Below are 57,671 nucleotides of genomic sequence, written 5' to 3' on the forward strand. Positions count from 1 at the left end.
ATAGCACCCAGCTAGCAAAAAGGGCCGAATTGGGCCTGGTTTACATATTGCATCTTATCTGAAGCCGAGAGAACCGTGGCTATGCGGGAACGGCCGAAGGAGGGCGAGAAGATCAGGCAGCTTATCCTTCCTATGTGCCTGTATGTTCGGCTTGGGATTTTTCTTCTTCTTGACGCTGCAGATTGGTCATTGCCATCTCCAGATACCCGCGCACTGCTCGGGTCTCGCACGCCACTCAACATCGTAAAACGTGCATCGCGAGATCTGGATGGCGGCCCGACCACCCGGTGAAGTCCTGCACCGACCCGTTGCAGATCGGCACACCCATGACGGATTTTAACTCCAAAGCGGCGCGGATGCTCGTGTAATTTCCGAAGGCCGCGTTTTTCAGGAAATCAGAATTGCCAATTCTTCCATGATCACAGAATTTCGATCTTCAGCTTCCGGCGGGCGCGGCGGGATTCCTCCCTTCCAGATAGGATCGGGCTTTTGATGAGACCCTGATTGTCTACGGCCTTTTCCCGGGCGATCTCCCTTCTGTGCTGGATGTTCTTGACACTAGCATCCGGATAGGCTCCTTGAAGGGAGGAAACACCCATGGCCGATTTCTATCAAACGGGTTGCGTGACCACGCTGCACCGGCTGAAGCCCGGAAGCGCCGCAAGGATGGAAGATGAATTGCGGGAAATTGCCAGGCATGTGTCCATTGCGCTTGTTCTGCCCGCGCTCTACTCGGAGTTCGAAAGCCCAGCCATGCGCCGGATCGCCGATGAACTGGCAGATGTTCCCTACCTTCGACATATCGTTGTCGTCCTGGCTCGCGCCGGCATCGATGAATATAGAAAAGTGCAGCAGTTTTTTGCGGATTTTCCTCAGAAGATCACAATTCTGTGGATCGACAGCCCTGAGGTTCAGAATCTCCTGGAGATCCTGCAGGCACGCGGCCTGTCCGCAGGTCCCGATGGCAAAGGCAGATCGTGCTGGCTTGCCTACGGATATCTACTGGCGACGGGCGACTGTGACGTAATCGCCCTGCACGACTGTGACATCGTCAATTACCAGCGGGATCTTCTCAGCCGTCTCGTTTATCCTGTTGCCAATCCTCAACTTGCTTTCGAATTCTGCAAGGGCTACTACGCTCGTGTCACCGATCGGATGCATGGGCGGGCAACGAGGCTTTTTCTGACGCCATTGGTTCGAGCTCTCAAGGACATGGCGCCGGTGGCTCCGTTCCTCCAGTTCCTCGACAGCTTCCGATACGCCTTGGCCGGGGAGTTTTCGATGCAGGCGAATCTTGCGCGGGCTAACCGCATCCCCTCCGACTGGGGATTGGAGGTGGGAGTGCTGGCTGAAGTATTCAGGAATTGCGCCGTGGCTCGCGTATGCCAGGTGGATCTCGCCGAAACCTACGAGCATAAACATCAGGCCATATCAAAAGATGATCCGTCCACGGGACTGAGGCGAATGACATGCGAGGTGGCGAAATCCCTGCTTCGAACACTCGCCGGGGAAGGGCTTGTTTTCACCAAGGATCACTTCAGAAGCCTTCAGGTCCGCTACGTGCGGATGGCCGAAGACACCATTGGCAGGTATTACGCGGACGCCATGTTGAATGGCCTGGAATTCGACCGTAATGAGGAGGAGGCAGCCGTAGCGGCATTTGCCGAGAGCCTGCGCCAGGCCACCCAGGAGTTTGTGGAGTCTCCGCTGGGGAATCAGCAGATTCCCAATTGGAATCGGGTTCTCGCGGCAATCCCCGATATCCTGGGACTCCTGCGTGACAGCGCGGTAGCAGTCATGCCGAAAGTTCAGAGCTATGCCTACCGAAACTAAAGTGCCTGATCCGGACTTTCTTCCTCGGGAAGCATTCGATGCCGTTGAGAAAATCCGGCAGGCCGATGTCGTGGTAGGAATCCCGAGCTATAACAACGCGCAAACCATCGGGCATGTCGTAAGAGCGGCTCAAGCCGGGCTGGAAAAGTACTTTCCGCAGCTCCGGGCCGTTATCATCAACTCCGATGGCGGTTCTTCGGACAGCACGCGCGATGCAGTGCTCGCCAGTCGCATGGATTCCTCACAACTCCTATTCCTGAATACTCCGCTGTTCCCCGTCCATCGGCTCTCTTTTCCATACCATGGAATCCCCGGCAAAGGGAGCGCGTTCCGTCTCATATTTCAGATGGCTGCCATGCTGGGCGCGAGAGGCTGCGTTGTCATCGATTCGGACCTGCGCTCAATCACACCGGAATGGATTGACCTGCTGCTGCGACCGGTGCTGCATGCCGAATTCGATTTTGCGGCTCCCTTCTATCACAGGCACAAATACGATGGAACCATCACAAACAGCATCGTCTATCCATTGACCCGCGCCCTCTATGGATTGCGGGTGCGGCAGCCCATTGGGGGAGACTTTGGACTCTCTTCCCGGATGCTGAAACGATATTTGTCACGGGAGGATTGGCAGGGGGACGCAGCGCGTTATGGCATCGACATCTGGATGACCACAATCGCAATCGCGGAGGGCTTTCGCGTCTGCCAGAGCTTTCTGGGGGCGAAACTGCATGATCCGAAAGATCCCGGCGCGGACCTGAGCGAGATGCTTCACCAGGTTGTAGGAAGTGTTTTTGCCCTCATGCAGGAATACGAATCCGTATGGAGACGAACCAGGTCGAGCAGGGATGTCGATCTCTTTGGATTCCGCTTCGGGGTCGGCCTGGATCCCGTCGAAGTCAATACCGGCAGGATGCTCGGAATGTTTCAGCGGGCCAGCCGCGAACTCAAAGAAGTCTGGGCCCTTGCCTTGAACCCGTCAACCTTGAGCGAACTCGTGGGGATGGGCGCAGCATTGGACAGCCAGTCCATGAATGGATTCCACCTTGACGACCAACTGTGGGTGCGAGTCGTGATGGACTTCGCGGTTGCCTGGCGGAAACGGCCAACAGAACGAAGCCACTTGCTGCGTTCCTTAACAGCTCTCTATCTGGCCAGGGTTGCGTCGTTCGTGCTGGAATCAAAGGAGCTTGTCTCGGATCAGGTCGAAGACAGGATCGAGCGTCTCTGTCTCTGCTTCGAGGAATTCAGACCATATCTGATGTCCAGCTGGGACTCCGCAGTGGATCGCGCTTCTCCCAAAGCGCAGGTGCCGGAGAGGGCAAAAAATAGCTGTGGAGCCCAAGCCGTGTTGGAGGGATAAGAGCATGATTCAACTAGCTGAAAAAATCGCGGGTGACACGATGGAAAGGCTGTCCCGCCTGATGACGAACCATTTGCCCGGCTTCCTGGCCGCGCTCTTCATCCTCTTGGTGGCATGGGGCATTGCGGCAGCCGTTCATATACTGCTCACACGGATCTTCCGTGGCGCCCGCATCGATCGGTTCTTGAGACGCAGCGGCCTCGCCTCGCTCCTCCCGGGAGAAGGCTCGCCTCGTGCGACTCTGATGGCGGCGAAGGGCGCATACTGGGCGATTCTGACTGCCGGTTCGCTTCTTGCACTAAGCGCGTTCGACACCCAGATCACGTCACGCATGATCGAATGGGTATTGCTGATGGGGCCGAAGTTTCTCGTCGGCGCTGCGATCCTGCTGGCGGGAGTGTGGATCAGCCGTTATCTTGGGCGCAGCGCGCTCGTCTGGGCATTCAATGAGGGTGTCCCGAACTCCCGGAGGATAGGCCAGGTTGTACGAGTCGTGGTGATCCTTGTTACGGTCGTCGTGGCCGCGGATTTTCTGAATTTTGCCAGAAACGTGTTCCTGGCTTCTTTTGTTCTGATAGTCGGTGGAGCCATTCTGGCCGGCGCACTGGCCTTGGGTTTAGGGGGGAGGAAGGCCGTGGAGCGCTACCTTGAGGGCAAGGAATCCGAGATTCCGGATAAGCCGGAAGAGGCCGTTTGGAAACACCTGTGAAATGCAAATGGCCCCACCTTCCCGGTCATTTCATTGGAGGCCGTTTCAGTCGGTGCTGCGTGCTTGTCAAGAACATCCAGAACGGCCTGGCTCCAACCTTCCGGACCTGCCTGATCCGTCACGCGCGCTCGAGGAAGGGCGGATTTCAGCTTTCCAGCTGCCTTGGATTTGATGATAACCGGGATGTCCACGCAGCGAAGAAAACCCAGATCGTTCATTCCATCCCCCAGCCCCACGGTTATAATGGTTTCGAAGGTCGAGCGGTAATAGTAGGTGAGAAGGCAGACGCCATGGGCTTTGTTTCCATGCCCCATAATGTGATAAAGGCGTCCGCCGCGGGTCCAGTTTTTCCCGCGGCATTTGATGGCCTCCAGGAGTTCATCGCCGGGCGGATCAAGGATTTCGAACGGTTCGTCATATTCTCTGATCTTTGCCAATCGGGCTTGCTCAAGGGAAAGACCGTATTTCCGGCCTATTTCGTTGGCGCTCATATCGCGAAAGCACCGAACCCGGCAGCCGGTTTCTCGGGAGGCCTGCCGAAGTGTTTCGACGAGATCATCATAGGGGATGCCGAACTCGAAGATTCCATAGGTATCGCGTTGATCCGGCGCGCCGAAGCGGGGCGGGAAGTATCCGTCGGGAACATAGAGAGCGCCGCCATTCTCGACAATGAAAGGGTGCGGGTTGCGGAGAGTTGAGCGCCAGTATTCGACCTCAGCACGAGTCTTGCTGGTGCAGAACACGAGAGGGAGGCCCAGCTCGTCTACCCAGCGCAGGGCCTCCCGGGCAGCGTCCGCGGAATATGCGGACTCATCAAGGAGGGTGCCATCGAGGTCTGTGAACAGGATGATCATGATCTCAAGATAGCGATGTGGCCGCCTGGTGTCGATCCCACGGAGGCCGTACTTTTGAACAGAAAGGACACGACCGAGTGAGGAATGCGATCTGGCAGAATACCAAGGTGATTCTCGTTCTTGCATTTGGGAGCCTCCTGCTGATTATAACGATCCTTGGAATCGGCGCGTACCGCAGGAGCGACCGCATCTACCGCGATGTGACATTCATTCAGGATGCATACCAGCAGCGGACAGTCGTTCTCAACGACATCCAGTCGGACATTTATTTGTCCGCCATCCTGATCCGGGATTATCTGCTCGATCCAGCGGTGGTGACGGGAGCCGAGCACCGGCGTCAGTTGCTCGAGACTCGCCAATCACTCGAGAAACGCCTCAAATCCCTGGAACAGCTTGCCACATTGCAGGACCGGGAAGCGCTTCAACAGCTTGGCCGCAAATTGGAGGGTTATTGGGATGTCATGGATCCCGTGTTCGATTGGACTCCTGAACGCAAGGCCGCAGGCAGCTTCTCTTTTCTAAGGAAACAGGTGCTTCCGCGGCGCACCGCTGTCCTGGAAATGACACAGAGAATCAACGAAATAGATGCCGCCAGCCTGAAGCAAGAGCAGCAAAGGACAGCGGCGAGTTGGGAAGCCTATCGTAAGTACTTGAAATTGCTGTTCGCCTATGCGCTGAGCCTTGCCCTCTTCACAGCTGTAATGAGCATCTATCGCCTTTCGACGCTTGAGAAACGCGCCGATGAACATCGAATGCGTCTTGCGGAAGCAGAGCAGGGGCTCCGTTTGCTTTCCCAGCGGCTCGTTCATGCACAGGAGGAGGAGCGCAGGTCCCTTTCGAGGGAGCTTCATGACGAAATCGGCCAGATGCTGACAGGCATCCGAATGGTGTTCATCAACCTCGAACAGCTTGGCTCGGCACCGGAGCCTGGCTATGGGGGCCAGCTTGCCGAGGGGAAGGGGCTTACGGACAGGACAATGCAGATGGTTAGAAACCTGGCGCTCGGATTAAGGCCATCCATGCTTGATGATCTGGGTTTGGTGCCCGCGCTCGAGTGGCAGGCACGCGAGTTCTCGCGGAGAAGCGGCACTCCGGTCGAGTTGAAGACCGATGGCTCACTGGAGAGCATCCCGGACGAGGTAAGTACGTGCATATACAGAATCGTGCAGGAATCCCTTACCAACTGCGCCCGGCACTCCAGGGCAAACACGGTTCGCATCGACCTTCATGGCGGAGTCACGGAACTCTCCTTGACCGTCCGTGATGATGGTGTGGGATTCGACGCTCAACAAATCAAAAGCCAGGGCTTTGGACTGATAGGCATCCGTGAACGCATTCGTGAACTGGCGGGGACGGTGACAGTTGATTCGCAGCCGAGCAAGGGGACGGTCCTTAAGGCAGTGATCCCTCTAAAAATGGAGGTGTCCGCATGAGCGCAATCCGTATATTGGTGGCTGATGATCATGGTGTCGTTCGCAGGGGACTGCGCCTGATTCTGGAACGGCACCAGGGCTTCGAGGTCGTCGGCGAAGCGGCAGATGGCCGGGAGGTCGTGCGGCTTGCAGAAGAGCTATTACCATCGATTGTAATCATGGATGTGGGCATGCCGCATCTCAACGGCATTGATGCGAGCGCTCAGATCATTCACAGGAACCCACGGGTTGGCATCATTATCCTCAGCATGCACTCGGATGAGGGCTACATTGTCCGGGCGCTCAGCGCAGGCGCAAAAGGATACCTGCTCAAAGAGTCTTTGGAAGAGGACCTCGTCCAGGCAGTCCGCATCGTCGCGCAGGGGCGCCCGTTTTTCAGCCCGAGGATCACACAGACGCTGCTGGATGATTACGTCCGTCAGCTGCGTCAGAAAGGGCTCCAGGATTCATACGACCTTCTCACCGACCGGGAGAAGGAAGTCCTGCATCTCATCGCGGAAGGCAAGTCCAACAAAGAGGTGGCGACGATGCTGGACTTAAGTGTGTACACGGTTGAAACTCATCGAACCAATCTCATGCAGAAGCTCAACTTGCACAATACGGCCGAGATTGTTTTATACGCAGTGCGTAAAAAAATAATTTCGTGACACTCCCGAATTTATGGAAGAGGGCCAAAGGGTCTCGCCAGCTGCAGGAATACCTGAGACCTGGCAACAGGCAAATCCGGATTTGATAATCGAATGGGACAATTCAATAGAGGAGCAGGCGGCTTGGATTGAAACTTCGTCAGGCTTCACTGAATCTCTATGATGCATCAGGATATGCACGTGAACGAAAACCGCAGTGGAGTGATCGTGAAAGCACCGCAGCCGAGCGCGCGGGGTTCCTGGCAATCGGTGAGAAGCTGGACCGATGCGCGGAGAATTCGCCAGCACGAGGACAAAGTCCTTTTCATTCTTACGCTCATGATCGGCGCTGTCGTCGGCCTGGTGGTTGTGGCTTTCATTCTGCTCACCGAGAACCTTGGTTCGCGCATGTATCCGGCCGGAGGCGCCGCCTGGCGTCGGCTCGTGGTGCCCCTCTTGGGAGCATTGATCACCGGCTATCTGTTGAAACGATATTTTCCCAATGCCCGCGGCAGCGGCATCCCTCAAACAAAGACCGCCATGTTTTTGCGGGGAGGAGTGATCAAGTTCCGTACCGTTCTGGGAAAGTTCGGCCTATCATCGGTTTCCCTGGCGAGTGGCATAGCCCTTGGGCGTGAGGGGCCATCGGTCCAGGTCGGCGCCGGAATCGCATCGACGCTCGGCAGGCAGCTCGGGCTCAGTCCTGAGACGATCAAAGCCCTTGTGCCGATCGGATCGGCCGCGGCGCTTTCCGCCGCCTTCAACACTCCTATCGCCGCCGTTCTCTTCACTCTGGAGGAAGTCATGGGCGATCTTCACGCCCGTGTGCTTGGCGCCATCGTCCTGAGTTCGGCAACGTCGTGGATGGTCCTCCACCTTCTACTTGGCGATGAGCCGTTATTTCACGTCCCGGCATATCAGCTGGTAAACCCACTCGAATTCGGGTTTTATGCCGTTCTGGGTCTCATCGGCGGCATAGTCTCGGTATGCTTCGTAAAGCTCCTGCTCTGGCTTCGCAAATACTTTCTCCGCATGCCGGCCTGGACGGAATACATCCAGCCGGCGGCCGGCGGGCTTCTGGTCGGCGTTATGGGCTGGTTCGTGCCGGATGTCCTCGGCGTCGGCTACAACCACGTGAGCGAAGCTCTCAACGGCCGGCTTGCGCTGGAGGCAATGGCACTGCTCGTGGGGCTGAAACTTGTTGCCACAGCCGGCTGCTATGCTTCCGGCAATGCCGGCGGAATCTTTGGTCCGAGCCTGTTCATCGGTGCGATGATGGGCGGCGCTTTCGGAGGCGGGGCGCATGTTCTCCTGCCTGATTATACGGGCAGCGTCGGCGCCTATGCGCTTGTTGGGATGGGGGCGACGTTTGCCGGCATCATACGCGTGCCGATGACGTCCGTGATCATGATTTTTGAGATCACACGCGATTACTCCATTATCGTGCCGCTGATGATCGCCAATCTCATCAGCTACTTCATTTCAAGTCGCCTTCAGAAGGAACCGATATACGAAGCTTTGCTGCACCAGGACGGTATCCACCTCCCGATCGCAGCCAGGGAACGCGAGGAGTCGCCGCGCGTGAGCCGGGGAGTCCGCCCTGCTGAAGAAATCCTTTCGTCAAATGAAACGGTCGAGCAAACTTTGAAGACAATCCACCGAGAAATATCCGCGTGGCCAGTTATAGATGGAAATCTCCTCCTGGGGATGGTCACCCTCGCCCAACTCGACGAAGCCACGCGGCAAGGAATAGGCTCCAATAGGATAGGAGACCTGCTTCCGCTTCCGGATCCAAAGGTTGACCCGCCGGCAGAGGTATTCCCACACGTGCATGCGGATCATCCGCTGGAAACTGCAGTGCGGCGCATGGCACAGACCGGTTTAGCTGTTCTTCCCGTTGTAAGCCGCTCAAATCTTCGCGAATTGCTGGGCGTCATAACCATGAATGATGCCTTAGCTGTCTACAAACGTGAAACCAATGGAGCAATTGTCGGGCAGCCCGCGCAGGGGGCAACAGAGTCGTCAATCCCAATTCGAGGAGGCCTTTTGGCGGTTCTGTTAGTGATGGTGGCGCTTGCCGGTTTCCTGGGCTACTTCTACCATGGCCAGCGCACAGCCCGAGCCGAACAGAACTTTCAACAAGGCACCGAATTATTGGATGGAGGACAGTTTCCAGAAGCGATCGAACGATTCCGTAGTGCGCTCTCCATCTCTCACAGTAATTCGGACAGGCTGGCTCTCGGCCTCGCGCTCGTGAAGGCTGGACGTCTGAATGAAGCAGCGATCTATCTTCGCGAATTGATCCGGATCGAACCCAGCAGCAGTCCGGCAAACCTGGGACTTGCCCGAATCGCAGTCCAGGAAGGCAATGCCCAGGAGGCTGTGGAATATTATCACCGTGCCATCTATGGTTCCTGGCCTGAACAAACCAGCACAAACAAAGTTCAGACTCGCATCGAGCTGATAGAGACTTTGGGCAAGCTTGGCCGCAGGACGCAAGCCCAAGCTGAATTGCTGTCGCTTATGGCAGAGATGCCTGAGGATATAACGATCCGGAAGCAGGTGGGTGGGCTTCTACTGGATTACGGACTAGCGAAGGAGTCCACTCAAGTCTTCCAGGGGCTGCTGCAGAAACAGCCGAGAGATGCGGAGGCGTATGCGGCACTGGGCCGGGCCGAATTGAGTTTGAGCAATTACCCGGCTGCGGAGGCGGCGTTCAAGAATGCACTCCGCTGGAATCCAGGTGATCCGGCGTCCAAGAAACAGCTGGATACGGTCCAGCAGATTCTCATTCTCGATCCAACCTCGCACGGATTGACTTCTTTGCAGCGATATGAGCGAAGCCGCAAGCTGATGGAAGCTGTTCTCGGCTCGCTGACCCAATGCGTTGCTACGGCTCCAACCGCAATTCCACCATCAGTAACCGACCTTTCCGATGAGGGCCGCAAAAATCTGCTTCATCGCGGCCGTCCGAGTTCCTACGGCGATGCCACGGAGACCAACATATCCCTGGCTGAACGGATGTGGAAAGCTCGTTCGGAGGTATGTGGTCTATCTTCGGATCAGGCACTCGCCAAGCTGATGACCCAGCTCTCCAAATGACGCAGTCGGTGAAGGCGCAAAACGCCTGAAGCCAGGTTAGCTGTGCATCCTCGAACCTCACGGCTTCGAGCCCTGTCCTCGCACCGCGGCTCTTTGGCCAATCGTCTCTTGCAAATATATCGTATTACGATATAATTATCTCGGGAGTGAATATGACGATTACCGCCGACGATTATCGCGCTTTGGCAGATTTCCGTTATGAGATCAGGAAATTCCTGATCGTGAGTGAACGGATTGCCCGCGGCGCCGGACTGCAGCCTCAGCAATATACGATGCTGCTGGCGTTGCGCGGACTTCCCCCGGATTGGGAGCCATACCAGAGGTGTCCCAAAAATGTGCCGTCCTGAATCTCTGCTTTGAGTTATGATGGCACCCAGCTAGCAAAAAGGGCCGAATTGGGCCTGAGGTGTCCCAAAAATGCGCCGTCCTGAATCTCTGCTTTGAGTTATGATAGCACCCAGCTAGCAAAAAGGGCCGAATTGGGCCTGGTTTACATATTGCATCTTATCTGAAGCCGAGAGAACCGTGGCTATGCGGGAACGGCCGAAGGAGGGCGAGAAGATCAGGCAGCTTATCCTTCCTATGTGCCATACCCGTCCTCCACTATAATTGATGCTCTTTCTGCTCCAGTGACCGCGCTTAATCCCAATGGCATGATTTATTTGAGACCATCCGCTATTAAGTGGGAGACGTTAGTGCACGAAGCAGCACACCAAGTTCACAATTATGAATCAGACAATTACATGCTACTTGGCTTGGCGATACTATATGGCTTAGATGTCTCCAAGGGAGGAGTCGATCCCAATGGACGATCTCAGCAGATCACTGACAAGATCAAGGAGAAATGCCTTTGATTCTATTCCGAATTTGTTTAGCAACAATAGTGGTGGGCTTCGGTGTTCAACAAAATGCTGGATCGGGAATGCCTGAGAAGATATCCTATCGCCTTTTGGATTCGAGCAGGCGTCAGTTTGGCGATCTGAGTGCGGTTGATTACGCCTTGTCTGTGGATCGATTTTTGGATCGCCCGCAGATCGAGGAACTCATCTGCCAGGTGCTTCGGGATCAAAAGCCCGCCCCTTCTTCGGCACTTGGAATTTCAATCTTCTACAATCTAGACAAAGCGTTTGTAACTGGAGGGCTTCCCAACATCGAACAGAGACGCCTGGATCACGCTATTGCCGATTATTTCTGGAACAAGTCCTTACCTGACAAACGGAACCGGCTGTTGATCTGGCGTGATGCTCGGGGGAATCTCGTCAAAAAGTTCTATGATTTCGATCACACAGATGCTTGCAAGAAACAACAATAAGGGTGTGGGAAGAGGGGGACGCAACCTATTTTGGCCATGTGCAGGAGGCAAAGCCAGCGGTTTCTCAAAGTTGACAGCCTCTGGCGCATGCTCCCCGGCATTTCTGGATGGATCGGCGACCCAGCCAGTGGAATTGTCCTTCGGTCGTGTCCGGTGTTTGTTCGGCATCTGTCCGGCACCTGTCCGATCGCGCTGATGGCGGTTTGGTGGCTCCCGACGAAGTCATGAGCGAGACACCATTCCTTAGCCTTCGGCTGAGGAGGATGGTGACGGTCGCTGGCGGCATCGTGTTCCGCAGTTGTTGCGTGTTTGTTTCCTCTTTGTTCTGCGTTTGGTGCGTCTCTGGTGCGCGCGCTCCGAAAGGATGCGAGGGGCCGCGCGTTTCTCCGGTGATCCCCGTCGTCCTTGGTCCTCCAGCTCAATCTGCAGTGCCCTTCCTGCGAGGGCGCTTCGGACAGGGAATTGGGGAATTGGGGACGTCACCCGTTTATGAGAATTAAAAGGATATAAGGCAGAGTCGTTCATGAAGACGCTGAAACAGGAAGAGATCAACGGCAGCAGTTATCGAGATCTCGATCAGCTGTGCCAATCGATCGCCGAGTTTCTCGAAAACGCGTACAATCGCGGGCGTTTGCATTCGGCGCTCGGCTACCAATCACCTGTAGAATACGAGGAAGCCTTGATGAAATCAGAAGCGGGGAACTCTACACTGCTGGTGGGAAAGGGTGCTGGCTGCCCGCTTCCTCCACACCCCCTACCCCCGCTAAAATCTCATTTTCCTGTCCCTGATTCCCTTGTCTCGCTATAGGGGTGCAGTCCAGTAGCCTGTCCCTTTTTTCGCGATGGAGCGGACAACAAAATGAAACCCCCGAAGCCTGCCACATTCAATACGGGCACGACCACAACGCGGCCGCGCAAGTTGTCCGGGCCAAGGTTGCGGCCGAGGTCCAACACCGCGGCGATGCTGGCGTATTCGGCGGCATGGACGCCGGCCGTGACCACCAGGGTAGGACCTGCCTTCTCGCCGTTGATGAGCCACATGCCAGAATTGCGGCAAGCGGTTTCTTCTCTCGAGGGATTGCGCTCGGCAGTCGGCAGGCCCTTGGACATGAATCGCGAACAGAAAGCCATAGATGCGGCGCGGGTGCTGCGATATCTGGGCACGCGCGACGCCGCTCTTGCGCTCGTCCACTTTTTCGAGCGCGGTCCGGAGGTCATTCAAAACTATATTGTCGCCGGCCTTTACGGCTCGCCGTACCGCGAGGAGGTGATCGCAGCGCTCCGGGAAGGGTTGACTGCTCCGGATGTAGCAGTGACATCCAACTGGATAGGAGCGTCCAGCCGGCAGGCAACTCCGACGCCCGTGTCAGCGCTTCCCACTCGGCACCGGAGTATCCACACCGCCCAAGCGACGTAATCAGCATTCCGTCCTGGAGGCATAGAGTTCGCGCCAGCAAGGACGGGAGATTCGGCATTAAGAGTCCGGGCGACTGCGAGGAAACATGCCAACGTCCTATTTCATATCCTCGGCTTCCTGAAAAACCAGATCGACGCGGAAGAGAAGGCTGAACTCGTAGCGAGCATCGATGACTATCGCAAAGAACTCGTGCCCCTGGTAGTGCCCATGACTCTTCTCCTGCACCATCTGCGACGCTACGCGGTCCCTTGGGTCCTGGAGCAAACCTATCTGAATCCCTATCCCGCCGAGCTGATGCTGCGCAACCATGTGTAAAGGAGACCACCAGATGAAGGTGGGGAATGCCGGGGAAGGACCGGGAGACCCGCTGGAGCGAAGGGGGGAACAAACGAACGTATTGGATGAGGGCAACATGGCGGCACACAGAAACCGAGTAAGCATGTCAACGAGACACATTCGCACAGGGTGAGAAAGGCCGGAGTTCTGCATGGAAGTTCAAATGCCGGGCTATTTTTTGAGGAATGTCAGAGGCGCCTGGCCTCGGCCGCCACGTCCTGACGCATCCAGCATTATAAAAACCTCCATGGATGCCTGCAAATCGAGGGTGCCTGAAAACCGGCCGCGACCCTGCGCCTGAAGGCTGACCTGATAAACGTCCTGTGCGAGGCCGTGGACCTCGAAATGGCCATCGGTGCTCGTAAAGGTGTAGTTCCTTTCGCTTTTACCGGTGGTGGACTGGAAGGTCAGAGTGAATCTCTCAACCGCTGACCCGCGATTGTCGCTTATGGTCCCGCGCAGGGACAGGCCGGCCTCAAGCACCAGGGTCTGCAGCTGATTGGAAGGCCGCAGGCGAGTCACGAGAATCTGGTAATCCCGGTGAGTCACGGTGAGCTGATATTGTGCGTCGGAGGCATTCAGAATCTGGAACCGTCCGTCGGCATCCGTGGATGTGACTGCCACGCTTGTCCTCCGTACGTTCCCTCGCTGTGTCATTGGTAAACTGCCTGTCGTGCTCATCCGCCCCGGACCGGGATTGACAGGCTGGAAAGGCATGCGATTTCCCTTCTGGTCCTGGATGACGTAGGTCACTTCTGCATCGGCTACGAGCTCCCCTTTTTGATTGACGACCGTACCTCGGATCTGGGGCCCTGGATCCAGGCTGAAATCCAGAATGGTCTCTTTATTGGAGGAGATCGAGATCATCGCCCGGCTGTTCGTGGAATCGACGAAGCCTTCGGCCACGCACCTGACAAGGTAGGACCCTTCGCGCATTCTGGCAATTCTGTACTGTCCCTTTTTGTCGGATTGCACGAAGGAGAGAGGCCTGAAATCGTTGGTATCAAATAAATAAATTTTTGCCCCAGGCAACGGTAAATGAGAGGAGTCGGTCACAATGCCGGAAAGAGTCTCGGATGTTCGTGCCGGTCTCATTTGAACGACTACTGCGCTCTCTGCGGGAATGGTGACGGCGACCATCCCTGTCGAATCAAATCCAGGGTGGTGGGTCTCAATGAAATAACGCCCGGGTCTCGCCACGTCACTAAACGTAAACACGCCTTGTTGATCGCTGATCACTGTGTCGATAACAGTGGGCCGGTCGTATCCTTGGTTCAGCTGCACGATGGCATCGGGTACCCCTGCAGCGAGATTGTCCACCACGCGCCCGCGCAACGACAAGGACGGTGAGAGCAGGATCCGAATGTCGTAGTACGGCCGCGTAATCACAAACGAATCATCCCGATAGGATTCGAACCCCTCAGCCACGACCTGTATGCCATAACGATAGGAAGGAGGAGCCACCACTTCGAAGGACCCATCCGGCGCTGTCGTCTTTTCCATGACACCCGAAAGCGATGAGTACGCGATCAAACGCACGGTCGCATGGTCCACGGGCTTGCGGTTGGCCTCATTCAGCACAATCCCCTTGAAAACAACCTCCGTATACCAACTTTCCGACGACGAGGTATCAGGCACACCCGGCAGCCCTGCGGCCGAAGCTTTATTGAGTTTTTCATTACTTGACTGCAAATCTCCGGAAGCTCGGGAAACTGTCTGCAGTGATTTAGCAGTCCCATTTTGCGTTGTGCGGCTTCGGTCCGGGAATAAACGGCTGCGGAGTGGAGAATACACCAACAGGATCAGGGCCAGAATGACTAGCAGCCACATCCAGACAACAGACTTGCTCTTATGCTTGGTCGCCGGCATTCAGTAGGTCCCCCCCGCTCTAATTGCATACGTAATGTAACACGGTGCGATAACTTTGCAGGGACGCAATCATGCCGGGCAGGAACCGGCGCTCCTGGGCGGCCTTCTGGAAGAGCTCCTTGACCGAGGCATAGAAGCACTGGCTCAAGAAGCCGAGTAGCTTGCGGACAGCGCCTTTGCGACCTCAGCTGGTTCATGGGCCGCCTGAACGAATTCATCGCTCGAGCAGCAAACAAGGAGGATTAGGTTAAGGGCCGGTTCTCGGAAGCACGGTACAAATGCCAGGCGCTACTCGACGAAGCGGCCATCGCCACCTGCACGGTGCATGTAGACCTCAATCCCATCCGGGCCGGCGGGGCAAGAACTCCGGAAGAAAGCAATTTCACCAGCATCCAGGAACGGATCCGTGCCTGGCGGAAAGAAACGATGACTACAAGCTCCGCGCCCACCGCACAAGATATGCAGTCTTCCTCTGTCGGCAGGAGCACGACCGTGCCCGAGAATACTGCTGAAATTCCGGATCCCATTCCCGACCGCGTTTCCGTCTTGGCGCATCCCTTGGCTGGCTGTGTCCCGTTCAATCAGAATCCGGACGCCGCGGCATTCTATAGATGACTGGAGTCGAGTATTTCGATCTGGTGGACAACTCGGGGCGGATGACGCGGTCGGATAAACGGGGAGGCATCGCTGTTCCAGATGCTGATATGGGGCATTCTGTGGACTTGCGCAGTCCTCCGGCCTGGAAATGGAATAATAACTTAATCCTTCCTGCCCAAGTATCGGGTTTTGTCTAGAGACCAATACAGATACTTTTCGGTTTGCGGGAATTTGCTATTGGGAGGAGGGGGCCCCTCGTGGAGTGCCTGAAAACCGAGTTTTTGCAGTACCCGCTTGGCTCCGTCATTCCACGTCAAGCAGCTTGCGCGCACTGACTTCAACCCCATTTCGACAAAGCCGTCCATCAGCAAGAGACTGCTCCCGGCTGAAGCGTAGCCGTGCCGCCAATAATCGGAGCCGACAAAAAATCCCAGTTCAGCTGATCCAGAAGCCTTGTCGATTCCATAGAGCCCACATACACCCACCACCAGGTCATTGATCAAAATCACAAATATTTGTCCGGTTCCAAGTTCTTCCAGCCGCTTCATCCTGCCAATCCATGCACGTGTGTCGTCCGGTGAAGGTGAAGAAGGAATATCGCTTGTCCGTGTCAGCTGTGGATCCGAGATAATCCTGTGTATTGCCGTGCTGTGCTTCAGGTCAATGGGCTCAATTGTCAGCATATGAGGACGACTCTTCCTTGATGAAATCAGATGCCGAGTGCCCAACATATTACCCGCGTCCTGGATTGAACAGCAACGAAGAAGCTACCGTGGCCACGGTTGAGGCACGAAAATGGAGCCACGACCGTATCACTTGCTGTCCAGAGATGAGTCCGGAAAACGGTGTAGTGCACCCCTAAAGTGAGACAGATAAAATGAGGACAGAATGATCCTATGTAGAAGGGGTAGGGGGTGTGGGGGAAGGGGGCGGCAGTAACCGCGCGGCTTGATGGCCCCGGAACCAGGAGTCTGTCAGACAACAAACTCTGAACTTGGGGAATGTCTGGTCCGTATTAAGGGAAACAGGGGGTGAAGTATGGCCAAACGAATGGCTTGGTTGCTGCCTGTGCTGGCATGCCTCTTCTGCGGCTGCGACGTGCTGGACGAGGCACTGACCTCCGAGCGTATCCAGGGGTCAGGGAAAGTGGTACAGGAAAACAGGGACGTGAATGGTTTTAACGAAGTCAACTTTGCCGGATCTGGAGAACTGAACCTGCAGCAAGGAAACAAGGAGTCTCTGACAGTGGCAGCCGACGACAATCTACTTCCGTATATAAGGACGGAGGTTAGCGGCGGCAAACTCGTGATCGGAATCCAGCGCGGCGTATCGGTTTCACCATCAAAGCCCATACGATACACCCTTGTGGTCAGAACCCTTGATGCGCTCGAGTTGTCCGGTTCCGGGAAAACGCGCGCCGGCCCGCTGCACAGCGGAGATTTCAGCGTCCATTTGTCCGGGTCAGGCGACATCGTGATGGAGGCGCTCGACGCGGCGACGCTGGAGGCCGACATCAGCGGCTCAGGAAACATGGAGATTCTCGGAAAAGTCGGCCGGCAACGGATTCAAATTTCCGGATCGGGCCGCTATGACGCACCGGACCTCGAATGTCAGACTGCCGATGTTTCGGTCAGCGGATCAGGGGAGTCTGTCCTCTGGGTGCGTGAGAGCCTGTCGGCCCACATCAGCGGATCGGGCTCCGTCAGGTACTATGGGAGTCCCTCAGTGACTAGGAAGGTCAGCGGTTCAGGAAGCATCCGAAATCTCGGGAATCGCTAAGGGGACCTTCGGTCCCGCCCAGCGCCTGCTCACTCATCGCACGACGCACTGACGTCGCGGAACTCTCTCGGAGTGCGGCGCCGCTTTTTCGTTGAACCAAAGCGGCGCCGGGACCTGCTCGTTACGCGGATCCTGGTGCCGGTGGACATTTGGATTGTCAGCTTCATCGAAAATCCCGCCATCATCGAATACATCCTGGAATAGATCCTGCGCCACCTCACTTCGAGGTTTTCGCGCTGGTCCCCGAAATCCGCCGGGCTTCAGGTTCTGGGATCGAAACGCTCAACGTCGCGAAACAAATCCAGGTCCCGGTCGAACGAAGCTATCGGAATGGAGGACTCGCTTGCCACAGCTGCGAGATGCGCGTCAACGAAGTGAATTCCCGTTGCCTGAACTCGGTCCAGAGCGTCATGTACTCGACCGGTTTCAGCCCTCCTGATCGCCGGCGTATTCAAGAACTCGATAAGCACCCGGGCGGCTTCCAGACCTCGTTGGAATCACGCAGTGTCCCTGGTCTCCCTATCTTCCCCTGTATCTGAAAGTGACTTTGGTCTCTTTGTCGAGCACGAGCGGCCGGACGAACCGGAGCAAAGTGCCGGCGCGCGGCACATCCACCCGCACCGGGAGCACCCCGGCAACGCGCCGCTGCAGGTTGGTGACTGATGTCCGGGCGGTAGCGCAGGCGCTCGAGGGCGATCGGGGGATGGACCTTGTAGCCCGCCAGTCGCTGCCGGGCGTCATGGTCGTCCGAATCGATGCGCTCCCCTTGATAGACGGAGAAGCCCGGATGCCTCCAGAGCGATCAAGGTGAGAGCCGCCGTTACGCCAAGCGGCAACTCACCTGGTTTCGGACCGATCCCGGGATTCTGGTTCCATCCCGATCCAGCACTTCGTGAAGCTATATCCCAAGATCGCGGAGAAGTCGACTTGAGACCAAGGCTGGGGGAGATCGCAGTCCCAACAGGGCTGCTTGCTTCGGGGCGCGACAAGGTCGTGCCGTCCGTCCCGCAAGCACATTCCATGGTACTGCCCCGGGCCAGTGCTCTTTCCTGACCCCTCGGCGATGTTCAGCGGAATGGAAAGGGATGCACGGCGAAGCGGGTCGGACCTAGCCGCATATCGTGGCGGCAGACTGTCGGCAATTCCGGCTGCAAGTGGCAAGAAGCGGACTGCGGCTTGATAAACATCGAGCTTGCGCAAGTTCGCGCCCCACAAGAAAGTCGAAGTCCAGGTCCAAGTCGAGGTCCAAGTCCACGTCCACGCAGAGGCGGGTAGTTAAGTTAACGCTTATGGGGTGCGCCCCTGCGCATGATCGACTTCTTTGACCTCTTACTCGGTGCGGACCACGAGCGCAGGGTTGAGAAGCTTGATCAGCAAAGCTCTTGCGCGCTCGACCGCTTCGGCTTCGTTCGCCTCGACCGTGATCTTTACGCGGTAATCCTCGCTCTCGAAATTCGGGTAGGAACCGACGGCGACTCGGGGATTCATGGCTGCCACCTGATTCAAACGGGAGGCGATGTCGAACTCGTCCTCACGGGTAAAAACCACCGCCGTGTGGAAAGGAGTTGCGCGGAAGCGCTCGCGGATAGCGGCGAATTTGGCGCGGAAGATTTCCGGGACGCCGGGGAGGATATAGACATTCTCGATTGCCATTACCGGCCAGCGCGTGGTCGCCGAGTAGATCAGCTCTGAACCCTCCGGCGCGTCGGCCATGCGGAGGCGTGCCTCGTCCACGCGGCTCCCGAAGTAATCATGGATGACGGCCACGAGCCCGGGATGGCGCATGATCCCCCGTCCAAATGCTTTGGCTATGCCCACGATGGTTACATCGTCGTGTGTGGGCCCGACGCCGCCCGATGTGAACACATAGTCGAATTTCGCTGCGCAATCTCTGACGGTGGCCGCGATCTCTTCCTCATCATCAGGGATCGTGCTGATGCGGCGCAGAGCCACGCCCAGGCCGTGCAGCTCGTGGGTGAGATAGCTCGCGTTCTGGTCTTCAGTTTTGCCGGTGAGAATTTCGTTTCCAATGATCACAACAGCAGCCGTTTTCTCACGCATATAAGACATATTAGGACAAACCGCAAATTCACGAAATATACGAATGAGTTTTTGTGAATTTCCTGGCTTTGGAGTGCCGCTGCCGTGGCCGGCTGCAGGTTACAGGATTCGGATGGAGCTGCCCGGGAGCCAGCCGTTCCAGCCATTGGGAAGGCTGATTTGATACCACCCGTTGCTCTCGCCGCGGACGCGCACCAGGACCCCCTCGTGCACGGTGACAACCGTGATGTTCTCCGCGCCGGGGCCGCTGCGGATGTCGACCTTCTGTTCGACGATCACGCCTTCCCGTCGATGGGCGTCCTGATAGACTTTCCAGGTCAGGGAACCGGCAAAAAGGAGCGTGAGCAGGGCGGCGGTGAGGCTTCCCGTTAAGGTCCAGAATGCGAGGCGGGGCTTGCGAGTCAGGAGATAGACACTGAAAAGTGCGTTAGCAGCGATGAAGAGGGCCAGCACGAGCCTGCTTTCCTGCGCGATCGTCAGCAAACGCACCACCCTGGATGCCAGGCGCACGGGAAGAGGATCCTCCGGAATGTCGATCCGGTCCACAATCAGAAGATTTGCGAGTTGGAGGTTTTCACGGATGTCGGAGTCTCCCGGGAGCCTGCGGCGCGCCTTTTCCCAGTAGTAGATTGCCTCGCCGAGCTTCTTCTGCTTGAAGCAAGCATCGGCAAGGTTGTAATAAACAGTGCCGCTGTCGACGCCCTGCTCGAGGAGCCGCCTGTAGGAGCGCTCCGCGGCCTCGAAATCGCCGCTCTGGTAATGAGCGTTGCCCTCGTCAAAAATGGCATGCACCGATTCCACGCCGGCCGCGCGGCAAACGCCGCCCATAAGCATCATAGATGCCAGAGCACACAAAATCGACGTTTGCCGGCTCATCTCTGCGAATGCTCCAAGGTGTCAATGACGGAGCGGATGCGATTGGACAGCTCCTTCCGCCGCTCCGGCGCAGGTGAGGCGGAGACGAACCGGCCGAAATCGCACTCCTGAAGAGCCGCCACGGCTTCCTGCACTGTCTCAGAAGCGATGGCCTTCTCCTCCATGGTGTGTTCGAGGTTGTCGGCAGTGACTTCGATTTCCGGGAGGTTGAACCTGTCCCCGAGGTAGCCGGCGAGAGCCAGGGCCGCTTCATCGTAGAAGCGCCGCGGCTCCAACCGGCCTGCCTTCTCGGCCTTGTGCAGTCGCTGCAGGGCCAGACGCTTGGCCTTGCGGCTGCGTGCCAGAACGAGGTCCCCTGACTGCCGGGCTCGCTCTCGCTGGTAAAGAAAGGCCCCAATGTTGAATAGCAATGGCAGCGCACCCAACAGGTAGAACCAGGGTGAGTAGTAGATCGGCGTGCGCCGGGGCTCCAGATCCGCGCCCGAGAGCTTGATGAAGTTGATGTCCGTGCCCTGACGCGTCAGGTTCTGCTTGTTGATTCCAGACAGACCGGCGATCGCATTTCCCGCGTCCGATCCGCGCGCGACCTTCAAGAGGAGGGGCGATGTGGACACGGTTTCATAACGCTCGTGCTCGGGATCGAAATAGGAAAAAGAGAGAGCGGGAATGGTGTGGTCGCCGGGAACTTTGGGGATGATCACGTACTCCCAGACCTTTTCGCCACCGATCTGATCTCCTGCGACCGGACGTACGTCGTCCTCTCGCTTTGAGGAATAGATGGTCAGATCCGGCGTCGCAGGCAGAGGAATGTCTGGGATTTCTTTAAGATTGCCTCTGCCTGCCAGCTTCACTCTCAGCGACACGGCATCTCCGGTAGCGACATCGGACTTGTTCAGTTCGCCGGCAAGGGTGAACGATCCGACCGCATTGTTGAAGCCGGTGGGGCGATCCTGCGACGGAAGGGACTTTACCTCCAGACCCACTTCCTTTGTCTTGCGGTAGACGGTGTCGGTTTGTCCAAAGAAGCCGAAAAAGTCGCCGGTCGACTTGACAGAGATCGCGAAGGTGGAGGATGGAATCTTCTGCCTGCCGGCGGTGTTGGGGAACAGGGCCTGTTTCTTGACCACGTAATCCAGATACTCTTTGCCGTTGATAACCTTGCGCGTGCCGGTCGGCTTGGATGCGACCTCGAGATTCTCGACCCAAAATCCGGTGAGTGGCGGGTTTTCCTGCAATTGTAACCCGCTGACGTTGACTTGAGTGTACAAATGGTACGTCAAAGTTACCTGCTGGCCGGGATAGGCGGAGGCGCGATCAAGTTCTGCTGAGACGAAGACGTCGTCTCCGGCGGGCTGGGTGCGGCGCCCGGGCTCTTCCGTTCCGAAGGGATCCGTGATCAGGCTTCGTGTTGATGGGGCAGGCGCACGAGAAGCTGAAGTGATGCGTACTGCCAGCGACTGGGTCTTATAAATCCTGGCACCAACTGCAACTTCAATCGGATCAATGGTGAATTGTCCCTCTTTTTCCGGCAGCAAGATGTAGATAAAGCTCTTCGAACTGGTCGACCGCCCGTTGATCCACTGAAACTGAGTGCTCAGACTGGGGCCCGCTACGACCCGAAGGCCTTGAAAACGCGGCAATCGGGGAGTCTGCGCCTGCGCGCTGTCGTTGCCCGTGATCGTGACGGTGAGCTGAAACTGGTCCTGGACTCCGACGGTGTCGGTGCTCAGGACGGCGGAAACCTGCACATCCTGAGCCTGGACTGCGGGCAGGAGTAATCCAAGTAATATCAATAGAATGGCAGAGGGGAACCTTCGCTTCGGGGAGGCCAGATTCAATTCCGGTGTTGCCATCGTTTGTCGAAGTCCTGACTTACCCAATGCTCGCTAGGACGTATCCTGCGGCTGCCGGAAGCGACCGGCAGTCTTCTGTGGTGCCGGGCACGGTCTGCAAAGGGTCCACTTTCAAGGATTCAGACCTTCTGAGCCCCGCCGGCCTGCCGGTGCTAACCATCTCCCGATCTGTTGCTACCAATCCCTGCCCGTAGCTTTCTTTCGCGCCCGGCGCTCCAGGAGTTTGCGCTGCTCGGCCAGTTCCTGGTTTTGCAGCGCGTCCAGGATCTGCAATGCCCGTTCCTTGCTGAAGGCTCCCTCCGGACGCACTGACTGGCTGGACTGCGGATTGGCAGGCTTCTGTCCCGGCGGTTCTTGAGACTGGGGTTGCTGCCCCTGCTTGTCCGGCGGTTTGGGCTCGTTCCTTCCTTTTTCTTCGTTCTGACCACCCTCGGGCTTCTGCCGGCTCGATTCCTGGGTCTGACCCTGCCCCTTCTGTTGCTGTTCCTGCTCCTGTTTCTTTCTCAGTGCAAGCTCCAGATTATGTTTCGCATCCCGGTCCGAAGGATTTATTCGCAGTGCCTGTATGTAGGCTTGGGCGGAGTCGCCGAAGCCGCCCATATCGAAAAGCGCGTTGCCGACGTTATACCAACCGTTGGCCTGCAACCCTTTGTCTCCTTTGCTCACGGCCTGTCGCAACGCCTGCAGCGCCTGATCGTATTTCTTCTGTTTGATCAACGAGTTGCCCAGGTTGTAGGACAGCTCAGGTCGGCCCGGCATGTTCGTCTGAGCTTCGAGGTAGGCCTTTTCGGCATCCTGATACTTCCCCTGTTCGAAAAGCTGGTTCCCCTGCTTATTTTTCGAGGCGACCGATTCGGCCCGTGTGACTGCTCCGAATGAGACCCACAGTGCTGCAGTCACCGACATTATTACCATTCGAGACATGTTCCTGGGATTGGGCCGGATTCGGCGCAAAAGCACCGCTGCCAAGGCACCAGGACACAGGAATGCTTGAGCCTTGGTGTTTTGGCGTCTCGCCGATCTGGCAGTCGAAACACACTCTTGAGATTTCATAACAGTGCCTGCTGGTTATACGTCACCGTGCGCGGCACGGGTTCGGGAATAAATGCGCGCAAGCCAGCCTTCTCCAAGCCGACGGCGCTCGCTGATGCATGCTTCCGCAGCGAGACAAAGAATTGCCAGGGCGAGCGGGTACTGGAACTGGTCCTCGAAGTTCTGGAAGAGCCTCGACTCCAACTGTTTCTTTTCCATGCGAGACACATCGTCATAGATCTGGTCCAGCTCGTTCTCAGAGGTGCTCGCCCGGAAATATCTCCCGCCGGTTTCCGATGCGATTTCGGCCAGCGACCGCTCGTCGAGTCTGCTGACAACTACCTGGCCATCCGGATCTTTACGATAGTCTATTATATCGCCTTTGGGATTTCGAACTGGTATGGGCCTTCCTTCGGTTGACCCGATTCCCACGGCGTAAATTATGACGCCCGCACCGGTGGCTTTCCTGATTGCGGCTCCGACCTGTCCCTCGAGATCCTCGCCGTCGGTGAAAATGACGAGAACCTTGTATTTTTTTTCCTTGGCGATGAATGCGGATGTGGCGGTCTGAATTGCTGCAGCCAGCGAGGTTCCAGGCTCGGGAATGATCTCGGTGTTCGCGATGTCAAGGAAAAGAGAAGCGGCCCCATAGTCCAGCGTGAGCGGGCACTGCACGATGGCAGTCCCCGCAAAAGCGACCAGCCCAATGCGGTCTCCCTTGAGCCGTCCGATCAGCCCGCGGATTTCGCTCTTGGCCTTTTCCAGCCTGTTCGGGGCAACATCCTCTGCGCTCATACTATAGGAGGTGTCGAGCGCGGCAATGATATCGACTCCTTGCCGCCGCACCGTGTCCAGGCGCATCCCCCACTGCGGCCGGGCCAGTGCCAGAACACCGAAAGTGAAAAACCCCGCCAGCAGCAGTGCACGCGCGACCGCCTTGCGGCGGCTGAACTCGCCGGTCAAGCGCCCCATGAGCGCCGGCGAAACGAATGACTCCAGCCTGCGGCGCCGGCGCCGAAACGACCATACGAAGAAAGCTGCCAGAGCCGGCAGCGCCCATAAAAGTTCGAGATACTCCGATCGGACGAAATGCATGGAGTTTCCTAGGGCAACTTGCCGAAACGGGTGAAACCTGCCATCGTCGTAAACAGGACCATGGCTAACGCGGGGACCAGGAAATCCGGGTAGCGCTCGTCGTAGTGGGTGTAAGACTTCACCAGGATCCGGGTCTTCTCGAGACGCCCGATATCCTGGAAAATCCGCTCCAGCGAGGGCTTGTCGGTGGCACGATAATAGAGGCCTCCGGTCATCTCGGCAATTCTGGTAAGGGACCCTTCGTCGATCTCGACCGGCATGTCTACATACACCTTGCCGTAGTTGGGATCCGTGACGGGGATCCGCGCCGTGCCTCGGCTGCCGATGCCGACGGTATAGATCTTCACCCCCAGGGTTCGTGCGATGCCGGCGGCATCCAGGGGCTGAATCTCGCCGCGGTTGTTGACGCCGTCTGTCACCAGGATGATCACCTTGCTCTTGGCCTTGTTCTCACGCAGCCGGTTCAGGCAGGTCGCGAGCGCATTTCCGATCGCGGTTCCATCCTCGATCGTGTCGAGTTCGATGTCGTCAACCACATTGAGCAGAACACCATAGTCCAGCGTGAGCGGGCAGCGCGTAAACGCTTTTCCGGCAAAGACCACGAGACCGGCACGATCATGCTTTAATCCTTCAACGAACTGGCGGACGACCAGCTTGGCGACGTAAAGCCGGTTCCGGGGAGCAAAATCCTCAGCGGCCATACTGCCGGAAGCGTCCAGCGCCACGATGATATCCACACCCTCGGTTGTAACCTCTTCCTCCTCCGTCCCTTTTCGGGGCCGTGCCATCGCCGCAACGCACACGACCAAGGCAAGCATATTCAATCCGAAAAGGACGTGGCGGAATCGGACGGTCCAGGGTGGTCGCACGCCCTCCAGCGCCACGGTGGAAGCGAAACGCAGGCTTCCTTCCCCCCTGTGTATGCGGCGGATGTAGCGCCACACCAGAACCGGGATGAGCGTGAACAGAAGAAGAAACCACGGGTTTGCGAAGGTGAACATCAAGCCCCCCCGCCCACTGGAGCGGCTCCCGGGACCGCCGACTGTCGTCTCGTCCTGCAATCAGCCAGAATCCCGAACGCCCTGGTTACGGCCTCATCATTTTCAGCCCGGGACGGGACGTAGCGCGCGAACTTGACAATGTCGCAGGAGAGCAGGAGGGTCTCAATCGGTTCCAAGCTTGCCGGCTCGATGCGTGCCGCGTCGGCTCCGGGCGCGATGGAAAGCGCGGAGACGATTTCCAAGGTCGTCTTCTCGACGGTCTGAATCCCGTAACCGGCTTCCAGCGCCTTCTTTGTGATGTCGGACAGATGGACATAGAACTGCTTGACCAAGCCCTTTTCCAGTAGGCCGCGTCCGATGAGATCCCGCAAATTGGCTTCTGCCAGATCCAGGGGGTCCACGTCGTATTGGACGGAAGGGATGAAAGCCGGACGACGGCGGCGTTTCACCCACCACCAGGCCCCAAGCGTCAAGGCCAGCGCCGCCCCGCCGAGTGCAAACCAGAACAGCGAGCGAACCGGCTCCTCGATTTCGGCCTGCTTCTTGAGGTCTTTGAGACTCAGATCCTTCTCGTCCAGGATGCTCTCGATCCGGATCTTGACCGGGGGGCTGGAGACTTCAACGGATTTTCCGACGGGATCCCGCAGCACGAAGGGAAGCGTGGGAAAATCGAATTCCCCCGTCTTGTAAACCGCAACCACAATTCGAGCGCGCTGATGCAGCATTCCGGAGTCCCGGGTCCCTGTTGCCGGCGGCGGCGATGACGGCGCCTTCCCGCTCGCCTGTTGGGGGGGTACTGCAGGGCCATCCAGAACACTGAACTCGCCTACCTGCGTTGGTAACTGAGGGAATTGGAGCTGATAGCCTCGGGGTAATGTGAAGTCCAGGTTGATTTGAATCGGGTCGCCGACCGTTGCTTTAAGGGGTTGGGCCTGGATCTTGACCTCGACCCCGGGAGGCAACTGCGCGGGCGAGGTGCCCTGTGGGGCATGATACGCTGTGGCTAAGGTGTGGGAAATACATCCGTAGAGAATGAAAATAGTAAGCCGGATGGCCTGCCGACTGGAGCTTGTTCTCCTGCTATTCCCAATCATCATCATCCCTGGGGATCGGATCTGCAAAAATCAGTTTCCCTCCAAATTCGATCTTTGCAGATGCGACTCCCTAATGGTATTTGCGCTGGCGTTCCTCGAAAAAGCGCACCAGCGGCACGTCGTAAGGCTCGGCGGCGTTTATCAAGATGTGGTCCATGTGGTGCGATTGGAACAACTTCCTCTGATTCTGGTGGTTTCGCTCCCAATTCCTGCGATAGGCGGCGCGGATTTTGGGCAGCGATGTGTCGATGCGGACGACCTCGCCGGTCTCTGCATCGAGGACCTCCAGAATGCCCACATTCGGAAGATCTCTCTCACGAGGATCGACGATCTGAATGATCACCACGTCGTGCCTGCGGTTTGCCACTTTCAGGGGTTGTTCGAAGCCCTGATCGAGCAGATCGGAGATCAGGAACACCACGGCGCGCTTGTGCACAACCAGGTTCAGATGCTCGAGTGCTTGCTGGATGCGTGTGCCCTGGCGCTCCGGCCGGTAATAAAGGAGCTCGCGGATAACGCGCAGGACGTGCGTGCTTCCTCGGCGCGGCGGTATGAATTTTTCCACGCGGTCCGTGAAGAGGATGGCTCCGACGCGATCGTTGTTTTTGATGGCCGAGAAGGCCACCAGAGCGGAGATTTCGGCGGCCACTTCGGCTTTGGTCTTCTCGAAGGATCCGAACGCACCCGAGGCGCTGGCATCGACCAGGAGCATCACGGTGAGTTCCCGTTCCTCGACGTAGCGCTTCACGAATGGATGGCCCGTGCGTGAGGTTACGTTCCAGTCGATCGTGCGGATGTCGTCGCCATGCTGGTACTCACGGACTTCGTCGAATTCCATTCCTCGCCCCTTGAACACGGAGTGATATTCGCCCGCGAGGGACTCGTTCACCAGCCGGTTGGTGGTGATCTGAATGCGTCGTATCTTGCGAACCAGCTCTTTAGGCAACATATTTCAGTTTTGGATTTGGGATCGAGGACTCTGGGTTTCAGAGCACCGGTTGACCTTCCACAGTGCAGAAATCGCAAATTGTCGCTGCAATCCCAAATCCCGATTCCAACCCGAAATCCAAATTCAAGGAACCTGCACTGCGTCGAAGATCCGGCTGACGATCGATTCGGTTGTGACTTCCTCTGCCTCTGCTTCATAGGTGAGGATGATGCGATGGCGAAGCACGTCCATGCCTATTGCTTTGATATCCTCCGGCGTGACGTAGCCTCGCCCCTTGATGAACGCATGGGCGCGAGCGGCCTGGGCCAGGAAAATCGTCGCCCGGGGAGAGGCCCCAAACTGGATGAGACCCTTGAGGTCAACCTTGAAATCCTGCGGTCTGCGCGAGGCGAATACGAGCTGGACGATGTAATCCTTGATCCTATCGTCGATGTAGACTTCTTTGACCACCTGGCGCACACGCAGGATGTCGGCGGGCCTCACAACCGTGCCGACTTTGATTGCCTCGTCCCCGGCCATGAGGTCAAGGATCTGGCGCTCTTCCTTGATGTCCGGATAATCGATCTTCAGCTTGAGCATGAAACGGTCGATCTGTGCTTCGGGCAGCGGGTAGGTGCCTTCATGCTCGATGGGATTCTGAGTTGCCAGTACCAGGAACGGTTCCTCAAGGGGGTAGGTCGTGTCGCCGATTGTGACCTGGCGCTCCTGCATGGCTTCAAGGAGCGCGCTCTGGACCTTGGCCGGAGCGCGGTTGATCTCATCTGCCAGCAGTATGTTCGAGAAGATCGGCCCCTTCTTGGGATAAAACGTGCCGTCTTTGGGATTGAAGATCATGGTCCCGATCAGGTCGGCGGGCAGGAGATCGGGCGTGAACTGGATGCGCTGAAACCGGGTGTCGATTGCCGAAGACAACGTTTTGACAGCCAGGGTCTTGGCGAGACCCGGCACGCCTTCGAGCAGGATATGGCCGCGCGTCAACAGGCCGACCAGCAGGCGTTCGACCATGTACTTCTGTCCCACGATGACACGGTGCACCTCACCGACCAGGTGCTGAACGAAGCTGCTTTCGCCCTTGACTCTCTGATTGATCGTTTCGATGTGCGCGGCCAGTTCCATGCGCCCCTTCCCGCTATGCCCGATGATCCTGGTGGCAGGCTGGAATGGCACTGAGTAGAGGCCAAATCCATCTACCGCCCTTCCTGGGCTTAAGATTGAATTACGATGAACCCCAGGCTGCGCTTCGCCTGCCCGAGGCGACCATCTTCCGCGCCTCCCGCGCAAGTTTTTATCGACAGCGCGTGGCATGCAACTGAATTTTCACCCCGAAGGGGAGGTCAGGGAATAGCCTGGGGCCTGCGCACCGCAGCCCCCGGTTACCCGATGATCCACGAAGAGTCCTGGCGGGGTGACGGAAGATCATACGCTTAAGTTCGTGCCATTCCAGCCTGCCACCGGATTTCTTTGCGCATCAGCCCTTGTTCAGGGAGTTGAGGAATTCGGAATTGCTCTCGGATTTGCGCAACTTGTCCAGGAGCAAGTCCATGGCCTCATCAATCGAGAGCGGGTTAAGCACCTTGCGCAAGATCCAAATCTTGTTCAGGTCGGCGCCTTCGACCAGCAGCTCTTCCTTGCGGGTCCCGGACCGGTTGATGTCAATGGCGGGGAAAATGCGCTTGTCGACGAGCTTGCGGTCGAGAATGATCTCCATATTGCCGGTGCCTTTGAATTCCTCGAAGATAACATCGTCCATGCGGCTGCCGGTGTCGATCAGAGCCGTCGCCATGATTGTGAGGCTGCCGCCCTCCTCGATCTTGCGCGCGGCACCGAAGAAGCGCTTGGGCTTTTCCAGCGCATTGGCGTCGACGCCGCCTGAAAGAACCTTCCCGCTGGAAGGAACGATGGTGTTGTAGGCGCGTGCCAGGCGGGTGATGCTGTCCAGCAGAATCACGACGTCCTTCTTGTGCTCAACCAGGCGTTTGGCTTTTTCCATGACGATTTCGGCTACCTGCACGTGCCGCGACGCAGGCTCATCGAAAGTGGAACTGATTACCTCACCCTTGACAGACCGCTCCATGTCGGTGACTTCCTCGGGGCGCTCGTCGATCAGCAGAACAATGAGATAGATCTCCGGATGATTCGTGCTGATGGAATTTGCCAGGTTCTGGAGGATCATCGTTTTCCCTGCGCGTGGCGGCGACACGATCAGGCCGCGCTGACCCTTGCCGATGGGGGTGAAGATATCCATAACCCGTGCGGAGAGGTTCTCCCGTATGGTTTCGAGCCGGATCCGATCGTGGGGATAAAGCGGCGTGAGGTTGTCGTAGAAGATTCGGTGGCGCGCTTCCTCCGGAGGCTCGAAATTGACGGCATCCACCTTCACGAGGGCGAGGTAGCGCTCGCCTTCGTTGGGCATCCGGATCTGTCCCGAAACGATATCTCCCGTCCGCAGGTCGAACTTCCGGATCTGGGACGGCGAAATGTAGATGTCATCCGGGCCGGGCAGATAGCTGTAATCGGGTGATCGCAGGAAGCCATATCCTTCCGGGAGCACTTCAAGAACGCCTTCCGAAAAAATCAGCCCGTGTTTTTCGGCCTGAGCCTGCAGGATTGCGAATATGAGATCCTGCTTGGTCATCTTGCCGATGTCGGCGATCTTGTACTTGCGGGCGATCTTGGTGAGGTCCTTGATGTTCAGGGCCTGGAGCTCGCTGATATGGAGCTGCTCCCCCTCCTTATCCAAAGCCTCCTGAATGGAGATCTTCCTTTCGTCTGCGGGGTTCGTCGGCTTGGATTCTTTCTCAGCCATAGGGGCTCCTGTTGGGAATGATTGCCGATGCGTAATAGATGCAGTATGAGAAGCGGAAGTAGCAGGATTACGCCGGCGCGGTAGAATGCAAATATACCGTAAGATTCCGTGAAAGTCCAGATCCTGCGCGGTTTAACACCACCAGGAGGAGATTCGCCGCGCCGACCTCAGGCGATTCCCCTCCTCATTCATTTGCCTGTTATCTCGCGTTAACGGATGCCCAGATCACTCTTGGCTTTGCTAATGACCGCATCGAGACCATCCAAACTGCCGTTGTGCTCCGCTTTATAGAGATTATCCAGATTCTCCTTGGCTCTGGGAGAGAGGGTCTTGCCCAGAACGTAGGCTTTGGCGAAGGGTTCGATCGCCCCTTTCTGGTCCTTGCCCTGCCATTTTGCCATGCCAATGTAATACCAAGCCTGACAGGCTTCCTCCCCGTTGGATGCGAACCTGGTGACCTTTTCATAAAGCTCGATGGCTTTGGGCAAGTCCTTTTTCAAATAGCTGTCCGCCGCTATCATCGAGAAAGCGCTGGCTCGCGTGGTATTCCAGGCTGCCTCCTGAACGCCCGGGGGCACCTTGTCGCCGTATACCCCCATCACCTGCGAGAAAAGATTCAGCGCTTTTTCATTGTTCTTTCTCTGGGCGTAGATGCCTGCCAGCTGCAAGGCGACGCCGAAGGACTTATCGATAGGCACCTCGGCCACCAGTTTTTCACCGTAAACCAGCATTTTGTCCGGATTGTTCGCCTGTGCATAGAGGGTGTACAGGGTGTTCGCCATTTCCAGGCTTGGCTTCTCCGCGTACATCCTTTCGCCAATTTCTGCGGCCTTGGCATAGTTCTTGGTCTGATAATAAGCGGACATTTCAAGCGAGTTCAGGGTCTTATCTGCCGGTGCGGCAGCCTGAAATGCCTGAATCATGGCCAGGGCCTTCTGGGAATCTCCAGCCTTGATGAGACCCGACACCACCTCACCGTAATACGAACCGGCATAGGCGATTGCCCTTGTCGCCCTGGGATTATTCTTAACCCAGGCCAGCAAGGCATCCGCACGTCTCTGCGGATCCGTCTCCTTGGCCTTGATTTCATCGATCACAGCCGAATATTTGCGAAACATGTAATCGGAGTCCGGAGGGATTTCTTCTTTCTGAGGCGGAGGCGCCGCCGCTTTCTGTGCCTGCGCGCTTGCGCCCTGGACGCGCCAGCAAAGCAGGCTCAGGCAAGCCGCGAAAAGAGTCATGATTGCCTTGGATCTAAAAGAACTGGTCATAAGCATCACTCCTGCAAAAAATGGACCGCGTGACAGTAAGTGGCTTGACTTCGAGTCAGCAGCCACACTGCACGGACCTGGGGCGCAAATCCCCCCCATGTTGCGATTTACAAATTAGGTTCTAATGAACCGGGAGGGTCTGTCAAGTCAAATTGGCGCCGGAGGACCCACATTTTTCGAGCAGCCAACGGTTTCCCGGGTACCAGCGCATCCGTCTCAGCTCATAGCGGCCTGTCAGCCTGGATCCGGCGAAGATCAATACCAGGCGCTCGGGCGAGGCGGCGGCGACAGTCACCGCTCCTCCGTCCCAGACCTGCGCTCTACCGGAGCCGAAAGCCTCCTCCTCTATTCGAGTGCGGCTGATCTCCCCCACAGACAACTCCTCTCTTTCGATTGCCAGCCGCCTTTCCCCTTTACGCTCAGGGGGCTCCTTAAGCATCGACCAGGAGCGCACGACATTCTCCTGGATCAGGCGGAGATCAAAATGCCGTCTCCCCGCAGTGTGGCGATGCACCAAAAATCGCGCCATGGTTGGGCCTCCGCAAGGCAACGAAGTGCGGTCATGCTCTTTTTTAGACTATTTTGCAGCCTGCGACGTCCTTAATTCGAGAGCGCAGTTGTGCAACTCTCTTGAGAGTTGCGGGTGTCTGCTCTGTCATCTTGTGCATTTCTCTGCGCCCTCGGCGATGATATTTTGCGAAGGTCGCAAATTCCCGGCATGCTTGCCCCTGCGCGAAAAATGTGCAAGTATTCTGGCTGAACAGCGATGGATATCCAAGTTGAATCACGTGGCGACCGACGCATCGTTCGGATAAAGGACAAAATAACCTTCGAGCACTGCCCGTTGCTGCAGCACCGTCTCGATGCCGTGCTTGAGGAAGGGGTGCGTGAGGTCGTGATCGATTTCCGGGATGTCCCATTTATGGACAGCTCCGGTGTGGGCGAAATCCTGCGCTTGTTCAAGCTCGTGCGCGATCGGAACGGGGAAGTGGTCCTCATCAATCCGAATCAGAAGCTGCACAATCTGTTCACCATGTATCGCTTCGAAAAGTTCATGAAAATCCGCGATTCGGTCGAGGCGGGGGAAGAATGATCTCGAGAGGCGTGTGCGGGCGCCGACGGTGCCTGGGACATTTACTGTGGATCGGAATGGTGGCAGTCACTGTGCCTTCCTTCGGGCAAGCCGGGAGGCAACCGCCACGTCTGCCTTCCATGATGCAACCCAACCGCAATGCGGATCCGGCATCCATGAAGCTGCGTTTGGAGGGCCAGGATCTGGTCGGGGAGATCCGCAATACTCCACTCCAGCAAGTCCTGGAGGAACTGGCAGCATGGAGTGGCATCGTGTTTGAAATCGAATCCCAGGAAAACCCGCCGATCTCGATTAACTTCTATCGCACTTCTCTGCAGGAGGCGGTCGAGCGGCTGACAGGGAACACAAACTCGATCATCTACTTCGAGCGCGACGAGACAGGGCAGAACCGTGTACGCTTCGTCCGCGTCCTGTCGCGCAACCCGCGTCCGTCGCCGCCGGTCCTGCATTACATTGGCACGGGTGCGATTACCAAACGGGGCGATGAGATCGTCGACAGCCCGGAGCAGGCGGTTGTTGTGTTGGCAGGAAGCACAAATCTCGTTGCACGGCAGAAAGCCATCGAAGTTCTCGTTACTTCCAAGGGAGCGCCGGCGATTCAAGCTCTCAAGATGGCGCTGGCAGATCCGGCAGTAGAGGTAAGGGTGGCCGCGATTGATGGCCTTGTAACCCTGGGAGCTCGGGAGGCCCTGCCGCAAATCCTCCCGGCTCTTAAGGATAGTCACCCCGGTGTGCGCCAGAGCGCAGTTATGGCGGTGGGGCATCTAGGAGATGCCGGGAACGTGAAGGACCTCAAGCCGCTTCTGCGCGACCCGGATTCCAGCGTCGCTGCTTCGGCCGAGATGGCGATCCAAAAACTCTCCGGCCGTCGCCCTTGAGGTGGATCCTCTCAATCAACGACTGAGGAGATTCCATGATCCCAGTACGGAGAGTCTGCGTTAGCCTGTTCCTTTTGTGCGGTATGATCCCGGCGGCACCAGCCGGTCAGCTGTCCAGGGAGATTACTGAAAAGATAGATGCGGCTATCGCTTCGGCCTATCTGGCTGCGTCCGCGAAACTGCCCTGCAAGATCGCGGTCAATTTCAGGTACCGCATGCTGCGCTGGCAGGATGTCGACAAATGCATGGACCAGGCGCAGAATCGCGTGAACTGGGAGGAACTCCTTGTTCACCTCAAGAGCCTTCGTCCGCCCGGTATCTCCGAGGGCGATTTCGCCGCAGCTGTGGAAAGCTCTCTTTCCAGGCAGGCTTTGTCCTACGATAAGATCTTCCAGGTCAAGGGCAAGAATGTGCTGCTCCCGCTCACGGTTCCCATACTCAAATATCTCCCGCCGGACTCCCTGATGGACCAGCCGATATTCGATCAAAAGGGCAAACAGCAGCTCGGCACTTTCGCGGGCGTGTTCTTTTATGAACACTCCGGCGGACTGGCCGGCGCGAACCCATACCGGCTGGCTCAGTTCCAATACAAGGATCTTCAAGGCAAGATCCAGGTGCCCTCGGACAGGCTTCTGTTCGACTCATATGGTGTTCCATGGGATAAGGTCAAGGCGCAGCCGGGGTTTCGTCTCACAAACAAAGCGCTGGAAGAGATCCGCGTAAGATAGGACAAGAACTCCTCACTATCCAATCTTCTGTCTGTTCAGCCCGATTGTGCGCAGACGTGCGGCTGCGAGAGAGAACGAGGGTTTTTTCGATCTCACGATAAATACGCCACCGAGGATCAGCGCGACTCCGGCGAACTGTGCGATCGCAGGCTGTTCCCCCAAGAGCAGCCATCCCCCAATCAGGGCGACCATCGGGGTCAGATTTGAGTAGACGGCGGTGCGTGAAATTCCGATGTGCTGCAGGGCAAAAGACCAGATCAGGTATGAATAAACGATGGAAAGAAGGGTGGAGTAAGCAAAGCCAAACCACCCCACCAGGGGGACCGAAAGCCAGTCCTGATGTATCAGCGAGGGCAGGAACGGCGGGATCATCATCAATGTTCCCGTCAGCATCACCCAGACGGTCAGGCGCAGGGCGCCGTATTTGATGACCAGGCCCGCGGCGGCTCCCGTGTACCATCCCCAGCATAGAGCCGAGGCAAGGATCATGAGGTTACCCTGCCAGTTCGCCCCCAGGGCAATCTCCTTCGCCCCGAACAGCACAATCATGCCTACGCCGGCAAAGGAAAGCAGAATGCCGGCGAGCACTCGATGGCTGTACCACTCTCTTTTCAACAGCACGCCGGTCAAATAGGCAAAGATGGGTGCTGCCGCCCCGAGCAGCGCGGCGTTCCCAGCCTTGGTGTGGGCAAGTCCGGCCGTGAAGAGCATCTGATACGCTGTGTTTGCCAGCATGCCCAAACCGGTGATCGCCGGAACGTCGGCAACTTCCACAGCGAGTGGAAGGCCGCGCAGCTTCAGGAACAAGAGCAAAACCGATACGGCAATAATGAAGCGCAAAGCCGTAAATGCGTAGGGATCGAAATACGCATACATGCTCTTCATGATGGCGAAGTTCATTCCCCAGATCAGTGTGACACTGAGCAGGAGGATTTCCATCCGAGATCGCGGAGGTTGCTGCCGGAAACGGAGAGCATATGACGACAGAAGTCGGAACCCGGGGGTACCCCGAAGATCGCCCTGGGGTGGCCGTTTATGGAGCATGCCTTCAGACATGAATCGACATCTCAACTGCCAAAATCCTGGTTGGGTGACTTTTTGCGTCCTCTAAAGATCCTCCTGCGCAAAAGCCAGAATGCCCCCAAAAGGGCCGCCATGATGATAAGGACCCTGTTATATTGGGCCAGGATGGGGATTATCAAACTCCAGTTTTCTCCCAGTAGATAGCCGGCCCAGATCAGCAGGCCATTCCAAACGGCACAGCCGATGGCCGAAAGGATGAATACCCGGAGCCAGGGGAGCCTGGACATGCCCGTTACGATTGAAATGACCGAGCGCACCCCTGAGAAGAATCGGTTCAGGAGAACGATCCAGTATCCGTAACGTCGGAACCAGTTCCCGGCGCGCTCGATGCTCGAGGCGGGAAGAAACCGGAAGTTCTTGCGTGAGAAATATTCCGGGTGAATCAAGCGGCCCAACGCATAGTATGTCATGAAACCGGCCGAACTTCCGGCCGTGGTGGCGATGAGGACGCCTGCGGCGCTGTGATTGGATCGGCCGAGCAGATAGGCAGCAAAAACCGTAACAGTATCGCCCGGGATAGGGGGGAAAATGTTTTCGACGTAAGCGCAGAGGAACAATGCGAGACAGAGATAGCCGGGGTCGAGTCCGACAAAATAACTTGTAATGGAATCAAGCATTTATGGAAAACTTCCGCCGGCGCCCCCAAGCGGAGGGGGAAAACACCTCGACGCCGTCGGCCCTGACCGCGTGCGCCTACCTGGCTATCGCCCAAAGAGAATGGTCATTCTAGCACAACTCGCTTTACGAATGTCAGATGCGAAAATCCCGTCAGGAAATCCGGATTCTGCGGCGGCGTCTCGGGCTCTTGGTCATTATTCCGTCGGCTTGGATTTCGAGCCGAACCACGCGATCTGTCGCGCGATTCCGCGCATAATGCCCACATCCGAGTGTTGGAGAGCAGTCCGGCCCAGCAGGCGGCGCATTCGGAACATCATATGGCGCGCGTTCTCATCCTGCAGGAAGCCGATGGTGCGGAGAGCCGATTCCAACTGCTGGTACATGGCTTCGACTTGTTCCAAGGTCGCCAGGACCGGCACGCGCACGGGTTCACACTCCAGGTGTCCCATGAAGAGCTCATAGCTCACAATCATAACGGCTTGGGCGAGATTGATGCTATGGGCTTGGGGCTGCGTCGGGATACGCAGGAGCATCTGGCAGCGCAGAAGGTCGTCATCGATCAGGCCGGTATCCTCCGGTCCGAAGACAATGCCGACCTTTCTACGGATTGCATGCGACAGGATCAGGGGCGCCAGGGAGCGGGCGTTGACGGTTTGCTCCCGGTTGCCGCCGCTCTTGCCGGTGGTGCCCACAACCAGGCGGACACCACGCAGGGCAGAGCCCAGGGAGTGGAAGGTCCGCACCGAGGCCAGCACCGGATTGCCGATGCGTGCCATCCGCTGGGCCTCCTCATCGATCCTGCACTCTGGGGCGGCGAGCCGCAGCTGGCTGAGTCCCATATTGTGCATGGCTCTGGCCGCGGCGCCTATGTTGCCGGCGTATTTCGTGCCGACGAGTATGATCACGACGTTGTTCAGCATGGACATCCCCGGGGTCTGGCCGTTAATATTAGTCTGGAACAAGCAGGAACTCCCCACATGAAATGCGGGATTGCGACATCCCAATATTAGCGGGCTAACCCCCGTTCTTGGGAGGGAAAATGGTGAGGTCACGCTTTGCGGCAGTTGTCGTCGCTATGATGTTCGCCGTGCTGTCCGCGGCGCAGAAGCAGGATCAGAAACCGGCAAAGAAAGATCTTCCGCCCGAGGAGATTATCAGAGCGTTCACGGCCAAGGAGACACAGTTTCTCGAAGCCTGGAACCAGTATTACTATAAGCAGGTGGCCACGGTAAAGGTGCTTACTGACGATGGCGTCCCTTCCGACGAAGCCATGACGATGGTTTTCGAGGTCGTCTTCCTCGATAACGGCACTCGGGATATCAAGCTGATCGAAAGAACGGGGCACCTGCGCAGTGTGCTGTGGACCTCCGACGACCAGGATGTCATCACCAACTATCAGCCCTTCGCCCTGACCACCAAGGATCTCCCATTCTACAACTTAAACTACGAGGGCAAGGAGCGAATCGACGAACTGGACACCCACGTCTTTTCAGTGAAGCCGAAAACGATAGCGGACGGAAAGCTCTATTTTCAGGGGAGAATCTGGATCGACGACACGGATCTCCAGATCGTCCGCACCGTGGGGAAGGTTGTTCCTCAAAAAGACAGTCCCCAATTCCCGGAATTTGAGACGATCCGGCAGCTCGTGGACAAGAAGTATTGGTTTCCTGTCTGGAGCCATGCCGACAGTGTGATTGAGTACACCAAGCCCACCCCAAGACGCGTGCGCGTGGAAGAGACAGTCACCTACGGAGGCTTCAAGCGCTTTGTCTCCAGCGTCACGGTCAAACCGGTCAAAAAATAATCCAGCTGAGATCGTCTTTCAAGTCGCCTTGCGGGACCGCTAAATACACGAAACACACGGGAGAGATTTTCGTGTGCCTCGTGTATTTCGAGTTTGCAGATTTGCCAGCGGCTACCAGGCTGACGATCCACGCGCCTTCAGTCGCGGATTGCGCAGAAATGCTGCGTGATCTCGGCGAAGTGGTCAATGAGCACATCACAGCCGGCGGCTTGAAGCTCTTCGCGGCTTCGGAAGCCGCCTGATACGCCGCAGGTGATCACGCCGGCCGCTTTTCCGGCAAAAATGTCAGTAGGGCTGTCTCCCACCATAACCGTCTCCGCGGGCAAGGCACGGCAGCGTGACATGGCATCCAGGATGGGGCCCGGATCCGGCTTGCGCTGCGGCAAACTGTCACCGCCCAACACTACGCAGAAGCGGTCCAGCAGATCAAAGGCGGAAAGTATACGTCGAGACAGCATCTCTGGTTTGTTCGAGATCAATCCCAGCCTGGCCGGGTGCAGAGCCGCCAGCGTTTCGCGAACGCCCGGATACAGGCAGGTCGAATCGACGAGATGGTTTCCGTATTCCTCAATCATCAGGGTCATGCCGATGTCGACCTGAACGCCGTCGGGCTCAGTGCCCGTGACCTCGTGCAATGCGCGCCGGATCAGGGTTTCAACGCCGTCGCCGACGAAACGCATCACATCGGTGATCGAGAGTGCGGTTTTTCCCATCCTGGCGAGGGCGGAATTCAGAGCACGCGCGATATCTTTCCGGGAATCGATCAGGGTGCCGTCGAGGTCGAAGAGAAAAAGCCGGCAGGAACGAAGCACGGGCATCAACTCCCCAACAGCATGATCATATGTCTAAGCTCGGGGAGGATGAGTGCCTCCGTCGCCAGCTTGCATGCGCGGGGGCTGCCGGGGAGGCAAAAGACTGCTTTTCCTTTCAGGGTGCCGGCCAAAGCCCGTGAGAGCATGGACGCGCTCTTCGCCTGCGGAAAGCTCAGCAGCATGAACAACGAGTTGAATCCCGGGAGTTCCTTCTCGAGCATACCCTTGACGGTTTCGATCGTGATGTCCGTGGAAGATATTCCGGTGCCGCCGGTAGTAATGATGACATTCACATCCTTCTGCCTCGACAGCTCACGCAGGGTTGCGCGCAACACTGTGCGGTTGTCCGCGATCAGCTTCCGGATCCCGACGCTGTGGCCGCTTTCCTCCAACAACTTCTGGATCATGTCGCCCGACTCATCATCTTTTGCCGAGCGGGAGTTCGAAAGAGTTATGACGGCAACGTTGGTGCGCAGGCGGTCCGCCTTTTTCCTGTGATCTAAGGCCGTGTCTTTCAGTCTTGGCTCTGGCATGTACGCCCTCCACTGGCAAACACACGGAGACGAGGGGATATGCGTGGGTTGGCCGCAATGATGCCATGGCGGCCCCGGCCGAATCAAGAGCCGATTTTATGCGGGGCAGCCCTGGATCTCTCCGACTTCTGCGAGAAAGACCGCCGTTGCCTTGAGACCATGATATCATCGGGATCGCTCCAGCTTGAATGCGACGAATCTGCCGCCAGGCATCTCTTCGAGGCTGAACATGGAAGACAACGAGCAGGACAGATCAAGTCCTATGCCAACGGAAACCGAAGAGCCGGTCCGGCTCAAGTCCATCATGCAGCAAAACGTCATACGGGCGGAGATGGACAGTACGTTGGGGGAGGCCATGACCATTCTCTTCCAGCATCGTATCCGGCACCTTCCGGTCTTGAACAGCCAGGAGAGGCTGGCGGGGCTGGTAACGGATCGTGATCTGCGCTTTTATATCAGCCATCGTCTGGGTACGATCATGGAAAACAATTCCGATCGCGAGACCCTGCACCACCACCTGAATGTGATTATGGTGCGCCGCGTCATTACCGGCAGACCGGAAATGACCGTGCCGGAGGCCGCGCGGCTGATGTTGGATAATCATGTCGGATGTCTGCCGGTCGTCGATGCCGAACACCATGTTCTCGGAATCGTGACCGCAAGTGATTTTCTCCGTCTGATCGCAGAGGGAAAGCTGCCAGCCTCTCGGTGAAGTTGCCGCACCGCAGGGGTGGCAAGAGTCCGATCCTGTAAGTCTCAAGCGCCCGGCATCTTCGAGCCTCAGCGTCTCGGCGATATGATTTTCGCGGATGCAAACGCTGCCGAGACGGCTTCCTCAGGAGTGGGAGCCTGAATGATCACTGGTGGCGCCTCTCCTGCCGGCGGAATCACCGTCCACGTCTCCAAGGCCACAACGGGTGTGCCGCACTTCAACGCCAGCGCGATTTCCGAAAGGGTTCCATAAGCCCCGTGTACGACGATGATCGCGTGGCTCGTTAAAACATTTATGACATTCCGGGCATTGCCCAATCCGGTCACGATCGGGATGTCGATATAGGGATTTGCCTCAGACGCGCTTGATCCCGGCAGGATCCCCAGGGTGATTCCGCCGGCCTCTTTGGCGCCGGCTGCGGCCGCCTCCATGACGCCCCGGCCGCCCCCGCAGACCAGGATGCCTCCCCGGCGGGCGATGAGAACTCCGACTTCGCGGGCCAGTTCGCGGGCACGAAGTGAGCACTCCGAAGGCCCCATTACGCCGATACGAGGTCGCATGCGCAAGTTCAATGGTCACCTCTCGAGTTGGAAGGAGGGAGGTGTGGGGTGAGGGTCGTCTCCCCCCGGCCGCCCATCCACATGTTCCTAAAACCTGCCACGGATAACTGGTATTTTACATGAGATCTTTCTGCTTTCCCTGCGATGGTCTGCCCTTGGTGAAAACTCGCCCGGCACGCGGCTGGTTCCGGCGGTTATGGGCCGAGATCACTGAGAGGGGCAAGTATATGAAAGACTAAAGCTTTCTCCGAAGTTTATCGAAGAGTAGAGAGCAGGAGCGGTGCAGTCCTGCTCCCGGCACGGTGTACGTGCGCCGGATCTCCCCCATTGCGAGCGAGATAAAATATATGCAAGCAATCAAAGAATCCGCACCTATCCGGATAGACCGAAACTTCGAGATGCCCAGCGTCCCGATCGTACTATCCAGGATCCTGCAGCTGGTGGATGATAATTGTGCTTCGGCACAGCGTTTAGAGGAATTAATCCTGCACGATCCCTCGCTCTCGGTCCGCATTCTCAAGCTGTCAAACTCGGCCTTCTACTCATTTCGCAGCGAGGTCAAGACCATAGCGCACGCCATTACATTGCTTGGGCTCAACCTGGTGAAAAGCCTGGCCATAGGTGTGAGCATCTTCGAGTCTTTCACCAAGGGGCTTCGAGACGAGGCCGGGCACATCTACCAGCTCTGGATGCACTCGTTTGGAGTCGGATTGATGACCCAGGAGATCTGGACCAAGCGCAGCTCGCGCACCCAGGGAGAGTTTGCGCTGCTTTGCGGTCTTCTGCATGATCTGGGAAAGGTCGTCTATTTCAAAAAAGACTCCGTCGGCTACAGCCGGCTGTTTGCCATGAATAAGGGCCCTGAGGATCCGGACATCTGTGGCTGCGAGATCCAATCTTATGGAGTGGACCATGCGACACTGGGGGCAATGCTCACCAAGCAATGGAACCTCCCCCCTGAGCTCGCTACTGCCGTGCGCCACCACCACGACCCAGGCGTCGCGGGACTTCCTCTGGTGGCTGCTGTCTCCATGGCAGACATGCTGATCAAGCAGACGGGCATCGGCTACGACGGTGACTACAAGATCACTGCAGACCTGCCGTGCCTCCGGGCCCTCCTCAACATGGGTGAGGAGGAATTCGATTCGCTGTCGGTTCTTGCAGGCGCCAAGCGCGCGGACGTGGAAGAGTTCTTTCAGCTCAGTTCATGAGCCAGTCTGGAAGAAGGCGATCATGGATATGGATATAGAGGGGAAGATCCGCTCCAGAATTGAGGCCATACTCATCAACGACGCCAAAAATTACGCCGAGATGAAGATGATGGCCAGCCAAGAAGAGCCGCTGGAGGACGATCCCTTTGCCGAAGAGAGGAATCTCTACCAGAGGATCATCAACAACTATCGAAACGCCGTCAGCGAAGTCAACGGTCTGCTCGAAGAAAATGTAGGTTTTCTCTCGGGGTTGTGCCGGATCGTTGAATCCATCCGGGAGAAGGAAGACTTCCAGGAGATCTGCTCGCAGATCGTCGACTGCGTCCTGCAGGACCTGGGAGCTGAGTTTTGCAGTCTGGTTTTCCGCTCGAGAGATGAGTGGGAAGGTGGACCTCTCTATTTTGAGGGGATCCGCGAGCAGCAGAAGTTCCTCTTCAGCCACTCCCATGCCACCCTCCTTGGCAGTCCCGAATTCGCCCGGGTTGTCGCAGGCCTGGCAGACGAGGGAGCTGACTACCTGAATATCGGGGACGTCTATCGGGAAGCCCGCTTCAACACGGTCGATTTCCCAAGTGTCGTGCGCTCCCTGGTCTGCCTCCCGATCGTTGTGCACGACAGGCCCCTGGGCGCGCTGATTCTGAGCCACTCGCTGCCGCACTTTTTCAATCACAATCACACGCGCGTGCTGAAGATTCTGGCCTCCACGGTTGCCCACCTGTGGTTGCTGACCGCCCGGCGCAACAGGCATGTTGAAGCTCTGCATGAGCCCCGGCCCCAGCCCTCTGCTGAGGAAAACGAGGGGGTTCTCTCCGTCGTCCTGCTCAACTTCGAGAGTGACGGTTCCGCCCGAAGGATGTTGGCGGACAGGGAAATGATCAAGAGCATCCGGAGTTCGCTTTCCTCCAGTCTGGAAGGCAAGGAATCCATAATGTCCTACGACGACACCGGGCTTCTCGTGCTGCTCTCGGGAACACCCGAGGGGAGGGTGTCTGAACGCGCGGCAGGATTGCGCGCTGCCTTCGAGAGATGGAAAGTTGTACAAGGGGAAAAAGCGCGCAGCCTTCAGATGAACTTCGGCTACGCGACTTGCGAAAGCGGCGAAGCGCTGACGCGCACGCTTGAAGTCGCTTCGCAGATGATGCACTCCGATCCCGACGAGAACGGCCTCAGTCCAGCTGTGCCGGATTCAAAGCTACACTAGCGCAACCATAGAGCCCGATCCCGTAGTCCGTGATCACGAAAACCGGCGTATGCTCCAGGAGTGCTCGGATGCCGGGAACGTCGCATCGCGTGAACTCTTCCATGAACCGTCCGGTCTGCAGTTCGGACAGAACCTTGGCGGCAACGCCACCTGCAAGGAAAACACCTCCCGGGGCCAGCGGGAAGACGGCACTGTTTTTGGCCGCGCGGGCATAGCATCGCACCCATATGTCCAGAGTGCGCCTGCAGAGATCCTCCGCGTGTGCATTCCGGGCGATGATGGCGGGGCGGTCGTAAGCGTCCGCCATCGAGACCTCGTCAAACACCGCCCGGCTCCCCTTTCCAGGTTCCAGTTCCCACAATGCCTGGTAGATGTTCGCGATGCCGGGCCCGCTGACCACTTTCTCGCAATCAATCGGATTGAGCGGCGAGTGGTTCCGGTTGCGGCGGATCCACTGGGCGATCCTGAACTCAATCTCCTCAACGGCAGCGAAGTCCGCATGCCCCCCCTCACCGGGGATGGGGCGAAATCGTCCGATCTTAGAGTCAAGGATCATGATGCTGGTCCCCAAACCCGTACCCGCGCCAATGATCACAGCCGTTTTCCTGCTGCCCCGATTCCGCGGCAGCTCTCCTGCCTCCGACAAGCGCACGAACGCTTCCGGTTTGTTCGCCATTAGAATCTCGAAGCCGTAACCAACTGCCTCGAAGTCATTCATCAATGTGATTTCGGACAGCCCAGTGCGCGTGCGAATCTCCTCGACCGTAAATCCCCAAGCCAGATTGGTCGCGAACGCTTTCAGCCTGCCGGGTTCCACGGGACCTGCGAAGTCGATACATGCCTTGCTGACGGCCGGCTCGAGATGGGATCCTTCCTTTTCGAGATACTCCTGCAGCAATGCAGGGAAATCAGTGATCCCGCGGCTCGAATATGTCCGTTGGCTCACAGGATCAAAAAGGTCACCGCCGCGGTAAGCGAATATCGCGACGGTTGCGTGCGTCCCTCCCAGATCGGCCACCAGGATATGTGTCAACACGTCAGGCATAAGCCCGCCCCCTTGTTGTATCAAGATTGTGGCACAGCTCACCCGCTCTTCCCAATTGGTATTGATCGAATCGAGGACATCAAGACCGCACGAAATCGCAGTAGGGACTTGCCAGTGAGTCGGTGATGCAGAATCTTGAGAGGATTGGGCGCAACCGGTGGTCAGCAGCGTTCGAAAGGATGCGATAGGCCACCCTCTGGACACGACTCTCTTCCGCTTCAGGAGACAGTTGCCCCCCGTCAGGCAGAATGGTGCTCAATCTCACGAGGTGGACCATTTCGTGCGTCAGGATGTAGACAAGAAACGGGTACAGGTCCGGATCCAGGTTTTCCCGGACTGCCACGGTCAAAATGCTGGGATCGTTGAGCTGGATGCGATAAAAATCGTATGGGGTGTTTCGCGACGAGCGGATCTGGTGCAGCCGCTGAACCCGTGCGAGAGCTGAATCCGGCAAAGGTTCCCACTCGGAATCCTGGCGCGTTACCAGATCGTATTTCAGCTGCTGCCATCGATAGGGTGGAATGCGGTAATAGTGAAGTGTGTGTTCCTCTGCCTCATCCATGGCTCGAATCGCCAGATTTCTTTGGCCCGATGAAAATTGCACGGCCGTGCCTCCAGGCTTGCCCCGGCGCCTCCCCTAAGCGGAGCCCTTGCCTGCCTCGGATTTTGTTGTGCTCCCCTTGTTACCGCCGGTATCCGACTTATCAGCCGCCTTTGGGCTATCAGAAGTAGAAGCAGGACTTTGCGAAGGCTGAGATTTCTTTGCGTAATCGGTGAGGTACCATCCAGAGCCCTTCAGCTGAAAGCTACTGTGGCTGATCAGTTGATCGACCTTGCCGCCGCAGAATCTGCATTCGGTCAATGGAAGATCAGTAATCTTCTGAAAGGCTTCGAAAATCTCGCCGCACTTTGTGCATTTATATTCGTAGATCGGCACCGCACTTACCTCCTCAAACCCCTGAAAATTCATTCGTTCTATCTATATAACGCTGCTTCCCGGGTGTGTCAAATCGAACCGGTGGCAGGTCGGAGAGGTTTCGTCTACATAAATTCAGCGGGAACGAAGGAAAGATGTCTGCCAAAACCAAACTCTCGAGGCCTGACACCTTCCTTTACCCGGCAAAATCGACAGTGACAGGGTGTGGAATCAAGCCCTGGGAATGCGCTTTTTTCAGAAGCAGCCGGACCGCCCTCCGTCCGTCTTCGCCGTAATCCAGAGTCCTGCGGTTGACATACATGGACACGAACTGATCTGCCTCCCCGTGGCTGAGGCCACGCGCATACTGCAAAGCATGCTGAAGCGCGTCACGCCGGTGGTCGAGAGCATATTGGATGCTCTCCTTGATCAGGCGCGAAATTTCCAGGATGCGTTCCGGTCCGAGATCCCTGCGGATGCCGTTCCCACCCAGGGGAAGAGGCAGTCCGGTCCGTTCATGCCACCATTGTCCCAGATCGAGTACCTTATGTAATCCCTCCTGTGCGTAGGTGAGTTGACCCTCGTGAATCAAGAGCCCCGCATCGACCTCACGGCGCGCCACGGCGCCCATGATCTGATCGAACGGCATGACCACAGGGCGGAAATCAGGTTGAAACAGCCTGAGCGCGAGGAAGGCCGTTGTTAGGGTTCCCGGCACTGCGATTTTGCGGCCGCGCACGTCCTGGGCCTCCCACGCCTCGATCGATACCACTATGGGGCCGTATCGATCCCCCATGCTGGCTCCGGAAGGAAGCAGCGCGTAACGGTCGGATACATAAGCATATGCGTGGAATGAAAGGGCCGTGACCTCATATTCGCCTTTGAGCGCCTTGCGGTTCAAAGTCTCGATGTCCTCCAGCCGGTGAGTGAAGGTGAGCTCGCCCGTTGGGAGCTTGTTCGTTGCCAGCGCATAGAACATAAAGGCATCATCGGAATCGGGACTGTGTGCGATCCGTATTTCCATTCCTACCTCTTTCAGGGGGCATCCAACCACCTGGCAGAGATTAGCCGGGTGGCGCTGTTACGTCAACTGCACATTCAATCCGCGGGTGATTCAAAGGCGAAAGCACTGCTCAAAAACAATAGACTAACGTAGTGGACGCCGAGGGGTAGCGGAGAGCGCTGAGTTTGGAATCCCTGCAGTCAAAGCACCGGGTGCGCTGCTGTCCTCCGCGTCCGCTGCGACGAGCAGTTGAGGATCGAGGTGGTTTTTATGCTTATCGTAACGAATTGTCCAAAGCTGCGTATATCTTGTTGCTATCTCGCCTGATGCAAGTGGGGAATCCGGCCCCACTTGCTGCCGTAGCCGGCTTTTTAGTCAAAGTTCCCGGGAGGGTACCCGTCCAGGGAACATGGGAAATGAGAGAACCACTATGAATGCTTCCACCTTTTGGCGCGGTCTTTTGCTCTCAAGCCTTCTCCTGGCGGTTTTTGCGTACGCCCAGGAACCGATATTGATCGCGGGTAAAGTGATCGATGCCAAAGGCGTGCCGATACCGGCAGCGACGGTCCGCCTCCTTGTGGGAGATCAGGTTCAGACGGAAACTCTCACTGACATCGATGGGTCATTTGCGTTCCAGGGGCTTGCGGCAGGTATCTATAAGCTTGGCATAGAAATGTCGGGTTTCCTGAAGGTGGACAAAGATGCGGTGGACACCACCATGGAGGCAAGCCGGAATCTGACAATCTCCCTGCAATCCACCCCACCGCCTCCCAGACCTCTGCGACCGGCCGCGGCGCGAACCGCTGCGGTGCAGAATCCCACAGGACAGCCCGCGGAGAACACCGCAGCGTTTCAGACCGTCCAGACCACAGATTTGCCTGGAATGCAATTATTTCAGCAGGATACCGCTCAAACTGCAGCTGAAGCGGCCACCATCCCACGCCAGGACAGCCTCCTTTTGATCAACGGCAACTCCGCGAGTCTGGATGCAGGCAATCTGGCTGATCCCGGCTTCCGCCAGCAGATGATGGACTCGGCCAGAATGATGGGTTTCCAATTGGATATGTTTGCGGGGGATGGCAGACAAGGGGGACCGGGTGGCCGTGGCGGCGATGCAGCGGGCTTCGGAGGAGCCGGTGGCGGTGGGGCGGGCGGTCGAGGCGGCGGTAGAGGTGGTGGTCCCGGCGGAGGCGGTGGCGGCTTTCGTATGGCTGGACCAGGAGGGCGCGGGGCCATTTTCCAGCAGCCGAAGATTCAGGGTAACGTTTCCGAAACCTTTAGTAATTCGGCATTGAATGCACGCGCGTATTCGCTGACCGGTCAGACGCTCACTAAGCCGGTTCAGATAGGAAATAACTACAATATTACCCTCGGTGGAGTGTTTCCTTTTATCAAGCCTCGGACGACTGCCGCCACGGGTGGGCGCGGCGGTGGTGGCGGCGGTGGCCGCGGAGGCGGTGGCCGCGGAGGATTAGGCGGCCAACCCGGGTGGACTTTTACCTACAGCGGCAGTCGAAACCGCAGTGCTCAGAATGTTCTTACAACGGTTCCAACGGATCTGGAGCGCTCGGGAGATTTCTCACAGAGCCTGGTCCAGGTGGTAGTGATCGACCCGATTACGGGACTGCGAACCACCGCGGTACAGCCTGTTCAGCTCTACCATAATCCAAATGATCCCTCATCGCTTTTCACGAAAGTCGATTCCATCGATCCGGTTGCGCGCGGATTGCTCTCATTCATCCCAAGGCAAAACCTGCCGTGTCCGGTGAACCTCCCGTGTGTGAACAATTATGCCATTCAACGCAGCCTTCCTGGCACCTCTGACCAGATTCAGGGAAGCGTGAGCGGCTTGCGGCTCACTTCCAAGGACAGTCTTGCGGTCAACTATGCCATGCGCCGGGGCAGTTCTTTGAATAGCGCGATCTTTCCCGGCCTGGATTCCACCCGAAGCAATTCTGCTCAGAATATAGGCATTTCCGGCACGCACATGTGGAAAGCACGCCTCATGTCGAACTGGCGGATCACGCTGAACCGTACCCGCACGGAAGGCACCAATGCTTTTGCCTACACTCAGGACGTGGAAGGTGCGCTCGGAATCACCGGTGTTTCCCGGGAGCCCATCAACTATGGGCCTCCTGCGATCAACCTCACCAACTATGGTGATCTGTCACTGGCCGCGCCTTCTCTCAACCGCAATCAGACGTTTACGGTTTCCAGCGGTCTCAACAGGATGGGATCCAAGCACAGCATTCAGATAGGCGGAGATATCAGCTGGCTCCAGCGCAATACGCACAGCGACAGCAATGCCCGCGGTACATTCACGTTCAACGGCTATGCCACTGCGGGCCTTGACTCCCATGGGCGCCAGATTGCCGGGACCGGTAACGACTTCGCTGATTTTCTGCTCGGGTTGCCGTATTCCACATCGCGGCGTTATGCCGATCCCATCACGAATCCCTGGGGTAACGCCACCTATCTCAGAAACCGCACCTTCAGTCTTTATATCCAGGACAACTGGAGGGCGCGCTCCAATCTGACGCTGAATCTGGGCTTGCGCTACGAGTACAACGGGCCTTCGTTTGAGAAATACAATCGTCTTGTCAGCCTGGATGCGGCTCCGGGTTTCACCTCCGTAGCGCAAGTATTTCCCGACCAGACCGGACCTCTGAGCGGCCAGTTTTTCTCCAGGTCACTTGTGAATCCGGACAGGCTCAACTTCGGCCCCCGCATCGGTATTGCCTGGAGGCCGACCGCGAGGTCCAGATTCGTGATCCGGACCGGCTACGGGCTGTTCAATGACAGTTCCGCTTATTCGTCTGTCGTCGGCCAGCTTGTGAATCAGCCGCCGTTTGCCGTCACTCAAAACCTGCCCACCAGCCCATCGAATCCATTAACACTGCAAAACGGGTTCCCGACCAATCCCAGCATAACCATTCTCAACACATACGCGATCGACCCGAACTACAGGCCGGCCTATGTGCAGCAATGGAACTTCGATGTCCAGACCCAGATCTCGCGGCTCTATGTGTTAACCGTAACCTATATGGGCTCCAAGGGGACGGGCCTCGGTATCATGCGGGCTCCCAATCGCACCGGCAACGCCGGCAACTTCACCTTCCAGACCAACGGCGGCAGTTCGATTCTGCATGCGGTCAACTTCCAACTGGTTCGCCGCTTTTCCCATGGCTTTAATGTTCAGAACCAATACACGCTGTCCAAGAGTGTCGATGATGTCCCCTCCGGGGTGGCGCAGAATGACGCCGACCTGGCTGCGGAGCGTGCTCTGAGCAGTCAGGATCAGCGGCACAACTTCCAAACCACCTTCAGCTATGAGCTCCCTATGGGCCAGAACCGGAGGTTTTTTGCGAGCGCCTCGCCCAAAGTGCTCAATTTCATCGCCGGCTGGAACATCAACGGCACCTTTACGCTTGGCAGCGGATCGCCTATGACTGCGCGTTATACCGGCAGTGGCGGCAGTTCCAGCTCGGCGCTCTACAATTCATTGCGTGCAGACGCCACGGAAATTTCGCCTCTCATTCCCTGGGGTGACCGCACGCTCCTGGCTTTTTTTAATACCGCGGCCTTCGCCATTCCCTCGGGTTCCTATGGAAATGCCGGACGCAATACCATCACGGGTCCAGGAACCAACATGCTGAACCTTTCGATCCACAAAAACTTCCGCCTCGACGAGAACAACCGCAGGATTGATTTCAGCTGGCAGGTTCAGAATCTCCTCAATCATCCCAATTGGGCAGGCGTGAGCACAACCATCAATGCGCTTAACTTCGGGCAAGTGACCGGTATCCGCCCGATGAGGTCGATGACTATGAATCTAAGGATCAACTTCTAGAGGCGCGAACCATGTCCAATATCCGCCGGATGAGTGAACATAGAGTTAAATTAGGCCGACTGCCGCTTCTTTGTCTGGGATGCCTGCTTGGTACTATGGTGGTTCTGGCGTTTTCCCAAGCGCCGCAGCAACCCGTACAACCCGTCCGCACCCAGAGGCCGACTTTTCAAGTTGAATCCGACCTGGTGGTGGTCGACGTGACCGTCCGCGATCGGAAAGGGAACTTGCTTGGCGACCTCACGAAGAGCGATTTCAAGGTCTACGAAGACAATGTGCCCCAGGAGATCGTCACCTTTTCCGCAGAGAATGTGCCGGTCGGCCCCCAGCCGGCGGTGGTCGCGGCTCCCGGATCCCCAGAGACGACGAAACCGCCTGCTCCGGTCGTCAACCTTGCGCTCAACCCTGACCAACCGCCGAAAAAGGAGGATCTGGAAGGCAAGAGGCTGGTCATATTATTCTTCGACCTGAGCTCGTTGGGAACGGAGGATCTAATCCGCTCGGTGGATACGGCGCATGAGTTCATTGCCAAACAATCCGGCCCTCAGGATCTCATGGCGATCGCCACTTACAGCAGCGCATTGCAGCTTGTCCAGGATTTCACGAACGACCGCGATGTCTTGCTTAAAACTCTCGATGCGATCTCATCGCCCGATTCGGGAGATGCGGCGGTGGAAGATCTGAGTGACCCTGATACTTCCGACGATGTTTTTGTGCCCGACACCATGCAATTCAATATTTTCAATACCGACCGGCGGCTGTCCGCCCTGGAAACGCTGGCGAAAATGTACCGTGAGTTTCCCGAGCGCAAATCGCTGCTCTATTTCTCGAGCGGCGTAACGACCACCGGTGTCGAGAACAATGCTCAGATCCGATCCACCGTGGACAATGCCAATCGTTCGAACATGTCCATCTACACTGTGGATAGCCGGGGGCTGGTTGCTCTGCCGCCCGGCGGAGGAGCGTCCGCGAGAAGCGCGGGCGGCAGGGGTATGTTCAGCGGCGCCGCCATGATGCGCCAGAGATCGAATCTCTCCAGTTCTCAGGAGACGCTGACGACACTGGCGCACGACACGGGCGGCCAGGCTTTTACCGACTCGAACGACCTGAGCCTGGCCATCAAGCAGGTGCAAAACGACACGCATATTTACTACGTGGTGGGCTACTTCAGCACGAACGCGAAGGAGGATGGCAAATACCGCAAGATTCGAGTCGAAGTGACCCGACCCGACCTGAGGGTAGAGCACAGGCCGGGATATTTTGCATCGAAGGCCTTCGGCCAGCTCACCCAGCAGGAACGCGATCTGCAGCTTCAGCAGGCGATGAATGTGGACCGCCCCTTTGCGGATGTGCCGGTGATTCTGCAGGCCGATTATTTCCGGAAGGACAACAGTACCACCCTCGTGCCGATCTCGATCGAGCTCGACGGCGATGGCCTGAAATTTGAAGACAAGGGCGCCAACAAGGAGGGCAAATTCGAATTTGTAGCGCAGGTTGCAGATCTCAAGGGAAGAGTCACCGGAGTGGCGCGGGATGCAGTTCAGGTGCGGCTCCCCGCGGAGAAGGCCGAAAGGATCAAGTCCGGAGGGATTTTCTATTCGACCGGGTTTCAGCTCCGTCCCGGCGACTATAGGCTCAAGTTCCTGGTGCGCGACAATGGTACCGGGAAACTGGGAGGCTTCGAACAGCCGATCAGCGTGCCGACGCTGGATCTCAAGAAGCTTGATACCAGCTCTATTGTGTTGGGCAGCCAGCTCATGAGTGCCAGGGGAGACGCCGGTTCGGGTGTTGCGCATCAGGGCATGATGCGGAGATTCCAGGAGCTTGGCATCGCGTACGATCCCCTTGTGATTGGCAACCGGAAGGTCGTGCCGAGCATCGGCAACGTCTTCCTTAATCGGCAAACCGTATACATCTTCTTCCAGGTGTATGGCGCGGCGGCGGACCCACAGTCCCAGAAGCCTTCCATCGAGACCTACTTGATGCTCCTCAAGGACAACACCAAAATCCTGGAGTCGCAGCCCGAACTGGTGCAGGACTGGACGAAGGAAACGGCGTTTACGGGATTTGGCGGCAGGGGAGGCGCGGGATTCGGGGGACCCGGAGGCATGAGGGGCATGGGCCGCGGTGACAGGGGAGGCCAGGCAGCCGGGGCCAGGGGAGGCCAGGCAGCCGGGGCCAGGGGAGCACTGCCAACCGAGGACAGAAAAGGAGAGGCAACCGTCGCGATATCCCTGCCGTTGAAGAGTCTCAAGAAAGGCACCTACACTCTTCAGATCCACGTGCGGGATACGATCGCCGACGTAAACCTCTTCCGGCGTGTTCCTATCGTGATCCAGTAGTGGATTGGACCGGCTTCCTGTCTTGTGCTGTATCTGGCCAGCTTGTACGGCAACCGGCAGGCTTCAGGAAACCCGCCTGCCGGATTTCTTTTTTGCACGGGGCATCGATCACTGATGCGGGGCGTGATACCAACCGAGCACCGCGAGGTGCGTCCGATCGTCAGCGTAGCCTAGGACAACCTCAACCGGCAGAGCTTGGGCATTTCCACTGCTGCCGGCCTGGATGACCAGGCGTGCAACCGGAATCCGACCGTAACGATCGGGCTTGACACCGGGCCCTCCGTCCTTCAGCGTTACGCCCGGCACGTCCACGTATTGTTGTCCCTGCGGGTTAAGGAGATCGGCTGCCAGTCTCCTGCCGTCAGCATTCTCCAGCCGGATTCGGTATATGCGGTTGTCCAGGAGAGCGTATCCGCGCTCAACTGCCAGATCCCGGAACGATAGCCGGTAATTCGAGCCGTCTTGCGCCAGAGCAAATCCCTCGAGAGGCGTAATCCTGTCAAACCAGTATCGGCCGATCGCGTCGCGACGTTTCTTGAGCACGTCGGCGATGTACCGGGTGACTTCAGGGCGCGTGTATTCCCCGGCCTCAGCCAGGCGTCGAATCGTATCATCGGTGAACGCGGTAACGATCTTGGCCCCCCAGTAGGCGTCGGAGTCGTCCATCCGCTCAAAGGAAAGATTCGGATAGTTGGGCTTCCATGCGGCCGGATCGAAGAGTTCTGCCTGGAAATAGCCGACCTCCGGATAAGGAATCTCGCCGCGCACGTCCCAGGGCCTCCGCCAGGTGCCGAGTGTGACAAAAGATTTGCCGATTGCAGACCCGTCAAAGATGTACTCGTGCCCCACCCGGTAGGGGCCGTTGATGAAGTCGCCGCTGCCCATGGTCGAGCCGAAATCGAGCAGGTAGTGACGGACGTACCCGCGCCCATCCTGGCCGGCGATGAACACATCGAGAGCGTTCTTGTCGCCTACGTCGACATGATTGATCCAGGAGGCAATTACCCGCAGCCCGCGCAACTCACGCCGCAGCTCATGAGGTATCAAATCGTTCGGATCATCTTTTCTCCGCCCCGTATAGACGAAGCGACCGACAGCCGGGCCGGAAAGATAGAGACTGGCCAGGCCGCGGTACCTGCCATCGGGCATTGGCTTGAGTTTTTGAATGAGTGACTCAAATACCTGGGGTGTCAGAGGCTGCTTTTTGCCGAGCGCATCGGTATATTTCGCCTTCTCGCCCAACCGCAGATCCTCGCGACGGAAATAAACGATGCTGTTGTGCGGGACGTTGTAACCGGCCGCGTGCATGATTAGAGTGCAGATGCGCTCGGCAGCCGAGTTGCGTTCGAGTGCGGCCGGCAGGTCGAATTTCAGGACGTACGTGCGACCTGCACCGTCGGCCACGTCGATCTTTGGCGTGTAGCCCTCATCGCCGATTTTTGTGACCGTCCAGGTTCCGGGCTTTGGGGTCTCACCCTCGAGCCCGGCTTCTATTTCCGTGAATGACAGTGATCTCAGTCCCATCCGATTGGCGAACCAGCTGGAACCGGGGACTTCGTCCCAGGCATTTACATTCAGAGCCCCGGGATCGGCGGCACGAGAAGCCTGGTATTCCGGGCTTAAATGACGCAGCCAGGTGTTGTATAGGATGGCATGGATCTCCGAAACCTGGCGTTCCCTGGGCTTGCTGATGGCGGATTGATCATGGTCGGTCTGTAGCGGCGGGCGCAGTCTCAGTTTCGAACCGGCCGAAACGGCCGCAGGCAACAAAGCCGCCAGAGCCCAGACCAACACCCTGCGCACCTTCATCGCTTGTAGGCTCCGTAGCGAATCGGGCCCCACAGCGGTGGTCGCACCCGATCGCCGAAAGAAACGTGGAACTGAAAGCCTTCGCTGCTGTGGCCAAACTCGACGCGCACTACCGTGCCTTTATCAACCCCTGCACGGTAGCGAAATGCGAGGCCGTAATTCCGGTGCCAGTTCAGCCAGGTCAGATCGGAGGTTTGGTCGAAAATCTGGCCTTCATCGAAGAAAGGAATTGCCTGGAGATTAGGATGCAGACGGTAGCGGTACTCCAGGGAAAGCAGGAAGAGGTTGGTGCCGTAAAAGCGATCCAGTCGAAAGCCGCGCAAGGTCGATGAGCCGCCGATATGCGGCAAGAGATAAAATGGGATCGGATCGCTGTTGGCGCTTCTGCGAGTGAACTCGAGGTTGGCCTGACCGACAAGTGCGCTGCGCTCCGAAGCCAGGGGCAGCCGCCCCTCCATCTGGATTTCATAGCTGTAATATTTGAGGAGGTTGCTCCTTCCAAGCCCCTTCTGGTAGGAGGCGCCCAGATGAAGAGAGCCTCCGAGCTGATACTCTCTGCGGAGGGCATTCAAGGCTAGATACGTGCCCACGCTTTGCAGCCTGGTCTGGGTACCGAAGCCGGGAAGATTCGGGAAGTACACGTCGGGTGATGAAAATGCCGGATTTGTTCCCGGGAGTGCCGTCAGCCAGGCCCACTTGTATTCGGTGCCGGCCTGCACCCATCGAACCGGAACAACTTCGTATCGCACACCGGTCCAGGTCTGGCGCAGGGCAAAGTTGGTGCGCTGGCCCTCCAGCGAGCTGTGCCCCAGCCCGTAGAAATTCTCTTGTGGCCGCCATTGGTATGAACCCTCGAGATACAGCTTGCTCGGCCCCAGAACCTCCGCCACGGACAGATCGAACTCTTCGTAGTTCGTGGTCGTGATGTTCAGATCCATGCGGAACTGGCTCTTCTTCTCTGCCCCAGCCAAGTATGTGAGCCCGCCTCCGAAGCCGGTTCCTTCTCCCGTTCCTCCGAACACAGGCAGGATCCCGCGCCTGCGCAACGCGTCGAGATATATTTGCCAGCGCTCCCGCAGGCGGTGCTTTTCCACACTGATGAGGCCGCGTTCCATTCCGGAGGAAATAAGGTGATGAGGATAGGAGATTATGTGGAGGGGCAACAGCCAACCGGGCTGCGCAGCTTTCTTGACCTCTTCCTGTGTGACGATTCTCTCGTCCTGTCCCGGCAGACTCTGAGCGCATGCCAGCGCCAGAAGCCAGGTCACGAAGATCGGAAGAATTTTGCGTCGGCCCTTCATCATGCAACCACCGAGGACCAGCCTGGGTGCAACCGTATTTGGCCAGACGTACGACAGTGCGAACATGAAAACCAGGGTGCAATTCCTTTCTTGCTGCACATACATTTCACGCCCCCGGAAAAAATCCGGCGGACGTGCTCTCAAACGCAGGCGTAAAGCCCATGGGAGAAAGATGTCGTTTGCGGCAATATACCTCAAAACACGACCCACTTCATCAGAAATGAGATCGCAATCCAGGGGGCGCTTCAGGAAACGGTGAAACACACGAAACACAGGAATGATGGTCTCGTGTGCTCCGGCTATTTCGTGGTCGAAACCCTGATTGAATTTCGGGCGGGAGAAGGCTTATCATCATGACGAGCACCAGCGGAAAAGCCGACAGAGGCACTGTGCGTCGGTCTGGTTGCACGGAGGTGCCATGAAAAAAGCATGCGCTATTCTTGTGAGCCTCCTCCTTGCCAGCACGGCTTTTGCTGGTTTCAGAGTCAAGTTGGTAAAGCCGAAAAAGCCCGAACAATTTCAGACTCGCCTGACGGTCGGCGAAGTCACTTATGCCGCTGACCTGGTCATCGACGGGAAGGAACAGAAGAGCTACTTCTATAAGGAGTTGATACCGGCTCACGTCGTCGCCCTTCGTCTTGCCATCTTCAACCGGGAACACCGTGAGGTGATGCTGCCGCTGGAACGATTGCAGCTGGTGGATCCTTCGGGTCGAGAGGTTGCATTGGTGGCGCCGGACGCGGTAGCGCAAGCGGTTCTCAAAGGTCTGGTGGTCACGGCGGAAGCCCGGGATCAGAGTCCGGTGGGAGTTGCCCCGAGGCTTGATCCCCGGATCGATCCGAATGATCCACGTAACGATCCGAACGATCCCAGATATCGGCGCTATCCTCCTGTCGACCCCCGTACGGACCCTCGGAACACCGACCCTCGCTACGATCCGAACGACCCCCGATACCGGCGTTATCCCAATGGGACCTATGGGCCGTATATCCGCTCGGGAGTTGACATCGTCCTGGTCCCGGGTGCCGGTGGTGGTGCAGGTGATCTTTCTCAACATGAGAAGGCGCTGGTCGAAAAGGATTTTGCCGACAAGGCCCATTCACTGGAGCCTGTGCCTCCTCTATCCGGGCGTGACAAGTTCCTCTATTTTGCTGTTACCGAGAAGCCTGCGGGTGCGAAAGGTTTTACTCTGATCCTGCCGCAGGCGAAGGGTATGCCCACAGTGGTTGTCCTCAAGTTCTAGCCGGAAACGGCAGGACCTGCGACACGCCCGAAAAAGCTATTCGCGCATTTCGAAGTTTCCCGATCTTCCTAGTTGATTCCCTTGAATTTTGACTGCAGGATGGCGATCTTCTCCTGCAGTGTAGGCTCGGGCCCTTTGGGTTCCGGGTCTGGTTCGGGGACAGGCGGGGGAGGCACAGGTCCTCCGGGCGCGACATCGTTCCGCCTGGGCGGAGCATCCCTCCTCCTGCCAGGAGGGTCGTTTCTCCTGCGCGCGCGCTGGTACGCAGGCGCGCGGTTCACGGGAAGGGATGGGATCGTTTCCGCCGATGGATTTTCGACCGGCGCACCTTCCGCCGCCTCAGCCGATCCGCTTGCGGCCGCACTGGCTGCAGGCGCAGCCTGTGAGTGCTGGGGCCGCCGCCGGGGCTTCTTGCGCCTCCTTGGGATAGCGGGGAGCAGTGCCTTCATCGACAACCCGATCCGCTTGGTCTCCACTTCAATGGAAATGACCTTCACCTGGACGAGGTCGCCGACCTTGACGGCCTCGCGTGGATCGCGGATGAAGCGGTTTGACATCTGGCTGAGGTGAACCAGGCCGTCCTGGTGGATGCCGATGTCGACGAATGCACCGAAATTGGTCACGTTGGTGACGCTTCCTTCCAGCGTCATGCCTTCCTTCAGGTCGGCGATGTCTCTGACCTCAGCCCGGAATCTAGGCGGCGCAAAAATGCCGCGCGGATCCTTTCCCGGCGCAAGCAGCTCTTCGCGAATAAACTCGAGTGTCGGCATGCCTGCCTTCTCGTCGACGAGTTCCTCGAACTTCAGCGAAGCGATCAAATCCCTGTTGCCGATCAGATCCGCAACGCCTACATTCAGGCTAGCCGCCATTCTTTCCACGATCGGGTAGGACTCGGGATGAATCCAGGAGCGGTCCAGGGGAACCTCGCTGTTCGGAATGCGTAGAAATCCTGATGCCTGCTGGTATGTGGCCTCATCAAGGCCCGGCACCGACAAGAGGGTCGTTCGCGTGCCGAACGGCCCGTTGGAGCCGCGACAGGTGACGATTCTCCGCGCCATGCGGTCGCTGATTCCCGAAATGTAACGCAGCAGCGAGAAGCTTGCGGCATTCAGGTCGGCTCCGACCCTGTTGACACAAAACTGAACGGTCTGAACCAGGCGCCGGTGAAGCTCCTTTTGATCAACATCGTGCTGATATTGCCCCACCCCGATCAATTTGGGATCGATCTTCACGAGTTCGGCCAGCGGATCCTGAAGCCGGCGCGCGATGCTCACAGCGGAACGCGCTGCGATGGGCAGTTCGGGGAATTCCTCTCTCCCGATGCGGGACGAGGAGTAGACGACCACCCCGGCATCATTCACGGTGGCCACCACGATGTTATCCATCTTCTCGTCCGCCAGGATCTGCCGCAGAATCTTTTCCGTTTCGCGCGCGCTTGGCCCGCTTCCGATCGCCACCGCACTGATATTGTGCTTGCGTATCAGGTCGAGGATTGCGGTCTTGGTGCCCTCGATGTCGCTCTTTGGAGGCCTCGGATATACGACGGCTTCTTCCAGAAATTTGCCCTGCTGGTCCACCGCGGCGAGCCGGCACTCATCGGTCTTACCGGCATCCACACCAATGACGGGGATGGCGCCGCCGGGCGGCGACTGGAGCAGGTTTTCGAG

The 57,671-nt window shown here is 57.4% G+C and carries 53 protein-coding genes (1 of these 53 running past the window's edge); 23 read left to right on the forward strand and 30 right to left on the reverse strand.

Annotated features, from left to right (window positions below):
* The first annotated feature begins 597 nt into the window (after positions 1 to 597).
* Genes LAP85_19980 through LAP85_19990 form a run of 3 tightly spaced genes read left to right on the forward strand, consistent with a single transcriptional unit; the run spans position 598 to position 3,902 of the window.
* A complete protein-coding gene (locus LAP85_19980; GenBank protein ID MBZ5498682.1) occupies positions 598 to 1,833 on the forward strand; it encodes a glycosyl transferase in 1,236 nt (411 codons plus the stop codon).
* Positions 1,817 to 3,193 (forward strand): glycosyl transferase family 2, encoded by a 1,377-nt coding sequence (locus LAP85_19985; protein ID MBZ5498683.1) that lies wholly within the window; start codon positions 1,817 to 1,819, stop codon positions 3,191 to 3,193. Before LAP85_19980 ends, LAP85_19985 begins: the two co-directional genes overlap by 17 nt.
* Before the next feature lie 4 nt (positions 3,194 to 3,197).
* Positions 3,198 to 3,902 (forward strand): hypothetical protein, encoded by a 705-nt coding sequence (locus LAP85_19990; protein MBZ5498684.1) that lies wholly within the window; start codon positions 3,198 to 3,200, stop codon positions 3,900 to 3,902.
* On the opposite strand, the gene LAP85_19995 is transcribed toward LAP85_19990, so the two are convergent.
* Positions 3,836 to 4,756 carry an HAD-IIB family hydrolase gene (locus tag LAP85_19995; GenBank protein MBZ5498685.1) on the reverse strand — a complete coding sequence of 307 codons (921 nt, stop codon included), beginning with the start codon at positions 4,754 to 4,756 and terminating at the stop codon, positions 3,836 to 3,838. The two genes, LAP85_19990 and LAP85_19995, sit on opposite strands and share 67 nt — an antisense overlap.
* 77 nt (positions 4,757 to 4,833) lie before the next feature.
* Here LAP85_19995 and LAP85_20000 point away from each other — a divergent pair, with 77 nt between their 5' ends.
* From LAP85_20000 to LAP85_20025, 6 genes are all read left to right on the forward strand, one after another.
* Positions 4,834 to 6,189, forward strand: a complete 1,356-nt coding sequence (locus LAP85_20000) for a sensor histidine kinase (GenBank protein MBZ5498686.1) — start codon at positions 4,834 to 4,836, stop codon at positions 6,187 to 6,189.
* Entirely contained in the window at positions 6,186 to 6,836 is a 651-nt protein-coding gene (locus LAP85_20005; GenBank protein ID MBZ5498687.1) for a response regulator transcription factor, read from the forward strand. The genes LAP85_20000 and LAP85_20005 overlap by 4 nt, the downstream gene beginning before the upstream one ends.
* 180 nt (positions 6,837 to 7,016) lie before the next feature.
* A complete protein-coding gene (locus tag LAP85_20010; protein MBZ5498688.1) occupies positions 7,017 to 9,917 on the forward strand; it encodes a chloride channel protein in 2,901 nt (966 codons plus the stop codon).
* Positions 9,918 to 10,069: 152 nt separating this feature from the next.
* The gene (locus tag LAP85_20015) at positions 10,070 to 10,264 is read left to right on the forward strand and encodes a hypothetical protein (protein ID MBZ5498689.1); all 195 of its coding nucleotides are present in this window, start codon (positions 10,070 to 10,072) and stop codon (positions 10,262 to 10,264) included.
* A gap of 503 nt (positions 10,265 to 10,767) precedes the next feature.
* Positions 10,768 to 11,229, forward strand: coding sequence for a hypothetical protein (locus LAP85_20020; GenBank protein MBZ5498690.1), 462 nt, complete (start codon positions 10,768 to 10,770; stop codon positions 11,227 to 11,229).
* Positions 11,230 to 11,752: 523 nt separating this feature from the next.
* On the forward strand, positions 11,753 to 12,037 hold the full coding sequence (locus LAP85_20025; GenBank protein MBZ5498691.1) for an integrase core domain-containing protein: 285 nt from the start codon (positions 11,753 to 11,755) through the stop codon (positions 12,035 to 12,037).
* Here LAP85_20025 and LAP85_20030 read toward each other — a convergent pair.
* On the reverse strand, positions 12,001 to 12,270 hold the full coding sequence (locus LAP85_20030; protein ID MBZ5498692.1) for a succinylglutamate desuccinylase/aspartoacylase family protein: 270 nt from the start codon (positions 12,268 to 12,270) through the stop codon (positions 12,001 to 12,003). The two genes, LAP85_20025 and LAP85_20030, sit on opposite strands and share 37 nt — an antisense overlap.
* On the opposite strand from LAP85_20030, the gene LAP85_20035 reads away from it, so the two are divergent.
* Positions 12,269 to 12,646 carry a hypothetical protein gene (locus LAP85_20035; protein ID MBZ5498693.1) on the forward strand — a complete coding sequence of 126 codons (378 nt, stop codon included), beginning with the start codon at positions 12,269 to 12,271 and terminating at the stop codon, positions 12,644 to 12,646. The genes LAP85_20030 and LAP85_20035 overlap by 2 nt on opposite strands.
* 21 nt (positions 12,647 to 12,667) lie before the next feature.
* Positions 12,668 to 12,961, forward strand: coding sequence for a YbgA family protein (locus tag LAP85_20040; GenBank protein MBZ5498694.1), 294 nt, complete (start codon positions 12,668 to 12,670; stop codon positions 12,959 to 12,961).
* 192 nt (positions 12,962 to 13,153) lie between these two features.
* Here the strand turns inward: LAP85_20040 and LAP85_20045 are convergent, their stop codons facing one another.
* Together LAP85_20045 and LAP85_20050 are read right to left on the reverse strand one after the other, a co-directional pair.
* Positions 13,154 to 14,674, reverse strand: a complete 1,521-nt coding sequence (locus LAP85_20045; protein MBZ5498695.1) for a carboxypeptidase-like regulatory domain-containing protein — start codon at positions 14,672 to 14,674, stop codon at positions 13,154 to 13,156.
* 935 nt (positions 14,675 to 15,609) lie between these two features.
* Complete coding sequence (locus tag LAP85_20050) at positions 15,610 to 16,179, reverse strand: GNAT family N-acetyltransferase (GenBank protein MBZ5498696.1); 570 nt, start codon at positions 16,177 to 16,179, stop codon at positions 15,610 to 15,612.
* A 307-nt stretch (positions 16,180 to 16,486) separates the two neighbouring features.
* Here LAP85_20050 and LAP85_20055 point away from each other — a divergent pair, with 307 nt between their 5' ends.
* Positions 16,487 to 17,227, forward strand: a complete 741-nt coding sequence (locus LAP85_20055) for a DUF2807 domain-containing protein (GenBank protein ID MBZ5498697.1) — start codon at positions 16,487 to 16,489, stop codon at positions 17,225 to 17,227.
* Positions 17,228 to 17,774: 547 nt separating this feature from the next.
* The gene (locus tag LAP85_20060; protein MBZ5498698.1) at positions 17,775 to 18,038 is read left to right on the forward strand and encodes a hypothetical protein; all 264 of its coding nucleotides are present in this window, start codon (positions 17,775 to 17,777) and stop codon (positions 18,036 to 18,038) included.
* A gap of 26 nt (positions 18,039 to 18,064) precedes the next feature.
* Here LAP85_20060 and LAP85_20065 read toward each other — a convergent pair whose 3' ends face one another.
* From LAP85_20065 to LAP85_20125, 13 genes are all read right to left on the reverse strand, one after another.
* Positions 18,065 to 18,427, reverse strand: a complete 363-nt coding sequence (locus LAP85_20065) for a four helix bundle protein (protein ID MBZ5498699.1) — start codon at positions 18,425 to 18,427, stop codon at positions 18,065 to 18,067.
* Positions 18,428 to 18,556: 129 nt separating this feature from the next.
* On the reverse strand, positions 18,557 to 19,288 hold the full coding sequence (locus LAP85_20070; protein ID MBZ5498700.1) for a competence/damage-inducible protein A: 732 nt from the start codon (positions 19,286 to 19,288) through the stop codon (positions 18,557 to 18,559).
* A 99-nt stretch (positions 19,289 to 19,387) separates the two neighbouring features.
* Positions 19,388 to 20,164, reverse strand: coding sequence for a tetratricopeptide repeat protein (locus LAP85_20075; protein MBZ5498701.1), 777 nt, complete (start codon positions 20,162 to 20,164; stop codon positions 19,388 to 19,390).
* Positions 20,161 to 22,017, reverse strand: coding sequence for a BatD family protein (locus LAP85_20080; GenBank protein MBZ5498702.1), 1,857 nt, complete (start codon positions 22,015 to 22,017; stop codon positions 20,161 to 20,163). The genes LAP85_20075 and LAP85_20080 overlap by 4 nt, the downstream gene beginning before the upstream one ends.
* A gap of 174 nt (positions 22,018 to 22,191) precedes the next feature.
* Entirely contained in the window at positions 22,192 to 22,932 is a 741-nt protein-coding gene (locus LAP85_20085) for a tetratricopeptide repeat protein (GenBank protein MBZ5498703.1), read from the reverse strand.
* A 153-nt stretch (positions 22,933 to 23,085) separates the two neighbouring features.
* Positions 23,086 to 24,144 carry a VWA domain-containing protein gene (locus tag LAP85_20090; protein ID MBZ5498704.1) on the reverse strand — a complete coding sequence of 353 codons (1,059 nt, stop codon included), beginning with the start codon at positions 24,142 to 24,144 and terminating at the stop codon, positions 23,086 to 23,088.
* Positions 24,145 to 24,152: 8 nt separating this feature from the next.
* Positions 24,153 to 25,145: a VWA domain-containing protein gene (locus LAP85_20095; GenBank protein MBZ5498705.1), complete on the reverse strand. Its 993-nt coding sequence runs from the start codon at positions 25,143 to 25,145 to the stop codon at positions 24,153 to 24,155.
* Positions 25,145 to 26,266 (reverse strand): hypothetical protein, encoded by a 1,122-nt coding sequence (locus LAP85_20100; GenBank protein MBZ5498706.1) that lies wholly within the window; start codon positions 26,264 to 26,266, stop codon positions 25,145 to 25,147. Before LAP85_20100 ends, LAP85_20095 begins: the two co-directional genes overlap by 1 nt.
* A 43-nt stretch (positions 26,267 to 26,309) precedes the next feature.
* Entirely contained in the window at positions 26,310 to 27,188 is an 879-nt protein-coding gene (locus tag LAP85_20105; protein ID MBZ5498707.1) for a DUF58 domain-containing protein, read from the reverse strand.
* Between the two features lie 123 nt (positions 27,189 to 27,311).
* Complete coding sequence (locus LAP85_20110; GenBank protein MBZ5498708.1) at positions 27,312 to 28,304, reverse strand: AAA family ATPase; 993 nt, start codon at positions 28,302 to 28,304, stop codon at positions 27,312 to 27,314.
* Positions 28,305 to 28,656: 352 nt separating this feature from the next.
* Positions 28,657 to 29,994, reverse strand: a complete 1,338-nt coding sequence (gene rho / locus LAP85_20115) for a transcription termination factor Rho (protein ID MBZ5498709.1) — start codon at positions 29,992 to 29,994, stop codon at positions 28,657 to 28,659.
* A gap of 209 nt (positions 29,995 to 30,203) precedes the next feature.
* On the reverse strand, positions 30,204 to 31,265 hold the full coding sequence (locus LAP85_20120) for a tetratricopeptide repeat protein (protein MBZ5498710.1): 1,062 nt from the start codon (positions 31,263 to 31,265) through the stop codon (positions 30,204 to 30,206).
* Positions 31,266 to 31,407: 142 nt separating this feature from the next.
* A complete protein-coding gene (locus tag LAP85_20125) occupies positions 31,408 to 31,794 on the reverse strand; it encodes a hypothetical protein (GenBank protein MBZ5498711.1) in 387 nt (128 codons plus the stop codon).
* 237 nt (positions 31,795 to 32,031) lie between these two features.
* Between LAP85_20125 and LAP85_20130 the strand changes: the two genes are divergently transcribed.
* The 3 genes from LAP85_20130 to LAP85_20140 all read left to right on the forward strand — a co-directional run bounded on the left by LAP85_20130 (position 32,032) and on the right by LAP85_20140 (position 33,964).
* Positions 32,032 to 32,358, forward strand: coding sequence for an STAS domain-containing protein (locus tag LAP85_20130; protein MBZ5498712.1), 327 nt, complete (start codon positions 32,032 to 32,034; stop codon positions 32,356 to 32,358).
* A 155-nt stretch (positions 32,359 to 32,513) separates the two neighbouring features.
* Entirely contained in the window at positions 32,514 to 33,236 is a 723-nt protein-coding gene (locus tag LAP85_20135) for a HEAT repeat domain-containing protein (protein ID MBZ5498713.1), read from the forward strand.
* Between the two features lie 35 nt (positions 33,237 to 33,271).
* Positions 33,272 to 33,964, forward strand: a complete 693-nt coding sequence (locus tag LAP85_20140) for a hypothetical protein (protein MBZ5498714.1) — start codon at positions 33,272 to 33,274, stop codon at positions 33,962 to 33,964.
* A 15-nt stretch (positions 33,965 to 33,979) separates the two neighbouring features.
* On the opposite strand, the gene LAP85_20145 is transcribed toward LAP85_20140, so the two are convergent.
* From LAP85_20145 to LAP85_20155, 3 genes are all read right to left on the reverse strand, one after another.
* Complete coding sequence (locus LAP85_20145) at positions 33,980 to 34,903, reverse strand: DMT family transporter (protein ID MBZ5498715.1); 924 nt, start codon at positions 34,901 to 34,903, stop codon at positions 33,980 to 33,982.
* Between the two features lie 128 nt (positions 34,904 to 35,031).
* The gene (locus tag LAP85_20150) at positions 35,032 to 35,664 is read right to left on the reverse strand and encodes a DedA family protein (GenBank protein ID MBZ5498716.1); all 633 of its coding nucleotides are present in this window, start codon (positions 35,662 to 35,664) and stop codon (positions 35,032 to 35,034) included.
* A gap of 195 nt (positions 35,665 to 35,859) precedes the next feature.
* Positions 35,860 to 36,627, reverse strand: a complete 768-nt coding sequence (locus LAP85_20155; GenBank protein MBZ5498717.1) for an RNA methyltransferase — start codon at positions 36,625 to 36,627, stop codon at positions 35,860 to 35,862.
* 77 nt (positions 36,628 to 36,704) lie between these two features.
* On the opposite strand from LAP85_20155, the gene LAP85_20160 reads away from it, so the two are divergent.
* Positions 36,705 to 37,469 (forward strand): hypothetical protein, encoded by a 765-nt coding sequence (locus LAP85_20160; GenBank protein ID MBZ5498718.1) that lies wholly within the window; start codon positions 36,705 to 36,707, stop codon positions 37,467 to 37,469.
* A 137-nt stretch (positions 37,470 to 37,606) separates the two neighbouring features.
* Here the strand turns inward: LAP85_20160 and LAP85_20165 are convergent, their stop codons facing one another.
* Positions 37,607 to 38,287: an HAD-IA family hydrolase gene (locus tag LAP85_20165; protein MBZ5498719.1), complete on the reverse strand. Its 681-nt coding sequence runs from the start codon at positions 38,285 to 38,287 to the stop codon at positions 37,607 to 37,609.
* Complete coding sequence (locus LAP85_20170) at positions 38,287 to 38,814, reverse strand: MogA/MoaB family molybdenum cofactor biosynthesis protein (GenBank protein MBZ5498720.1); 528 nt, start codon at positions 38,812 to 38,814, stop codon at positions 38,287 to 38,289. The genes LAP85_20165 and LAP85_20170 overlap by 1 nt, the downstream gene beginning before the upstream one ends.
* 262 nt (positions 38,815 to 39,076) lie before the next feature.
* On the opposite strand from LAP85_20170, the gene LAP85_20175 reads away from it, so the two are divergent.
* A complete protein-coding gene (locus LAP85_20175) occupies positions 39,077 to 39,526 on the forward strand; it encodes a CBS domain-containing protein (GenBank protein ID MBZ5498721.1) in 450 nt (149 codons plus the stop codon).
* Positions 39,527 to 39,594: 68 nt separating this feature from the next.
* On the opposite strand, the gene LAP85_20180 is transcribed toward LAP85_20175, so the two are convergent.
* Positions 39,595 to 40,086 carry a TIGR00725 family protein gene (locus tag LAP85_20180; protein ID MBZ5498722.1) on the reverse strand — a complete coding sequence of 164 codons (492 nt, stop codon included), beginning with the start codon at positions 40,084 to 40,086 and terminating at the stop codon, positions 39,595 to 39,597.
* Positions 40,087 to 40,433: 347 nt separating this feature from the next.
* Between LAP85_20180 and LAP85_20185 the strand changes: the two genes are divergently transcribed.
* Positions 40,434 to 41,297: an HDOD domain-containing protein gene (locus tag LAP85_20185; GenBank protein MBZ5498723.1), complete on the forward strand. Its 864-nt coding sequence runs from the start codon at positions 40,434 to 40,436 to the stop codon at positions 41,295 to 41,297.
* A gap of 22 nt (positions 41,298 to 41,319) precedes the next feature.
* The gene (locus tag LAP85_20190; protein MBZ5498724.1) at positions 41,320 to 42,498 is read left to right on the forward strand and encodes a GAF domain-containing protein; all 1,179 of its coding nucleotides are present in this window, start codon (positions 41,320 to 41,322) and stop codon (positions 42,496 to 42,498) included.
* On the opposite strand, the gene LAP85_20195 is transcribed toward LAP85_20190, so the two are convergent.
* The 4 genes from LAP85_20195 to LAP85_20210 form a co-directional block, all read right to left on the reverse strand.
* Complete coding sequence (locus LAP85_20195; GenBank protein MBZ5498725.1) at positions 42,464 to 43,543, reverse strand: glucokinase; 1,080 nt, start codon at positions 43,541 to 43,543, stop codon at positions 42,464 to 42,466. The genes LAP85_20190 and LAP85_20195 overlap by 35 nt on opposite strands.
* A 79-nt stretch (positions 43,544 to 43,622) precedes the next feature.
* On the reverse strand, positions 43,623 to 44,147 hold the full coding sequence (locus LAP85_20200; protein MBZ5498726.1) for a hypothetical protein: 525 nt from the start codon (positions 44,145 to 44,147) through the stop codon (positions 43,623 to 43,625).
* 33 nt (positions 44,148 to 44,180) lie between these two features.
* Entirely contained in the window at positions 44,181 to 44,480 is a 300-nt protein-coding gene (locus LAP85_20205) for a zinc ribbon domain-containing protein (GenBank protein MBZ5498727.1), read from the reverse strand.
* A 175-nt stretch (positions 44,481 to 44,655) separates the two neighbouring features.
* Positions 44,656 to 45,483 carry an ABC transporter substrate-binding protein gene (locus LAP85_20210; GenBank protein ID MBZ5498728.1) on the reverse strand — a complete coding sequence of 276 codons (828 nt, stop codon included), beginning with the start codon at positions 45,481 to 45,483 and terminating at the stop codon, positions 44,656 to 44,658.
* A 409-nt stretch (positions 45,484 to 45,892) separates the two neighbouring features.
* Between LAP85_20210 and LAP85_20215 the strand changes: the two genes are divergently transcribed.
* Positions 45,893 to 49,312, forward strand: coding sequence for a TonB-dependent receptor (locus tag LAP85_20215; GenBank protein ID MBZ5498729.1), 3,420 nt, complete (start codon positions 45,893 to 45,895; stop codon positions 49,310 to 49,312).
* A gap of 95 nt (positions 49,313 to 49,407) precedes the next feature.
* Positions 49,408 to 51,651 (forward strand): VWA domain-containing protein, encoded by a 2,244-nt coding sequence (locus LAP85_20220; protein ID MBZ5498730.1) that lies wholly within the window; start codon positions 49,408 to 49,410, stop codon positions 51,649 to 51,651.
* A 108-nt stretch (positions 51,652 to 51,759) separates the two neighbouring features.
* On the opposite strand, the gene LAP85_20225 is transcribed toward LAP85_20220, so the two are convergent.
* A complete protein-coding gene (locus LAP85_20225) occupies positions 51,760 to 53,460 on the reverse strand; it encodes a hypothetical protein (GenBank protein ID MBZ5498731.1) in 1,701 nt (566 codons plus the stop codon).
* Positions 53,457 to 54,764: a BamA/TamA family outer membrane protein gene (locus LAP85_20230; GenBank protein ID MBZ5498732.1), complete on the reverse strand. Its 1,308-nt coding sequence runs from the start codon at positions 54,762 to 54,764 to the stop codon at positions 53,457 to 53,459. The genes LAP85_20225 and LAP85_20230 overlap by 4 nt, the downstream gene beginning before the upstream one ends.
* Before the next feature lie 415 nt (positions 54,765 to 55,179).
* Between LAP85_20230 and LAP85_20235 the strand changes: the two genes are divergently transcribed.
* Complete coding sequence (locus LAP85_20235; GenBank protein ID MBZ5498733.1) at positions 55,180 to 56,004, forward strand: hypothetical protein; 825 nt, start codon at positions 55,180 to 55,182, stop codon at positions 56,002 to 56,004.
* 68 nt (positions 56,005 to 56,072) lie between these two features.
* On the opposite strand, the gene LAP85_20240 is transcribed toward LAP85_20235, so the two are convergent.
* Positions 56,073 to 57,671, reverse strand: partial view of an RNA-binding transcriptional accessory protein gene (locus LAP85_20240; protein ID MBZ5498734.1) — the 3' portion only. The gene runs 918 nt beyond the window's last position; the window shows 1,599 of its 2,517 coding nt (coding positions 919–2,517); its start codon lies beyond the right edge, outside the window; it ends in the stop codon at positions 56,073 to 56,075.

The sequence above is a fragment of the Terriglobia bacterium genome (genome assembly GCA_020072565.1).
Lineage (GTDB): Bacteria > Acidobacteriota > UBA6911 > UBA6911 > UBA6911 > JAFNAG01.

Coding starts and splice junctions, on each gene's coding strand:
- LAP85_19980 (MBZ5498682.1), top strand. CDS start 598: ATGGCCGATTTCTATCAAACGGGTTGCGTGACCACGCTGCACCGGCTG.
- LAP85_19985 (MBZ5498683.1), top strand. CDS start 1,817: ATGCCTACCGAAACTAAAGTGCCTGATCCGGACTTTCTTCCTCGGGAA.
- LAP85_19990 (MBZ5498684.1), top strand. CDS start 3,198: ATGATTCAACTAGCTGAAAAAATCGCGGGTGACACGATGGAAAGGCTG.
- LAP85_19995 (MBZ5498685.1), bottom strand. CDS start 4,756: ATGATCATCCTGTTCACAGACCTCGATGGCACCCTCCTTGATGAGTCC.
- LAP85_20005 (MBZ5498687.1), top strand. CDS start 6,186: ATGAGCGCAATCCGTATATTGGTGGCTGATGATCATGGTGTCGTTCGC.
- LAP85_20015 (MBZ5498689.1), top strand. CDS start 10,070: ATGACGATTACCGCCGACGATTATCGCGCTTTGGCAGATTTCCGTTAT.
- LAP85_20025 (MBZ5498691.1), top strand. CDS start 11,753: ATGAAGACGCTGAAACAGGAAGAGATCAACGGCAGCAGTTATCGAGAT.
- LAP85_20035 (MBZ5498693.1), top strand. CDS start 12,269: ATGCCAGAATTGCGGCAAGCGGTTTCTTCTCTCGAGGGATTGCGCTCG.
- LAP85_20030 (MBZ5498692.1), bottom strand. CDS start 12,270: ATGTGGCTCATCAACGGCGAGAAGGCAGGTCCTACCCTGGTGGTCACG.
- LAP85_20050 (MBZ5498696.1), bottom strand. CDS start 16,179: ATGTTGGGCACTCGGCATCTGATTTCATCAAGGAAGAGTCGTCCTCAT.
- LAP85_20055 (MBZ5498697.1), top strand. CDS start 16,487: ATGGCCAAACGAATGGCTTGGTTGCTGCCTGTGCTGGCATGCCTCTTC.
- LAP85_20070 (MBZ5498700.1), bottom strand. CDS start 19,288: ATGCGTGAGAAAACGGCTGCTGTTGTGATCATTGGAAACGAAATTCTC.
- LAP85_20075 (MBZ5498701.1), bottom strand. CDS start 20,164: ATGAGCCGGCAAACGTCGATTTTGTGTGCTCTGGCATCTATGATGCTT.
- LAP85_20080 (MBZ5498702.1), bottom strand. CDS start 22,017: ATGGCAACACCGGAATTGAATCTGGCCTCCCCGAAGCGAAGGTTCCCC.
- LAP85_20085 (MBZ5498703.1), bottom strand. CDS start 22,932: ATGGTAATAATGTCGGTGACTGCAGCACTGTGGGTCTCATTCGGAGCA.
- LAP85_20090 (MBZ5498704.1), bottom strand. CDS start 24,144: ATGCATTTCGTCCGATCGGAGTATCTCGAACTTTTATGGGCGCTGCCG.
- LAP85_20095 (MBZ5498705.1), bottom strand. CDS start 25,145: ATGTTCACCTTCGCAAACCCGTGGTTTCTTCTTCTGTTCACGCTCATC.
- LAP85_20105 (MBZ5498707.1), bottom strand. CDS start 27,188: ATGTTGCCTAAAGAGCTGGTTCGCAAGATACGACGCATTCAGATCACC.
- LAP85_20110 (MBZ5498708.1), bottom strand. CDS start 28,304: ATGGAACTGGCCGCGCACATCGAAACGATCAATCAGAGAGTCAAGGGC.
- rho (MBZ5498709.1), bottom strand. CDS start 29,994: ATGGCTGAGAAAGAATCCAAGCCGACGAACCCCGCAGACGAAAGGAAG.
- LAP85_20120 (MBZ5498710.1), bottom strand. CDS start 31,265: ATGACCAGTTCTTTTAGATCCAAGGCAATCATGACTCTTTTCGCGGCT.
- LAP85_20125 (MBZ5498711.1), bottom strand. CDS start 31,794: ATGGCGCGATTTTTGGTGCATCGCCACACTGCGGGGAGACGGCATTTT.
- LAP85_20130 (MBZ5498712.1), top strand. CDS start 32,032: ATGGATATCCAAGTTGAATCACGTGGCGACCGACGCATCGTTCGGATA.
- LAP85_20135 (MBZ5498713.1), top strand. CDS start 32,514: ATGAAGCTGCGTTTGGAGGGCCAGGATCTGGTCGGGGAGATCCGCAAT.
- LAP85_20140 (MBZ5498714.1), top strand. CDS start 33,272: ATGATCCCAGTACGGAGAGTCTGCGTTAGCCTGTTCCTTTTGTGCGGT.
- LAP85_20145 (MBZ5498715.1), bottom strand. CDS start 34,903: ATGGAAATCCTCCTGCTCAGTGTCACACTGATCTGGGGAATGAACTTC.
- LAP85_20150 (MBZ5498716.1), bottom strand. CDS start 35,664: ATGCTTGATTCCATTACAAGTTATTTTGTCGGACTCGACCCCGGCTAT.
- LAP85_20160 (MBZ5498718.1), top strand. CDS start 36,705: ATGGTGAGGTCACGCTTTGCGGCAGTTGTCGTCGCTATGATGTTCGCC.
- LAP85_20165 (MBZ5498719.1), bottom strand. CDS start 38,287: ATGCCCGTGCTTCGTTCCTGCCGGCTTTTTCTCTTCGACCTCGACGGC.
- LAP85_20170 (MBZ5498720.1), bottom strand. CDS start 38,814: ATGCCAGAGCCAAGACTGAAAGACACGGCCTTAGATCACAGGAAAAAG.
- LAP85_20175 (MBZ5498721.1), top strand. CDS start 39,077: ATGCCAACGGAAACCGAAGAGCCGGTCCGGCTCAAGTCCATCATGCAG.
- LAP85_20180 (MBZ5498722.1), bottom strand. CDS start 40,086: ATGCGACCTCGTATCGGCGTAATGGGGCCTTCGGAGTGCTCACTTCGT.
- LAP85_20185 (MBZ5498723.1), top strand. CDS start 40,434: ATGCAAGCAATCAAAGAATCCGCACCTATCCGGATAGACCGAAACTTC.
- LAP85_20190 (MBZ5498724.1), top strand. CDS start 41,320: ATGGATATGGATATAGAGGGGAAGATCCGCTCCAGAATTGAGGCCATA.
- LAP85_20195 (MBZ5498725.1), bottom strand. CDS start 43,543: ATGCCTGACGTGTTGACACATATCCTGGTGGCCGATCTGGGAGGGACG.
- LAP85_20210 (MBZ5498728.1), bottom strand. CDS start 45,483: ATGGAAATACGGATCGCACACAGTCCCGATTCCGATGATGCCTTTATG.
- LAP85_20215 (MBZ5498729.1), top strand. CDS start 45,893: ATGAATGCTTCCACCTTTTGGCGCGGTCTTTTGCTCTCAAGCCTTCTC.
- LAP85_20220 (MBZ5498730.1), top strand. CDS start 49,408: ATGGTGGTTCTGGCGTTTTCCCAAGCGCCGCAGCAACCCGTACAACCC.
- LAP85_20225 (MBZ5498731.1), bottom strand. CDS start 53,460: ATGAAGGTGCGCAGGGTGTTGGTCTGGGCTCTGGCGGCTTTGTTGCCT.
- LAP85_20230 (MBZ5498732.1), bottom strand. CDS start 54,764: ATGATGAAGGGCCGACGCAAAATTCTTCCGATCTTCGTGACCTGGCTT.
- LAP85_20235 (MBZ5498733.1), top strand. CDS start 55,180: ATGAAAAAAGCATGCGCTATTCTTGTGAGCCTCCTCCTTGCCAGCACG.